The 54716-nt window shown below is 57.0% G+C and carries 61 protein-coding genes and 3 tRNA genes (2 of these 64 cut by a window edge); 36 read left to right on the top strand and 28 right to left on the bottom strand.

Annotation, left to right across the window (positions count from 1 at the left end; all coding sequences use genetic code 11):
- The 6 genes in view from ACR0EN_RS05100 to ACR0EN_RS05075 are tightly spaced (at most 58 nt apart) and all read right to left on the bottom strand, a layout consistent with a single transcriptional unit that may run on beyond the window.
- Positions 1-389, bottom strand: partial view of an HAD-IIA family hydrolase gene (locus tag ACR0EN_RS05100; protein ID WP_480585494.1) — the beginning only. 550 nt of this gene lie to the left of the window's left edge; the window shows 389 of its 939 coding nt (coding positions 1-389); the start codon lies at positions 387-389; its stop codon lies off the left edge, out of view.
- Positions 353-1168, bottom strand: a complete 816-nt coding sequence (phnE, locus tag ACR0EN_RS05095) for a phosphonate ABC transporter, permease protein PhnE (RefSeq protein ID WP_170396234.1) — start codon at positions 1166-1168, stop codon at positions 353-355. Before phnE (ACR0EN_RS05095) ends, ACR0EN_RS05100 begins: the two co-directional genes overlap by 37 nt.
- Positions 1168-1983 carry a phosphonate ABC transporter, permease protein PhnE gene (gene phnE, locus ACR0EN_RS05090; RefSeq protein ID WP_170612487.1) on the bottom strand — a complete coding sequence of 272 codons (816 nt, stop codon included), beginning with the start codon at positions 1981-1983 and terminating at the stop codon, positions 1168-1170. The genes phnE (ACR0EN_RS05095) and phnE (ACR0EN_RS05090) overlap by 1 nt, the downstream gene beginning before the upstream one ends.
- Positions 1980-2774: a phosphonate ABC transporter ATP-binding protein gene (gene phnC / locus ACR0EN_RS05085; RefSeq protein WP_170512785.1), complete on the bottom strand. Its 795-nt coding sequence runs from the start codon at positions 2772-2774 to the stop codon at positions 1980-1982. The genes phnE (ACR0EN_RS05090) and phnC overlap by 4 nt, the downstream gene beginning before the upstream one ends.
- Positions 2775-2832: 58 nt before the next feature.
- Positions 2833-3807, bottom strand: a complete 975-nt coding sequence (phnD, locus tag ACR0EN_RS05080) for a phosphate/phosphite/phosphonate ABC transporter substrate-binding protein (RefSeq protein ID WP_170396240.1) — start codon at positions 3805-3807, stop codon at positions 2833-2835.
- Between the two features lie 13 nt (positions 3808-3820).
- Positions 3821-4675 carry a DeoR/GlpR family DNA-binding transcription regulator gene (locus ACR0EN_RS05075; RefSeq protein WP_170403399.1) on the bottom strand — a complete coding sequence of 285 codons (855 nt, stop codon included), beginning with the start codon at positions 4673-4675 and terminating at the stop codon, positions 3821-3823.
- Between the two features lie 224 nt (positions 4676-4899).
- On the opposite strand from ACR0EN_RS05075, the gene ACR0EN_RS05070 reads away from it, so the two are divergent.
- From ACR0EN_RS05070 to ACR0EN_RS05050, 5 genes are read left to right on the top strand one after another with little or no spacing between them, the layout of a single operon-like run.
- Entirely contained in the window at positions 4900-5364 is a 465-nt protein-coding gene (locus ACR0EN_RS05070; protein ID WP_480585491.1) for an NUDIX hydrolase, read from the top strand.
- 59 nt (positions 5365-5423) lie between these two features.
- On the top strand, positions 5424-6449 hold the full coding sequence (locus ACR0EN_RS05065; RefSeq protein ID WP_170422361.1) for an ABC transporter substrate-binding protein: 1026 nt from the start codon (positions 5424-5426) through the stop codon (positions 6447-6449).
- Positions 6450-8663 (top strand): ABC transporter permease, encoded by a 2214-nt coding sequence (locus ACR0EN_RS05060; protein WP_480585488.1) that lies wholly within the window; start codon positions 6450-6452, stop codon positions 8661-8663.
- Positions 8664-8674: 11 nt separating this feature from the next.
- Positions 8675-9736 carry an ABC transporter ATP-binding protein gene (locus ACR0EN_RS05055; protein WP_480585485.1) on the top strand — a complete coding sequence of 354 codons (1062 nt, stop codon included), beginning with the start codon at positions 8675-8677 and terminating at the stop codon, positions 9734-9736.
- Positions 9737-10303 (top strand): histidine phosphatase family protein, encoded by a 567-nt coding sequence (locus tag ACR0EN_RS05050; RefSeq protein ID WP_480585482.1) that lies wholly within the window; start codon positions 9737-9739, stop codon positions 10301-10303.
- A gap of 4 nt (positions 10304-10307) precedes the next feature.
- On the opposite strand, the gene ACR0EN_RS05045 is transcribed toward ACR0EN_RS05050, so the two are convergent.
- The 7 genes from ACR0EN_RS05045 to ACR0EN_RS05015 all read right to left on the bottom strand — a co-directional run bounded on the left by ACR0EN_RS05045 (position 10308) and on the right by ACR0EN_RS05015 (position 16146).
- Positions 10308-11099 carry an inositol monophosphatase family protein gene (locus ACR0EN_RS05045; RefSeq protein ID WP_480585479.1) on the bottom strand — a complete coding sequence of 264 codons (792 nt, stop codon included), beginning with the start codon at positions 11097-11099 and terminating at the stop codon, positions 10308-10310.
- 214 nt (positions 11100-11313) lie between these two features.
- Positions 11314-11388, bottom strand: a tRNA-Glu gene (locus tag ACR0EN_RS05040).
- A 22-nt stretch (positions 11389-11410) separates the two neighbouring features.
- Positions 11411-11485 (bottom strand) — tRNA-Glu (locus ACR0EN_RS05035).
- Positions 11486-11594: 109 nt separating this feature from the next.
- Entirely contained in the window at positions 11595-13337 is a 1743-nt protein-coding gene (recJ, locus tag ACR0EN_RS05030; RefSeq protein WP_480585476.1) for a single-stranded-DNA-specific exonuclease RecJ, read from the bottom strand.
- Positions 13338-13427: 90 nt separating this feature from the next.
- Entirely contained in the window at positions 13428-14411 is a 984-nt protein-coding gene (gene glpX, locus ACR0EN_RS05025) for a class II fructose-bisphosphatase (RefSeq protein WP_170422349.1), read from the bottom strand.
- A 71-nt stretch (positions 14412-14482) separates the two neighbouring features.
- On the bottom strand, positions 14483-15769 hold the full coding sequence (locus tag ACR0EN_RS05020; protein WP_480585473.1) for a homoserine dehydrogenase: 1287 nt from the start codon (positions 15767-15769) through the stop codon (positions 14483-14485).
- Positions 15770-15897: 128 nt separating this feature from the next.
- Positions 15898-16146, bottom strand: coding sequence for a hypothetical protein (locus tag ACR0EN_RS05015; protein WP_170396262.1), 249 nt, complete (start codon positions 16144-16146; stop codon positions 15898-15900).
- Positions 16147-16246: 100 nt separating this feature from the next.
- Between ACR0EN_RS05015 and ACR0EN_RS05010 the strand changes: the two genes are divergently transcribed.
- On the top strand, positions 16247-16834 hold the full coding sequence (locus ACR0EN_RS05010) for a TetR/AcrR family transcriptional regulator (RefSeq protein WP_170512799.1): 588 nt from the start codon (positions 16247-16249) through the stop codon (positions 16832-16834).
- 7 nt (positions 16835-16841) lie between these two features.
- Here the strand turns inward: ACR0EN_RS05010 and ACR0EN_RS05005 are convergent, their stop codons facing one another.
- Positions 16842-17753, bottom strand: a complete 912-nt coding sequence (locus tag ACR0EN_RS05005) for a pirin family protein (RefSeq protein WP_480585470.1) — start codon at positions 17751-17753, stop codon at positions 16842-16844.
- Positions 17754-17912: 159 nt separating this feature from the next.
- Here ACR0EN_RS05005 and ACR0EN_RS05000 point away from each other — a divergent pair, with 159 nt between their 5' ends.
- The gene (locus ACR0EN_RS05000) at positions 17913-18383 is read left to right on the top strand and encodes a hypothetical protein (RefSeq protein ID WP_170817959.1); all 471 of its coding nucleotides are present in this window, start codon (positions 17913-17915) and stop codon (positions 18381-18383) included.
- Here ACR0EN_RS05000 and ACR0EN_RS04995 read toward each other — a convergent pair.
- Genes ACR0EN_RS04995 through ACR0EN_RS04985 form a run of 3 tightly spaced genes read right to left on the bottom strand, consistent with a single transcriptional unit; the run spans position 18380 to position 21304 of the window.
- Complete coding sequence (locus ACR0EN_RS04995; RefSeq protein ID WP_170396270.1) at positions 18380-18976, bottom strand: hypothetical protein; 597 nt, start codon at positions 18974-18976, stop codon at positions 18380-18382. The two genes, ACR0EN_RS05000 and ACR0EN_RS04995, sit on opposite strands and share 4 nt — an antisense overlap.
- On the bottom strand, positions 18963-19580 hold the full coding sequence (locus ACR0EN_RS04990) for a TadE/TadG family type IV pilus assembly protein (RefSeq protein WP_170396272.1): 618 nt from the start codon (positions 19578-19580) through the stop codon (positions 18963-18965). The genes ACR0EN_RS04995 and ACR0EN_RS04990 overlap by 14 nt, the downstream gene beginning before the upstream one ends.
- Positions 19577-21304, bottom strand: a complete 1728-nt coding sequence (locus ACR0EN_RS04985; protein WP_255612046.1) for a pilus assembly protein TadG-related protein — start codon at positions 21302-21304, stop codon at positions 19577-19579. The genes ACR0EN_RS04990 and ACR0EN_RS04985 overlap by 4 nt, the downstream gene beginning before the upstream one ends.
- Before the next feature lie 129 nt (positions 21305-21433).
- Here ACR0EN_RS04985 and ACR0EN_RS04980 point away from each other — a divergent pair, with 129 nt between their 5' ends.
- From ACR0EN_RS04980 to rpoD, 9 genes are all read left to right on the top strand, one after another.
- Entirely contained in the window at positions 21434-21742 is a 309-nt protein-coding gene (locus ACR0EN_RS04980) for a hypothetical protein (RefSeq protein ID WP_170396276.1), read from the top strand.
- A complete protein-coding gene (locus ACR0EN_RS04975) occupies positions 21729-23159 on the top strand; it encodes a Glu/Leu/Phe/Val family dehydrogenase (RefSeq protein ID WP_170396277.1) in 1431 nt (476 codons plus the stop codon). Before ACR0EN_RS04980 ends, ACR0EN_RS04975 begins: the two co-directional genes overlap by 14 nt.
- A gap of 196 nt (positions 23160-23355) precedes the next feature.
- Positions 23356-24609: a sarcosine oxidase subunit beta family protein gene (locus ACR0EN_RS04970; protein ID WP_480585466.1), complete on the top strand. Its 1254-nt coding sequence runs from the start codon at positions 23356-23358 to the stop codon at positions 24607-24609.
- A 55-nt stretch (positions 24610-24664) separates the two neighbouring features.
- Positions 24665-24928, top strand: a complete 264-nt coding sequence (locus ACR0EN_RS04965) for a sarcosine oxidase subunit delta (protein WP_480585463.1) — start codon at positions 24665-24667, stop codon at positions 24926-24928.
- Entirely contained in the window at positions 24925-27858 is a 2934-nt protein-coding gene (locus tag ACR0EN_RS04960; protein ID WP_480585460.1) for a sarcosine oxidase subunit alpha family protein, read from the top strand. Before ACR0EN_RS04965 ends, ACR0EN_RS04960 begins: the two co-directional genes overlap by 4 nt.
- The gene (locus ACR0EN_RS04955; RefSeq protein ID WP_170817956.1) at positions 27851-28396 is read left to right on the top strand and encodes a sarcosine oxidase subunit gamma family protein; all 546 of its coding nucleotides are present in this window, start codon (positions 27851-27853) and stop codon (positions 28394-28396) included. Before ACR0EN_RS04960 ends, ACR0EN_RS04955 begins: the two co-directional genes overlap by 8 nt.
- A 35-nt stretch (positions 28397-28431) precedes the next feature.
- On the top strand, positions 28432-28728 hold the full coding sequence (locus ACR0EN_RS04950; protein ID WP_170396287.1) for a hypothetical protein: 297 nt from the start codon (positions 28432-28434) through the stop codon (positions 28726-28728).
- An 80-nt stretch (positions 28729-28808) separates the two neighbouring features.
- Positions 28809-30758 (top strand): DNA primase, encoded by a 1950-nt coding sequence (dnaG, locus tag ACR0EN_RS04945; RefSeq protein WP_170817955.1) that lies wholly within the window; start codon positions 28809-28811, stop codon positions 30756-30758.
- Positions 30759-30872: 114 nt separating this feature from the next.
- A complete protein-coding gene (gene rpoD, locus ACR0EN_RS04940; RefSeq protein WP_170396291.1) occupies positions 30873-32861 on the top strand; it encodes an RNA polymerase sigma factor RpoD in 1989 nt (662 codons plus the stop codon).
- A gap of 183 nt (positions 32862-33044) precedes the next feature.
- Here rpoD and ACR0EN_RS04935 read toward each other — a convergent pair whose 3' ends face one another.
- Positions 33045-34058, bottom strand: coding sequence for a helix-turn-helix domain-containing protein (locus tag ACR0EN_RS04935; protein ID WP_170396293.1), 1014 nt, complete (start codon positions 34056-34058; stop codon positions 33045-33047).
- Between the two features lie 339 nt (positions 34059-34397).
- On the opposite strand from ACR0EN_RS04935, the gene ACR0EN_RS04930 reads away from it, so the two are divergent.
- The 7 genes from ACR0EN_RS04930 (at position 34398) to ribD (ending at position 37951) form a co-directional block, all read left to right on the top strand.
- Positions 34398-34823: a DCC1-like thiol-disulfide oxidoreductase family protein gene (locus ACR0EN_RS04930; protein ID WP_170396296.1), complete on the top strand. Its 426-nt coding sequence runs from the start codon at positions 34398-34400 to the stop codon at positions 34821-34823.
- Positions 34744-35091 carry a DUF4166 domain-containing protein gene (locus tag ACR0EN_RS04925; RefSeq protein ID WP_480585456.1) on the top strand — a complete coding sequence of 116 codons (348 nt, stop codon included), beginning with the start codon at positions 34744-34746 and terminating at the stop codon, positions 35089-35091. Before ACR0EN_RS04930 ends, ACR0EN_RS04925 begins: the two co-directional genes overlap by 80 nt.
- A gap of 13 nt (positions 35092-35104) precedes the next feature.
- Positions 35105-35368 carry a DUF4166 domain-containing protein gene (locus tag ACR0EN_RS04920; protein WP_480585453.1) on the top strand — a complete coding sequence of 88 codons (264 nt, stop codon included), beginning with the start codon at positions 35105-35107 and terminating at the stop codon, positions 35366-35368.
- A 77-nt stretch (positions 35369-35445) separates the two neighbouring features.
- The gene (locus tag ACR0EN_RS04915; RefSeq protein WP_255612048.1) at positions 35446-35847 is read left to right on the top strand and encodes a hypothetical protein; all 402 of its coding nucleotides are present in this window, start codon (positions 35446-35448) and stop codon (positions 35845-35847) included.
- A gap of 6 nt (positions 35848-35853) precedes the next feature.
- On the top strand, positions 35854-36264 hold the full coding sequence (locus tag ACR0EN_RS04910; protein WP_170403327.1) for a secondary thiamine-phosphate synthase enzyme YjbQ: 411 nt from the start codon (positions 35854-35856) through the stop codon (positions 36262-36264).
- Positions 36265-36383: 119 nt separating this feature from the next.
- On the top strand, positions 36384-36854 hold the full coding sequence (gene nrdR / locus ACR0EN_RS04905) for a transcriptional regulator NrdR (RefSeq protein WP_039534475.1): 471 nt from the start codon (positions 36384-36386) through the stop codon (positions 36852-36854).
- Complete coding sequence (gene ribD, locus ACR0EN_RS04900) at positions 36851-37951, top strand: bifunctional diaminohydroxyphosphoribosylaminopyrimidine deaminase/5-amino-6-(5-phosphoribosylamino)uracil reductase RibD (RefSeq protein WP_480585450.1); 1101 nt, start codon at positions 36851-36853, stop codon at positions 37949-37951. The genes nrdR and ribD overlap by 4 nt, the downstream gene beginning before the upstream one ends.
- A 3-nt stretch (positions 37952-37954) precedes the next feature.
- Here the strand turns inward: ribD and ACR0EN_RS04895 are convergent, their stop codons facing one another.
- The 3 genes from ACR0EN_RS04895 to ACR0EN_RS04885 all read right to left on the bottom strand — a co-directional run bounded on the left by ACR0EN_RS04895 (position 37955) and on the right by ACR0EN_RS04885 (position 42468).
- Entirely contained in the window at positions 37955-39952 is a 1998-nt protein-coding gene (locus tag ACR0EN_RS04895; RefSeq protein WP_480585447.1) for a capsular polysaccharide biosynthesis protein, read from the bottom strand.
- Between the two features lie 3 nt (positions 39953-39955).
- Complete coding sequence (locus ACR0EN_RS04890) at positions 39956-41089, bottom strand: polysaccharide biosynthesis/export family protein (RefSeq protein WP_170396306.1); 1134 nt, start codon at positions 41087-41089, stop codon at positions 39956-39958.
- 80 nt (positions 41090-41169) lie between these two features.
- The gene (locus tag ACR0EN_RS04885) at positions 41170-42468 is read right to left on the bottom strand and encodes a capsule biosynthesis protein (protein ID WP_480585444.1); all 1299 of its coding nucleotides are present in this window, start codon (positions 42466-42468) and stop codon (positions 41170-41172) included.
- Positions 42469-42608: 140 nt separating this feature from the next.
- Between ACR0EN_RS04885 and ACR0EN_RS04880 the strand changes: the two genes are divergently transcribed.
- A complete protein-coding gene (locus ACR0EN_RS04880; RefSeq protein ID WP_170612455.1) occupies positions 42609-43196 on the top strand; it encodes a riboflavin synthase in 588 nt (195 codons plus the stop codon).
- Positions 43197-43199: 3 nt separating this feature from the next.
- On the opposite strand, the gene ACR0EN_RS04875 is transcribed toward ACR0EN_RS04880, so the two are convergent.
- Positions 43200-44255 carry a phosphatase PAP2 family protein gene (locus ACR0EN_RS04875; protein WP_480585441.1) on the bottom strand — a complete coding sequence of 352 codons (1056 nt, stop codon included), beginning with the start codon at positions 44253-44255 and terminating at the stop codon, positions 43200-43202.
- Positions 44256-44574: 319 nt separating this feature from the next.
- Here ACR0EN_RS04875 and ribB point away from each other — a divergent pair, with 319 nt between their 5' ends.
- Genes ribB through ACR0EN_RS04855 form a run of 4 tightly spaced genes read left to right on the top strand, consistent with a single transcriptional unit; the run spans position 44575 to position 47094 of the window.
- Positions 44575-45696: a 3,4-dihydroxy-2-butanone-4-phosphate synthase gene (gene ribB, locus ACR0EN_RS04870; RefSeq protein WP_170626626.1), complete on the top strand. Its 1122-nt coding sequence runs from the start codon at positions 44575-44577 to the stop codon at positions 45694-45696.
- Positions 45697-45698: 2 nt separating this feature from the next.
- Positions 45699-46250, top strand: coding sequence for a 6,7-dimethyl-8-ribityllumazine synthase (locus ACR0EN_RS04865; protein WP_480585438.1), 552 nt, complete (start codon positions 45699-45701; stop codon positions 46248-46250).
- On the top strand, positions 46247-46729 hold the full coding sequence (nusB, locus tag ACR0EN_RS04860) for a transcription antitermination factor NusB (protein WP_480585435.1): 483 nt from the start codon (positions 46247-46249) through the stop codon (positions 46727-46729). Before ACR0EN_RS04865 ends, nusB begins: the two co-directional genes overlap by 4 nt.
- 59 nt (positions 46730-46788) lie before the next feature.
- Positions 46789-47094, top strand: a complete 306-nt coding sequence (locus ACR0EN_RS04855; protein WP_170403312.1) for a hypothetical protein — start codon at positions 46789-46791, stop codon at positions 47092-47094.
- A gap of 215 nt (positions 47095-47309) precedes the next feature.
- Here ACR0EN_RS04855 and ACR0EN_RS04850 read toward each other — a convergent pair whose 3' ends face one another.
- Together ACR0EN_RS04850 and ACR0EN_RS04845 are read right to left on the bottom strand one after the other, a co-directional pair.
- Positions 47310-47735: an SRPBCC family protein gene (locus ACR0EN_RS04850; RefSeq protein ID WP_170396319.1), complete on the bottom strand. Its 426-nt coding sequence runs from the start codon at positions 47733-47735 to the stop codon at positions 47310-47312.
- Positions 47732-48052, bottom strand: coding sequence for a metalloregulator ArsR/SmtB family transcription factor (locus ACR0EN_RS04845; protein ID WP_170422312.1), 321 nt, complete (start codon positions 48050-48052; stop codon positions 47732-47734). The genes ACR0EN_RS04850 and ACR0EN_RS04845 overlap by 4 nt, the downstream gene beginning before the upstream one ends.
- A 117-nt stretch (positions 48053-48169) precedes the next feature.
- Here ACR0EN_RS04845 and ACR0EN_RS04840 point away from each other — a divergent pair, with 117 nt between their 5' ends.
- The gene (locus tag ACR0EN_RS04840) at positions 48170-48589 is read left to right on the top strand and encodes an MmcB family DNA repair protein (RefSeq protein WP_480585432.1); all 420 of its coding nucleotides are present in this window, start codon (positions 48170-48172) and stop codon (positions 48587-48589) included.
- On the opposite strand, the gene ACR0EN_RS04835 is transcribed toward ACR0EN_RS04840, so the two are convergent.
- On the bottom strand, positions 48586-48774 hold the full coding sequence (locus ACR0EN_RS04835; protein WP_170396325.1) for a DUF6324 family protein: 189 nt from the start codon (positions 48772-48774) through the stop codon (positions 48586-48588). The genes ACR0EN_RS04840 and ACR0EN_RS04835 overlap by 4 nt on opposite strands.
- 78 nt (positions 48775-48852) lie before the next feature.
- Here ACR0EN_RS04835 and ACR0EN_RS04830 point away from each other — a divergent pair, with 78 nt between their 5' ends.
- The 7 genes from ACR0EN_RS04830 (at position 48853) to ACR0EN_RS04800 (ending at position 53449) form a co-directional block, all read left to right on the top strand.
- Positions 48853-49335 (top strand): N-acetyltransferase family protein, encoded by a 483-nt coding sequence (locus ACR0EN_RS04830; protein ID WP_480585430.1) that lies wholly within the window; start codon positions 48853-48855, stop codon positions 49333-49335.
- A gap of 47 nt (positions 49336-49382) precedes the next feature.
- Positions 49383-49459, top strand: a tRNA-His gene (locus ACR0EN_RS04825).
- 92 nt (positions 49460-49551) lie between these two features.
- Entirely contained in the window at positions 49552-50571 is a 1020-nt protein-coding gene (gene dusA / locus ACR0EN_RS04820; protein ID WP_480585427.1) for a tRNA dihydrouridine(20/20a) synthase DusA, read from the top strand.
- 28 nt (positions 50572-50599) lie between these two features.
- A complete protein-coding gene (locus ACR0EN_RS04815; RefSeq protein WP_170511906.1) occupies positions 50600-51424 on the top strand; it encodes a sulfite exporter TauE/SafE family protein in 825 nt (274 codons plus the stop codon).
- Positions 51418-52203 (top strand): hypothetical protein, encoded by a 786-nt coding sequence (locus ACR0EN_RS04810; RefSeq protein WP_170817947.1) that lies wholly within the window; start codon positions 51418-51420, stop codon positions 52201-52203. Before ACR0EN_RS04815 ends, ACR0EN_RS04810 begins: the two co-directional genes overlap by 7 nt.
- 36 nt (positions 52204-52239) lie before the next feature.
- Positions 52240-52968, top strand: a complete 729-nt coding sequence (locus ACR0EN_RS04805) for a SpoIIAA family protein (RefSeq protein ID WP_170403297.1) — start codon at positions 52240-52242, stop codon at positions 52966-52968.
- Positions 52969-53248: 280 nt separating this feature from the next.
- Positions 53249-53449, top strand: coding sequence for a hypothetical protein (locus ACR0EN_RS04800; RefSeq protein ID WP_170817946.1), 201 nt, complete (start codon positions 53249-53251; stop codon positions 53447-53449).
- A gap of 9 nt (positions 53450-53458) precedes the next feature.
- On the opposite strand, the gene ACR0EN_RS04795 is transcribed toward ACR0EN_RS04800, so the two are convergent.
- The 3 genes in view from ACR0EN_RS04795 to ccmI are tightly spaced (at most 17 nt apart) and all read right to left on the bottom strand, a layout consistent with a single transcriptional unit that may run on beyond the window.
- Positions 53459-53692 carry a DUF1289 domain-containing protein gene (locus tag ACR0EN_RS04795; RefSeq protein WP_170396339.1) on the bottom strand — a complete coding sequence of 78 codons (234 nt, stop codon included), beginning with the start codon at positions 53690-53692 and terminating at the stop codon, positions 53459-53461.
- Between the two features lie 17 nt (positions 53693-53709).
- On the bottom strand, positions 53710-54174 hold the full coding sequence (ruvX, locus tag ACR0EN_RS04790) for a Holliday junction resolvase RuvX (protein ID WP_170403288.1): 465 nt from the start codon (positions 54172-54174) through the stop codon (positions 53710-53712).
- A protein-coding gene (gene ccmI, locus ACR0EN_RS04785) for a c-type cytochrome biogenesis protein CcmI (protein ID WP_170466350.1) crosses the window boundary here: on the bottom strand, positions 54171-54716 show its 3' portion. It continues 675 nt past the right edge of the window; the window shows 546 of its 1221 coding nt (coding positions 676-1221); the start codon falls outside the window, past its right edge — the gene reads right to left on this strand; the stop codon is at positions 54171-54173. The genes ruvX and ccmI overlap by 4 nt, the downstream gene beginning before the upstream one ends.

Raw genomic sequence — 54716 nt, 5'->3', positions numbered from 1 at the left:
AGCTCAGCCAGCAGTGTTGCGCGGCTTGTGATGATATCTTCTGGCGCAAAATCATATCCCAGCTGGGCGTATTTCTCGACGAGCGCCGCATGAGGGTGACCAGCTGCATTCGAGACGACCAGAAGGCGTTTACCCATGGCTTTGAGCTGATCAATCCGCGCGGCTGTACCGGGAATTGCAGTCTCGCCGATATTGAGAACACCGAACGCATCCAGAAGGAATACATCGAAGCCTTCAGCAATATCCATCAAAGTGTTCGCATGCTGATAGGATTGAATAGCTGGTTCAGCAGCCGGAAGCCGATGCCGAACGGCCTCGTAGGCGTCGAAAGCCTCTTGGGTCGTGAAGCGGCTCAAATAATTGCCCCTCGTACTTTGGCAGACACCCATTCGCTGATCATGACGGCAATCAGAATGACGATCAGGATAAGGCTGACCTGCGGCCATGCCAGAACGTTCAGCGACGCCGACAATTGCAGCCCGATGCCGCCTGCGCCCACAAGGCCAAGAACCGTAGACTCGCGAATATTGATGTCCCAGCGGAATACGGCGATCCCGGCAAAGGCGGGCAATATTTGCGGGACGATTCCATAGGCCATGACCTGCCAGCGGGATGCGCCGGTGGCGGTGATGGCTTCGACTTGGGTGTGATCAATTTCCTCGATGGCTTCATAGAGAAGCTTGGCGCAGAAGCCGATCGAACGAATGGCAATGGCGATAACACCTGCGAACACTCCGGGACCAATGATTGCGATTAACAAAAGCGCCCAGATCAACGAGTTGATCGAGCGGGTTGAGACGATGATCAGTAACGCGATGGGGCGGATGAACACGGCCGACGGCGTGGTGTTGCGGGCGGCCAGAAAGGCGACCGGTACGGCAAGGAACAGCGCAATGATCGTACCAAGTGTGGCGATGTTCAGCGTGTCCCAGATCGGGCGGCCTAACTGCGTGATGTAATCCCACTTTGGTGGGGTCGCGCGGGTCCAGATATCGTTCGCGATCCGGGGTGCGTCCCACACAAAGAACCATGTCGTCGAGGCCGAGATGATCTGCCAGCAATAGACAAAGACCGCCACACCCAACAGCCAGCAGAACCAGCGCACAAGGCTTTGACCGGTCGTGCGTCTGCGCCAGATTTGCGTACCTTCATGTTCAAGCACTGGCATTACTGGACCCTCGCGCGGATGATACCCGAGAGGTATTCGAGCGCCATGACGATCCCGATGATCAGGATCAGAATGGCTGCCGCAGTGTCATACTCATAACGGTCAAACGCCGTATTCAGCGTTGCCCCAATGCCGCCGGCCCCCACAAGCCCAAGAATTGCACTTTCGCGAAAGTTGATATCGATCCTGTACATCGACAGCCCAACCAATCGCGGCATGACCTGTGGCTGCACGCCGTAGTTGATCCATTGCATCCATCGCGCCCCCGAGGCTTTGATCGCCTCGGCCTGCACTTTGTCCATGGCCTCGATGTCTTCGGCCAAGAGCTTGGACAGGAAACCGATAGTGGCGAAGGACAGTGTCAGGAAGCCGGCCAAAGGTCCGAACCCAAAGATGGCAACCAGAAGAATGGCGACGATGATCTCTTGCAGGGCGCGGCTGATCGCAACAATGCCTCGGCAGATCACATAGACCGGGAGAGGCGCAATATTGCGTGCAGCGCCCAGTCCGATCGGGATCGATATCAGGATGCCCACCACCGACGCTGCAACCGTCATCACGATGCTCTCGAGAAGACCGCTCCAGATATCGCTCCAGCGCGATATGAAATCCGGGCTTGTGAAAGCAAGGACAAAAGCCCAACCGCGATCCAAGCCTTCATAAACCCGGCCCCAATCCACCTCGATGGTCATAAATGCCGCAATCAGATAGGCGGCGAATCCAACGATCAAGGTCCAGCGCAGTAAGGCGTTTTTGACGAAGGCCGGTTTCCGCCAGCCTTTGCCCAGCAGGTCATCAAGTTCGGGATGGCTCATTCCGCGGCCTCGATCTCTTCGTCGTCTTCAACTTTCTCTATGGTCGCTTCCCAGTCTTCTTCGCCATAGATTTCGGTCAACTTGTCAGGCGTAAGCCCAGAGGGGAGGCCGTCAAATACGATTTCGCCAAAGCGTAGGCCAACGACGCGCGGTACGAACATTTGCGCAAGGGCCACGTCATGAATGTTGATTATCGCGGCTAATCCGCGTTCCTGACACAGCTCGGTAATCAAGCGCATGATCTGACGGCTGGTTTTTGGGTCCAGTGAGGCGGTCGGTTCATCGACCAGCAGAAGTTTGGGATTTTGGATTAGCGCCCGGCATATTCCAACCCGCTGACGCTGACCACCTGACAGTTCGTCCGCGCGTTTGTCGGCCATATGCAACAGACCCACGCGATCCAGCAGGCGGAATGCTTCATCCACGTCAGACTGGGGGTAACGTCGCAGGAAGCTCCGCCAAAACCCAACATATCCCAGCCGTCCCGACAGTACATTTTCCATGACGGTCAGACGTTCAACCAGTGCGTATTCCTGAAAGATCATCCCCATTTCACGACGTGCTTTCCGCAGCGCACTCGAGCCGAGTTTTACCAGATCAACATCATCCAACAGAACCTCGCCACTTGTGGGTTCAACCAAACGATTTATGCAGCGGATCATGGTGGATTTGCCAGCACCAGAAGGCCCGATCAGCGCCAGAACCTGGCCCTTTGGCACATCTAGATCGATCGCCTTCAGGGCCTGATCGCCGGTTTTATAAGTTTTTGTAAGCTTTTGAAGCCGCAGCATTTATGCCCCCGGTTCGGGTGGTAACGGGCCCCGCAGGGCCCGTTGGATGTAGTATCGATTACTGGCAGGCGTAGGAAACGCCGTTAGCCGCGTCAATCTTGCGGATGACGTCCCAGAACTCCTGATATGTCATCTCAAGGAACTGACCTTCGTTCGACTTCGAGAACTCAGCCTCAAGCGTCGTTCCCTCCCAGTCGAAGCTGAAGAAGGCATTGCGGATTTTCTCCTGCAGTTCCGGCGTCAGGTTGTACACGGTTCCAAAGCCTGTCGTCGGGAAGGTCTGCGACTTGTAGATCGTGATTACGTCGTCTTCGTTGATCACATCGCGCGAGATCATCCGCGATTTGACCGAATTAGCGATCGAGGCAGCCAGATAGTCCTTATTGGCGACACCCAAGATCGAGTTGTCGTGCTTGCCCGAATAAACCGGCTCAAAATCGCGTTCGGGTAGCAGATCAAAGTCGCTTTTCAGGATCGCTGACGGCGCTTTGAAGCCCGAGTTCGAAGTGGGAGAAGTAAAGGCCAATTGCTTGCCCTTGATATCCTCAACCTTTTCGATGCCTGAACCGGGATAGGTGATGATCTCCATCTCGTATCCGAAGTTTCCGTCTTTCGACGCCATGATCGTGAAGGGTCGGAAACCAGCACAGTTCACGGCCAACGGGTTTGAACCGGTATTGAAGCCCGCAATATGCAGACGCCCCGAACGCATGGCCTCAATCTGGGCCGCGTTGTTCTGAACTGGAAAGAAAACAACGTCTTTGCCAGTTTCCGCTTTCAGATGATCAAGAAAGTCCGACCAAGCAGTTTTGTATACGGCAGGGTCTTCAACCGGGGTGTAGGCAAAGATCAGAGTATCAGGATCAATCTGATCGGCAGGATCAGCGGGGATATCCGCGATCAGATCGCCATCGGCATCGCAGAACCGCGCATCCAGATCACCGCGCGGGCAGTCTTGCGCCGAAGCCGTGCCCGACAGTGACAAGAGCGCGATTGCGGAAGCTCCGATCAGTAGTTTGATATCAAATTTCATTTCTTCCTCCCAGTCATGCGTGGCTTTTCTGTCCACGGTTTGTCGTTCTTTGTAAGGACTGCTCAGCGACAAGAATCTTCACCCCGGCGTCGTTGATCGCACCAAGCAAATCCCCTGTTGGTTTGGTATCAGTTACGATTGAATTCAGCCCGTCAAGGTCGCCCACACGGGTCAAACCTTTGCGGTCGAATTTCTCGGACCCAATCAGAAGATGTCGCGTCGCGGCGCGTGCCAGCATCATCCGTTTGACGGTTGCGAAACCGCGCACGGTCTCTGACGGCCCTTCTTCTGACAGGCCGGACGCGCCAATCATGCAGCGATCGACGTTGAAACGAGACAGAAAATCCAGTGTATCTGTCCCGATCGTGGCGGACTCGGCGGTCAGATATTCGCCTGGGCATAGAATGACTTCAACGGGTGCGTGACCAAGGGTCATGGCCACCGGTATCGAATTCGTAATTGCCGTGCAGTGAATGCCCCGATACGCCAACATACGGGCCATCTCGATCGTGGTTGAGCCGGAATCGATCATCACCGTCTCGCCTTCCTGAATCAGGTCAGCTGCGCATTTGCCGATCTTTTCCCGCTCATCAAGGCGGGCGTGGGTGCGCTCATCCAGACTTGGATAACGTCCTTGTATCGGGGCAGAGGCACCGCCATGCGCCCGCGAGATCAGCCCATCATCAGCTAGGGCATCAAAATCCCTGCGCACCGTTTCCGCCGAAACATTGAAGCGCTGCGCCAATTCGCTGATCCGGACGTGCGGGCGAAGCTTCAACTCCAACAATATCTCACGGCGGCGGTCGGATTTCTTGAACCGACTCTGGCCCTTGTTGGTTTTCTTATCGCGCGTTTCCGCTTTGGGCATCTGGCAATCCGACTCGGTTTCAATCTCACTTTTGTGGCGTTTCAGTCGTTTTGCAACAATTTCTGTTGCAAAGCCCACGATTCATTGTGAGACTTCAAAGAACTGTTTCTATTTCGAGGCGTAGCAATCGAAGTGCACCGGCGTTCTGGATGTAGCCACCTTGTTCAACAGCACGTATGTGTTGCCATTGCCCTTTGCGTAGTGCCAGAGCCAAGAGCGCGCGCATGAGCAAGACCGAATTCACAGATCAGATCGGTGCGCTTCCGGTGCGATGGGACAAATCCGACAAGCTGCGGGTTCTCATGGTCACTTCGCGTGACCGGGGGCGGTGGGTCATCCCCAAAGGTTGGATGATGGATGGTAAGAAGCCTTGGCATGCCGCTGAAATCGAAGCTTTGGAAGAGGCCGGAGCGGTTGGCTTTATCTCCAAGAAATCGATCGGGTGCTTTCACTATGACAAGCGATACGAGGGTAAAAGCAGCGTGCCTTGCCGCGTAACGCTTTATCCGTTGATTGTGGAACGGCTCAAACGCCGTTGGAAGGAACGCGACGAACGCAAGCGCCACTGGTTCTCACCTGCCAAGGCCGCAAAGCTTGTCGAAGAGAAAGAACTGGTGCGTTTGTTAAAGAGCCTGTCAGATAATCAAGAGACGTTGGCTGTTATCGAAAAATTGCGAAAGGCCGCATGAGGAAGGGCATATAAGAGCCGGGAAATCCGGACGCAGTGAACTTAAAGGGAGAGAAATCAATGAAGAAATTTACATCCACAACGTTGGGATCGCTTATTGCCCTTGCCGCATCGATGTCAGCGGCACAGGCTGACAAGTTGACACTTTATTGTTCTGCGCAAGAGGATTGGTGCCAGCTTATGGCGCGCAGTTTTGAGGACGCGACCGGCATCGACGTTAATATGACCCGTAAATCCTCGGGTGAGACATTTGCTCAGATCCGTGCAGAGAGCTCCAACCCAAAGGGTGACGTTTGGTGGGGCGGAACGGGGGATCCGCATCTGCAGGCCGCAGAAGAGGGCCTGACGATGGAATACATGTCGCCGATGCGTGACCAGCTTCATGATTGGGCGATTTCTCAGGCGGAAAGCGCGGGTAACAAGACCATCGGCATCTATTCAGGTGCGCTTGGTTACGGCTACAATGCCGATCTTGTCGCCGCGAACAACCTTCCCGAACCTGCTTGCTGGAAGGACCTTCTGAAGCCCGAGTACAAGGGGCACGTTCAGATGGCGAACCCGAACTCATCAGGTACGGCCTACACGACCCTGGCCTCGATGGTGCAAATCTTCGGCGAGGACGAAGGATTTGAGTTCATGAAGGGGCTGCATTCGAACATCAACCAATACACCAAGTCGGGCTCGGCACCGATCAAGGCTGCTGGTCGAGGCGAGAATACAATTGGTATCGTTTTCATGCATGACGCAGTAAAGCAGGCGGTATCGGGTTTCCCGATCAAAGTCGTCGCGCCATGTGAAGGTACTGGTTACGAGATCGGTTCGATGTCGATCATCGAAGGCGCGCGCAACGAAGATGAGGCCAAAAAGTTCTATGACTGGGCATTGTCGCCCGAGGCGCAGAACCTCGCCCTTCAGGTAAATGCCTTCCAAGTGCCGTCAAACAAAGGTGCTGAAACTTCGGAAAGCGCGCCTGACATGAGCCAGATCAAGCTGATCGACTATGACTTCAAGAAATACGGCTCGTCGGATGAGCGCAAGCGCTTGCTGCAGAAATGGGACGAAGAGGTTTCGGTACTGCCGCAGTAAATGACTGACGACACGACAAAAACGACCCATCCGGTTCTGATCTTCTGGGTCATCGCCGGGTGGGTCGGATTCTGCCTGCTGCCGTGGTACATGGTTGACGGTGGCCTGTGGTCGTTCGAGTGGCTGCTGGACGGCTACCCTTTCGACGAAGATTATGCTCCTGCTGCCTTTCTAATTGGGCAGGGTGAAAAGCTGTGGCTTGCTCCGCTTCTTATTGCACTCTTGCTGCCACTTCTGGTGTTAAGACGCGCCAAATCAGATCCGCTTTATGCGCGAATTCTGATCCTGTCAGGGGCACTGGGCTTCGGCTGGCTGATCGCACAAGGGTTCAGCATCGGAATCCGAGGCTACAATTTCGATTGGCTGGAAGCCTTGTTCGGAGAGCTCGGTGATCGGCAATTCGGCATGGGCTATGGCGCGATGATCTGCGCGTCGAGTTTTCTGTTCCTTCTGACCCAGGGTGTCGCCGCGCGTGGGGCTATTAACGGAGACGTCTTCGTGGTCAGCGCCATCGGTGGTGTGATCACCATCGTCACCGCGTTTGTATTCTTTCCTATCGCCAAGATGCTGTTTGCTGCCTTTGTGACGGAAGAGGGCGCGTACTCCATCGCAGTGTTCTTCTCGAAATTCTTTGACGACCGGCTATGGGGGTTGGGTTGTTTCTGGGGTGCGCGATGCGGGGCGGCATGGAACTCACTGTTTCTGGCCATCCTCGTCGGCTTCATCACCACTGCGCTCGGCTTGTGCTTTGCGCTTGTCGTGACCCGCTCGGGCTTTCGGTACAAGCGCGCGTTGCGCGCACTGACGGTTCTGCCGATTATCACGCCACCGTTCGTGATCGGCCTAGCGCTGATACTGCTGTTTGGATTGTCGGGTTCAGTAACGCAGTTCTTTGCCGAATTGTTCGGCACCCAACCCACTCGCTGGCTGTATGGCATGCCGGGTGTTCTGATTGCGCAGACGTTGGCATTTACACCCATCGCCTTCCTTGTACTGATTGGCGTCGTTGAAGGGGTGTCTCCCTCGATGGAAGAAGCGGCACAGACACTGCGCGCCAGCAGGTGGCAGACGTTCAAAACTGTGTCCCTGCCGTTAATGCGCCCTGGCCTTGCCAATGCTTTCCTTCTGGGCTTCATCGAAAGCATGGCGGATTTCGGCAACCCACTGGTTCTGGGCGGCAATTTCGACGTGCTATCGACCGAGATATTCTTTGCCATCGTGGGCGCCCAGTACGATCAAGGCCGCGCTGCGGTTCTGGCCATGGTGCTTCTGTTCTTCACGCTTTCAGCCTTCTACGCGCAGCGAGCCTGGCTGGGTAAGAAAAGCTACACCACAGTCACGGGCAAAGGTGACGCTGGCGTACATCCATTGATGCCAACCGGCCTTTCCATCCCGGTGCTAACCGTCGCCCTTGGCTGGGCCGTGTTTACCATCGTCGTCTACGCCATGATCGTCTACGGCAGTGTGGTCGAGCTGTGGGGGGTCAACAATTCCCTGACGTTCAAGCACTACGTCACTGCGTTCTCGGTTCGGTTTGAAGCAGAGGGTATTCGCTGGACAGGAGCCGCATGGGACAGTTTCTGGACGACTATCACCATCGCCGCAATTGCTGCTCCACTGACGGCTGCCGTGGGGCTCGTGACGGCCTACCTTCTGACCCGACAGAGTTTCGCGGGTAAAGATGCCTTTGAGTTCGGCACCATGCTGTCCTTTGCCATCCCCGGTACCGTGATCGGTGTCAGCTACATTCTCGCCTTCAACGTGCCACCGATCGAGATCACGGGCACGGGTGTCATCCTTGTTGTCAGCTTCATCTTCCGCAACATGCCGGTCGGTGTCCGGGCCGGCATCGCCAGCATGTCGCAACTGGATCGCAGCCTGGACGAATCCTCGCTGACGCTGGGCGCAAATTCCTGGCAGACTTTCCGCCGGATCATCCTGCCTCTGCTACGCCCGGCAATTCTTGCCGCCCTTGTCTACAGTTTCGTGCGGGCCATGACGGCGATTTCGGCGGTGATTTTTCTGGTCAGCGCGGAATATGACATGGCGACCAGCTATATCATCGGGCGGGTCGAGAATAACGACTATGGTCTCGCCATCGCCTATTCCACCACACTGATCTTTGTGATGCTGTCAGTGGTTGCCCTGATGCAGTTGATCGTGGGCCGGACCAAGATCGGGCGACGAATGACGCAGTCGCGGACCAATGTTTAGGAGAGTTTGACATGAGCCTGCAGTCCAAAGCCGCGCCGGTTCGGTTCGAGTCCGTGACAAAGATGTTTGGCAAGGATGTCGTTGCCGTAGACAACATTAACCTGCATGTCGAAGCCGGAAAGCTGGTCACGCTGTTGGGCCCGTCGGGCTGCGGCAAGACGACGACGTTGAGGATGATCGCGGGGCTCGAAATGGCCACCTCGGGAAAGATCACCATCGGGGATCGCGATGTGACCAAACTGCCCGCGACGGACCGCGACGTATCCATGGTGTTCCAGTCCTACGCGCTGTTTCCTCATATGAGCGTGCTTGAGAACGTGATGTATGGCCTCACGTTCTCGGGCTTTGCTAAAGACGAGGCCCGCCGCCGCGCGCTGGACGGTTTGGAGCTGGTTGGCCTGAAAGGTTTTGACAGCCGCCTCCCGTCAGAACTGTCTGGTGGCCAACAGCAGCGCGTCGCTGTAGCGCGGGCTTTGGTGTTGGAACCACAGGTGCTTTTGTTTGATGAACCGCTCTCGAACCTCGACGCGAAACTACGCCGCCAGGTGCGCGAGGACATCCGGGCCATTCAGCAAGACCTTGGCCTGACCGTCGTCTACGTGACACACGATCAGGAAGAGGCTCTGGCGGTGTCCGACGAAATCGTCGTGATGCGGAATGCCGCGATTGCCCAGATTGGCACGCCTCGCCAGCTTTATGACGCCCCAAATGATCGCTTCGTTGCGGATTTTATTGGTGAGGCCAATCTGCTTGCCTGCCAGATCATCTCGGTCGACGGCGACATGGCCACCATCGAGATCGAAGGCTACCGCCATACCTTGGCATCCCGTGGCTTGACCGAAGGGCCTGCGACCGTCGCCATCCGGCCTTCTCGACTTGTGATCGGAGCCGCGCAAGGGGTTGCAGCGACCGTCTCCAAAGCCACCTATGTGGGTGTCCGAATGGAGTACACTCTGACTGGTGCGTTCGGCCAGGTCTTTGCAGTCCATGACGATGTCGATGCGCCGCTAGAGCCGGGTGCAGAAGTACAGATGGCCTTCGCCGAGAAAGGTCCGGTGCTTTTGCCCGAATAGATGCCCTGTCTTCTAATCATCACGCACCCCGAGGTCATCATTGACCCGAACACCCCCATTCAGGACTGGGGGCTTAGCGCGGTAGGCCGCCGCCGCGCCGCGGCCTTCGCAACCAGCGGAGTTTTTGCAGAGGTTACCCAGCTATGGGCCAGCACCGAGCAAAAGGCCCGCGAGACGGCCGACATCCTGGCTGCGCCCCGACGCCTGCGGATAAAACATGATGCCGCACTTGGTGAGAATGATCGAAGCGCCACCGGTTTTCTGCCGAGTGACCGGTTCGAAGCTGCCGCTGATGCATTCTTTGCCCACCCCAACACCGGTTTTCGCGGCTGGGAAACTGCCGCTGCCGCCCAGCGGCGGATAAACCAAGCAGTAACTTCAATTATCGAAACGCATGATGGCAGTGACCTCGCCATCGTTACCCATGGGGCCGTCGGGACCCTTCTGTGGTGCTCCTTGTCGGGCCGCCCCATTGATCGGAGGTATGATCAGCCCGGGCAAGGCCATTATTGGCAAGCCGATCTAACGGACCTTAAACCGCTGAGCGGATGGCGCTCAATCGACTAGATTGTCAGGCCTGCCATGCGTTCTCAGAGATTTCACGCAAAGTATTAAACACATCCGGAGTACCAGCGATCACCCGACCGCCGTTGCGGATCATTGCGCCTGCGTCGTGATCTTCGACCACGCCGCCTGCTTCCGCGATCATCAATTGACCAGCCAGACAATCCCAGGCGTTCATATGTTCTTCGACATAGCCAAGCAGCCGGCCCGCTGCGACATAGGCCAGTGACAGCGCGCCACTGGCGTTTCTGTGAAACATGGCCCCACGCTCGATCAGGTTCGCGACGATTGGAACAATGTTACGGTTATCCACCCGGTTTGAATAACCGACTGCCACCGTTCCTTGATGCAGCGCAACACTCGAAGCGACCCGCAATGGCGCATCATTCAATGTTGCCCCGCCTCCGCGCGAGGCTACAAAGGTCTCACTGACATTTGGGTCATGGATTACACCGATCTCGGTATTTTCCTCAGCGACGCCCGCCAGAACGATGGTCCAGGCCGGAATGCCATTGACGAAATTCGTGGTGCCATCGATTGGATCGATCACCCAGTCAAATCCGCTTGAACCTTGTGTTTCACCATGCTCTTCGCCAAATATGCCATCGTTGGGCCAAGCCTCGGCGATCCTCTGGCGGATGAAGGTTTCGACATTCCGGTCTGCCTCGCTGACCCAATCCTGTGCGCCTTTTTGATCGACGATCAAACCGCCCCGGTCGGAGAAATACCTGGAGGCGATTGTGCCAGCTTCCTTGCAGATCGCGATCGCGAAGTCTTTGCGTTCTTTGAGGTAATCCATTGGGAATCCAAATCATATCTGTTGTTGGCCAAAACTGTGCAGGCTTGGTGATGGAATGGCAAATACCAAATGCTGATGAACTCGGTCCGGGGCAGCCATTGACAGGCGTGCCTTCAACCGCATTTCGCGTCTTTAAAACGGGGCGCGCAGGTTTCGTGCTAAACACGATGCTGTAAGAATACGTCGCCGGGAACGATTGTAGCATTGAAGAAAATGGTAGCCCGTAGGGGAATCGAACCCCTCTTTCCAGGTTGAAAACCTGGCGTCCTAACCGATAGACGAACGGGCCATTTAGACCAGACAAGCACAAGTGGTAGCCCGTAGGGGAATCGAACCCCTCTTTCCAGGTTGAAAACCTGGCGTCCTAACCGATAGACGAACGGGCCACGCTGGCTTGTGGAGGGCCTTTTACGGTTTACCTTCCCCCCCCGCAAGACGAAAAACGCAAGGCTGTGAAACTTTTTTGGCCGTTCCTGAGCGGCGTTGAAACGGTTGTCAGACAGCTTCTGCCGCGTCTTCCAGCCGCAGCTGCACGCTCTGTCGTCCGACCCAGGTATTCACCTCAAGCCGACCCGCGAAATGGAACCGCGCACCGCCGTGATTAGACAGGCGATCCCCCAACGGGCCGTCGAACGCGCCAAAGGCGATGGCATCCAGTCCGCCAGACATTCCATCCGAAAGTGACAGCTTCAAATGAGTTTCGCCCACGCGTTTAGCAAAGCGCACTTGCAGATCAGGCAGCGCATAGCGCGGGGCAGGGGCACCGGCCCCGAAAGGACCCGCTTTCTCTACCTGTTCGATCAGATCGACTGTCGCGGCCCCGGGCATCAGCGCCCCGTCCAGCTTCAAGTCGGCGGGACCGCCTTGGCCTGCACCCTGTTTGGCCAGAAGTTCGGACAGGCGCGACATTGCAGGCTCCAACTGATCACGCATCACCGTCAGACCGGCCGCCATCTTGTGGCCACCACCCTTGACCAGCAGCCCTTCGGCAGCCAGTCGCTGGATCGACGCGCCCAGATCAACGCCCGAGATCGACCTGCCTGAACCTTTGCCCTCATCCCCGTCAAACCCGATCACGATAGCGGGCCGGTTTGCCGACTCTTTCAGCCGCGAAGCAACGATACCTACCACGCCGGGATGCCAACCGTCGCCTGCGGCCCAGACCAGCGGCGCATCCAACCCACGGTCCTCGGCTTGCGCCAAAGCCGCCGCGCGGACCGCGTTTTCGATCTCGCGCCGTTCCGAATTCAGGGCATCCAGCCGCTCGGATAAGGCTTCGGCCTCAGTGATCGAGTCCGTGCTCAGCAGGCGCGCGCCAAGATCAGCCTGACCAATGCGACCGCCTGCATTGACGCGCGGCCCCAGCAGAAACCCCAGATGATAGCTATTGGGCGCGGTATCCATGCGCGCCACGTCTGACAACGCGACCAAACCAGGCCTTTGCCTTTGGGTCATCACTTTCAGGCCCTGTCGAACCAGCGCCCGGTTGGCGTCGATCAACGGCGCAACGTCCGCCACCGTGGCCAGCGCCACCAGATCGAGCATTGCCATCAGATCCGGCCCCTTGGCCCCGGCCTCACGCAACTGACGACCCGCCTCGACCAGCATCAGGAACACCACCGCAGCAGCGCAGAGATAGCCCAGATCGCCGCTTTCGTCCTGTCGGTTCGGGTTCACCACGGCGACGCAATCCGGCAGGGTTTCTGCACCCAAATGGTGATCCAAAACGATCACATCCGCACCCTTCGCCGCCGCGATAGGTTCGTGGCTCAGCGTTCCGCAATCCACGCAGATGATCAGGTCATGGCTAGCCGCTAGTTCCTGCATTGCAGGCACATTTGGCCCATAGCCTTCATCAATCCGGTCGGGCACATAAAGCGTCGCGGCAAGCCCCATCTGGCGCAGCCACACCAACAACAACGCAGCCGAACTGCCCCCGTCCACATCATAGTCAGCAAACACTGCGATCTTTTGGCGCTTGCGCACAGCCTGTAGAAACCGGGCCGCAGCGACGTCCATATCTTTCATCGATCGCGGGTCGGGCAGCAGTTCCTTCAACTTGGGTTCCAGGAAACCGGCGGCCTCCATCACCGGTACACCGCGCCGTGCCAAAACCTGACAGACGGCGCGAGGCAGATCTGTCTGCTGCGCCATCATTTCTGCTGACCGCTCGACCTCAATCCCCGGTCCGATCCAGCGTCGCCCCGTCAGAGATTGCTCTACGCCCAGAAATGCCACATCTCACCTCATGCACTAAGGCCGGACCCCTGGGGATCCGGCCTCTTGGTCTTTTATGAATACTCTTGCTGAAGGCGCTGGCGCAAGCCGCTATGCTTCGTTATGTGGCCACATCGGCGTGCGGTAGGACATCCGCCGCACCGAGCCCGTTTTTGATCGCATGAGCAGCGTCGTTGTTTCAACCCAACCCGGTTCCCGCTTGATGCGCGGCAGCAGTGAACCTCCGGTGACCCCAGTAGCGGCAAAGATTACATCCGCCGTTACCATCTCGTCGCGCGCATAAACACGGTCCAGATCGGTGATGCCCGCCTTGGCCGCCCGGCCACGTTCGTCGTCATTACGGAACAACAGGCGGCCAAAGATCTGACCGCCCATGCATTTCAGCGCGGCTGCGGCAAGCACACCCTCGGGCGCACCACCTTGACCCATATACATGTCGATGCCGGTCACTTCGCTTTCGGCGCAATGCATCACACCTGCGACGTCGCCATCTGTGATCAGGCGGATCGACGCACCGGTATCGCGGACTTCAGCAATCATCGCTTCGTGGCGGGGACGCTCCAATATGCATACGGTAATATCCGCAGGCTCACAGCCTTTGGCCTTGGCCAGCGCTTCAACTCGCTCGCGCGGGCTCATGTCCAAGCTTACGACACCTTCGGGAAAGCCCGGACCAATGGCCAGTTTGTCCATGTATACGTCCGGAGCGTGTAGCATTGAGCCGCGCGGGCCCATGGCAATGACGGTCAGCGCGTTGGGCATGTCCTTGGCGGTCAGGGTTGTGCCTTCAAGCGGGTCCAGCGCAATGTCTACGCCCGGGCCGTTACCAGTGCCAACCTCTTCGCCGATATAGAGCATTGGCGCTTCATCACGCTCGCCCTCACCAATGACAACGACACCCTCAATGTCCAGAAGGTTCAGTTGTTCACGCATAGCGTTGACGGCAGCCTGATCGGCAGCTTTCTCATCACCCCGGCCAACCAGAGAGGCGGACGCCAGCGCGGCCTGTTCTGCCACCCGTGCAAGGCCCAGAGACAGCAGGCGGTCGTTGAAATCGATCTTGGCAGCGTTCATCTTCGCATATCCTTTGGTCAGCTAAGGCGTTTTATCCGGCATAGCCTGCGCGCAGCATAGGCCGCAAGGGGTCAGACTTGTTCGATACGCAGGGCGACGGGTTCTCCGGCCACCACATCGGTGGCGCGCAGGCCATCCAGTGCATGGTCCAGCGTTGCCCGCGTGGTTTTGTGGGTCACGATCAGCACGGGCGCTGTGCTTTCTGTGTGCCCATACTGCCGCATCCGGTCGATCGAGACGCCAGCATCGCCCAGAATCGCCGCGACCTTTGCCAGAGCGCCGGGCTTGTCCAGAAGACCGAGCCGCAGATAGTAGGGTGCAGGTAAGCCAGTAACGGCGGAGGCAGCGTCTTGCAGGGTCGTCGCGGGGCGGCCAAATGTCGGTATATGCAAGCCTCGCGCCAGATCGCAAACGTCGCCCATCACCGCGCTGGCAGTGGGACCTTCACCGGCACCGGGGCCGCGCAGAACGATTTGTTCAACTGCATCCCCATCCAGCACAACCATGTTTGTTCCGCCTTCCAACTGACCTAGCGGAGAATTGCTCGGCACTAGACAGGGTTGCATCCGCTGTTCCAGTCCGCGCGCCGTTCGCTGTGCTACACCCAACAGCTTGATGCGATACCCCATGTCGTGGGCCTGATGGATGTCATCGAGGCTAATATGCTGAATGCCCTCGATCTCGATCCCATCGAAATTCGGCTTGGTGCCAAAGGCAATCGAAGACAGCAGCGCCAGTTTGTGCGCCGCGTCGATGCCGCCAACATCCAGATTCGGATCGGCTTCGAGATAGCCAAGCTGCGCGCATTCCTCGAACAGGGCGTTATAGCCCAACTCCTGCGATTGCATCCGGGTCAGAATATAGTTGCAGGTACCGTTCATGACGCCCATGACACGCGTGATCTCGTTACCCGCCAGTCCTTCGGTCAGAGATTTGATTACCGGGATACCAGCCGCGACAGCCGCTTCGAAGCGAATTACACGCTCTGCGGCCTCAGCCAATTCCGCCAATTCCTGCCCGTGAATCGCCAGCAGCGCCTTGTTTGCGGTGACGACATCCTTGCCACTGTTCAGCGCCGCCTCGACCGAAGCTTTCGCGGGGCCGTTCTCGCCGCCCATCAGTTCGACAAAAACATCGATGTCTTCGCGTTTGGCCAATGCAACGGGATCGGTTTCCCATGCATAATCCGAGAGGTTTACGCCACGGTCCTTGCTGGCATCACGGGCCGAAACTGCGGTGATCTCGATGCGACGCCCGGTGCGGGCGTGCAACAAATCGGCATGACGACGCACAATTTTGACCACACCCACGCCAACGGTTCCCAATCCGGCAATTCCAAGCCTCAGCGCCTGTGTCATTCCCTTGGGTCCTTTCTGCTCGCAATACCGCCCGCGATGGCGAAGTGTCCTTTGCGGGCTGCCTTAGCGGGTTCGAGGCAGGGGTGCAATCCGTCTAATCTTTTGGAGCTAGTGGCGTGGCCGAAATCCTAGTTAATCTCAGCATTCTGCAGCGCTTCGGCTTTTTCCGCCAACGCTTCGCTGCGTGCTGTCAGGTCTTCTTCTACCTCTTCCGCTTCGCTGATTGGATCGGTCGGAGGGCCGAGGGCGGGATCTAAAGCAATAAGCTTGGGGTAGGGTGCCTTGCGCAATGCGGCGGTTTCGCTGCCTTCCAACTCAGGGATATTTGCGCAGCCGGCGGTAGCCAGCACAAAGAGAATGGGCAGCAAAAGCTTCATCGCAGTCCTTCGGGTCGCAGCGTGTATCCCGTGATGCACGTTTTGTCGGAATGGTTCAAGCGGGGTTCTATCTGAACGTCTGTTCAGATACGATCGAAGCATGGCGCGTACACAAGGTTCTCATTCCGATATCACCGGCCCCCGCATTCGCGAGGCCGCACTGGGGCTGTTTGCCCGTCATGGCTATGCTGCGGTTTCAATGCGGCAGATCGCAGGCGAGGTGGGGGTGCAGGCTGGGGCACTCTATAATTACACGCCCGACAAGCAGAGCCTGCTGTTTCGGCTGATGCGCGATCACATGCAGGATCTGATGGCCGCCTATGACGATCTCGACCGGTTTGATAATCCACAAGATGCGTTGCGTCAGTTTGTCGGGTTCCACATCCGTTTTCACCTGCAGCGTCCCGACGAGGTGTTCATCGCTTATATGGAGCTGCGCAATCTGAACCCCGAAAATTTTGCCGAAATCGAGGCCTTGCGCCGCCGTTACGAGGACTCGTTAGAGCATATTCTGCGTAACGGGCAGCAATCGGGTCAATTTTCGGTCTCCGATACCAAGATCGCTACCTTGGCGGTGATCGCCATGCTGAATGGTGTGATCACTTGGTATCGCAGCGGCGGCCGCCTGTCGCTGGATGAGGTCGAGCAGGTGTATTGGGACATGGTCCGCAAAGCGGTTACCGCCTGACCAGCCCTTAGTGGGCCGGGCGGATGAACGTTCCGTTCCGCAATTCCCGAAACGCTTGCTGCAATTCTGCCTGCGTGTTCATTACGATCGGGCCATGCCACGCAACGGGTTCATCGATCGGAGCGCCCGAGATCAAAAGAAACCGCACACCCTCGGGCCCGGCCTGAACCGTGATTTCATCTCCGGTTCCGAACCGAACCAACGTCCTGTCGCCTGACATGTCGCGGATGTTGACCTCTTGCCCGGCAACTTCTTTTTCCAAAAGAACACCGGTTGGCTGAGACGCATCAGCAAAGGCAGCACTGCCTTCAAAGATATAGGCGAAGGCCCGGCGGTATGTGTCGATCGGAATGGTTTTATTCACCCCTGCCGGTATGCTGATATCCAGGTATTGCGGATCGGCAGCGATACCGTCCACTGGGCCCGTACGTCCCCAGAATGTACCGACAATCACACGGACCTTTGTCCCATCATCATCGATGATTTCCGGAATATCAGTGCTTTGAACGTCCTGATAGCGCGGGGTGGCCATTTTCTGATCTGATGGCAAATTGCCCCACAGCTGGAACCCATGCATCTGACCGCTGGCCGACCCCTTGGGCATTTCTTGATGTAGGATACCCGACCCGGCGGTCATCCACTGGACATCTCCGGCACCCAGCGTGCCGCTATTGCCCAGCGAGTCGCTGTGTTCGACTGTACCGGACAGGACATAAGTGATCGTTTCGATGCCCCGATGCGGATGCCACGGAAAACCGGCCATATAGTCCAATGGGTTGTCATTCCGGAAATCATCGAACAGCAGAAACGGGTCCAGTTCCGACGGGTCCTGAAACCCGAACGCCCGGTGCAGTTTGACGCCCGCGCCTTCCATCGTCGGGACCGCCTTGCGGAATTCCAAAATTGGTCTGAGTGACATAAAAGCCTCCTGATCCTTTGACCGGAACTTATGCGTCGGCCTGAGGCAGTCAATTTGCGCAGGAACACTGAAGCTGTGCGAAGATGCTCAGACAGGTGACGCGGTGCTGTCCTTTGCGTATCAAAGCGGTTAAAGCGGGCGGACAATCAGGAGAACAATATGCAAGAAGAAGTGCTGGCTACGGTCGCGGCCTCGGCACCGCGGCGCTGGACTGGGGTAGGGATGCTGGTCACGGTCGGGGCGTTGGTCATTTACGTCGCGTTGGCATCGCCGCCTGAGTTAGGCTGGCAGGTCTTCTTACTGGTTTCCGGGGCAGCTGCGTTCTGGTTAGCCCGTCGCATGTGGTACGCGACCGAAGACAGGATCGAGCTGACCCAATCCCAATTGCGCACAGGCTCGGGGCAGGTGATCTGCAATATCGAGGATGTCGAAGGCGTAGACCGGGGCGTGTTCGCATTTAAGCCATCAAATGGCTTCTTGGTAATCACTCATGCACGAAGCTCAAACCAGTGGGCGCCCGGTCTTTGGTGGCGTGTCGGACGAAGGATTGGCATAGGCGGCATGACAGCCGCCGCCGAGACCAAATACATGTCGGAAATGCTGTCGGCGATGCTTGCTAAAAAGAGTTAGACACCCAAGCAAGCAGGGTCGGTATTGACGATCTGGTCGAAAACACGCGGGTGTGTGAAGACCAGATTATCCATTTCAAAGTCAGCAAATTTGAATGCCATCTGGAATGGCGCTTTGTATGTATTGTTGGTTTCGACCAGTATCATTGAGCCGTTATCAGGCATTACCGGAAGCCGTTGTTTGATTTTCACGATCTCTGCGTCGGTCCATTTCTGATATCCAGTGCCCCGCACGCAGGACCATAGAACATCGTGGAGATCGTTATCACCATCATAGGTCAGATAGGTCACACGCATCGAGACTGGTGCTCTGGTATCAACCATGTTTTCCAGAAGGTCGTACATGGTGTTGATATACGCGGCGTTAACATCTTCAGCTTCGCGTGAGAGCACATCCGCAACTGCGTAGGCTCCTTTGATGTTGATCGCGCTTTGGCGATAGCTGTCATAATAGGTGTAAGACGCAAACATTGACCAGAACAGCAGCGGCAATATCAGCATTGCCTCGACCGATAAGGCGCCGTCTTCTCGTTTGAGAAAGCGGTTCAGCAGTGCCTTGGGAAGGTTGCGATTTTCTTTGTTAATTCGAGGCATCGGCCACATCCACTGTTGTGTCAGATGAATCGTCAGGATCAGCTGATGAACCACCAAATGGTTCATGAACAAATACGGTCGTCGCCTGCAGTTCCCATTGGCCGTCGTTGTCCTGCTTCGCAATGCCGCTCAGCATCGAAAGCCCAAAAACAGGTGAAACCTCAAGACAGGCGCGGATAATCATAAGCTCATTTGAAGTCCCTTGTTCAAAAACAACTTCGTCCGGCTTACGAATTGTCTCCGGAGTGTCGACACAATAGGGGGTTGGATCCAACTGATTGCCGACCCGCGGATCAATGGACTTCATCTCGAGCGCGAGGTTTTCCGAGCAATTGGTTATCAGCGCTTCGTCACAGATCATTTTCTTCAGCAGCGCGTGATCCCATTCATCTTCCCCTTCGGGGAGGCGATTAAGCCGAACCTCCCGAATTGTCATATCCAGAGATCGTTCAAGATCGGCATGGTGGAAGGACTGCAATCCCAGATCCATGCCTGAATAAGCGACATACAGGAAGAATGGAAACCAGAAGATAAACTCGATAGACGAGTTTCCATCCTCATTCTTTCGAAATCTCCGAAGCCGATTCCGCAGTGTCTTTGTCATTGGGTCAGCCTCAGGTTTTGAATGGAGGTGCTGATTGAATCGAAGACGCGTTCAATCTGATTGCCGGTGGCTTCATAGTAACGGGCAGGTTTGATCGCGCAGTCTTTCAGCATCTGCTTAACACCGTAGGGTGCCTCAAAAGCGATCGAGAAGATGATGACATTATCTTCTTCAGCTTCTTCGCAGAGATCTACAACATTTGGATTTTTGGTCGAAGGACCAATTTCGGTCGTGGAGTCAGCTGCAAATTCTTCACCGCGATCCCAGCCATAAGCGTGACGCAACATATTCCGAATTGCGTATTTTTCAGTATGCGCCCAGACATCGGGCCATTCCAGTTCTACCGGATCGGAATCTGTTGAAAGCCCTTCGGAGTCCTCGCGTGTTTGCGATCGATCCATCGAATAGCAGGTGCCGTTGTAGTAATCCGTACAGCGGTAGCGCATATAAGTCCCATTGCCATGGGCATGATCTTGGTATTTGTCGCGGGTCCAGCGCCTGTACGAACTGTCCCGTACAGTTGTGGCGACATTAGGCCAAGCCCAGCGGTCATACTCTTCATCGTAGATAGAATACGTTTCGGCATCTTCATTCCAATAGATGTCCGAGGGGCCGTCATTATAAGGCGGATTCACTTTGTGCTGATAAGTGTTTTCGCCATCCGTCATCAGCACCAGAACCTTGAGGGTGTCCGTGGTCTTGTTAGGGGCTGGCCGAATTGCGAACGAGTCCGGAATTTCTGAACTGTCCGCAATCTGAGCGATCAGCGGTTGGATACTATCGTCAAGCAAAGTTAGACCCCACTTGAGGCCCACATCGATCGAAGTCCAGCCGCTTGCCACAAGATTCTGGATCTGACCTTTCAGAATGTCAGGATCATTCTGGATTACCGTCATCTCTCGCCGATCTGTGGTGGTTTCAAGACGGCACGTATTGCTGGTTACCAACGTGTCGCTGAACCTTTTGTCGCTGGAGCCATTATCCTTGAAATGAAGAGTTTGCGGGACATAATCCCCTTTTGTGATGATGTTTCCTTCGTCGTCGACGATGTCGTAATAGTTGAAATCGGTCGTTGTGTAGTCCGAAGCCTGGAAATCGATGCAATTGGCCCTTTCGTTAGCCCCGATCGTGTTCAAAGCATTCATAAGGTAGTCAGGCACCGACACCTGTTCCGAGTAGGGCACGATTGAGATCGACAATCTACCATCCTCAGATTTCAGGATCATCTCATCGATAAAGTCCTCAGCCGCACTTTTGAGGTTGGTCAGCTTTGTCCCGCGCATCGAACCCGAGACGTCCAGAACCAACGAAATTTCGACGTTACCAATCGATTCTTCGGCGATGCTGGTGGCGGTTGTATCAATGTAATCGACGCCACTCCATTTCATGAAGTGTGTCTCAATGCTCATGTCGGCGCTGGCTTCGACTTTCCGTTTTCCTTCAAGTTCTGCAACCTGAGTCACGGTTCCGTCGTCGTTTGTCGTGCATGTCTCGGGCTCGACCTTGATATTTTTGATGATATTCGTATCGAAACCTTCTTTGCGAATGTAATCATTCACCACGACCCGTGGGCAAAGCTCTTGGTCCAGGTCAGCTGCGGCAAGGACCGCGCGGTCAAGTGCGTATTGTAGCCTTACCCTTTCGCGATCATACCGCATGACGTCGACCGCGAACCCGGCCACGGTGAAGACTATCACGATCAGGAAAAGGGCAAGGATCGTCATCGTGCCTTCTGTCGAAGAAACAAAGTGCCGCAAGTGCCGCGAACAACTGTTTTCGCGGCAGAGACGGTTGAATTGGGCCTTCAAATCAAACTTGCGCATAATTGGTTCCTCGGTCGATCAGACACACTGATGCCAGCACTTCGCAACTTTAATAATTTACCCACGGATCGTGGCGAGATTTGGGCGCAGTGGACACTATGCTGCTCGTTTTTAACGAGATTTAGCTTTATTCCCGGTGTTATTGGTGGTTTTGTTTCGCGCCTTTGGACAATCGCGCGGCTTTCGTTAACGCCCGACTCACCAATGGAGCTGAAAAGTAAAGTTCACAAACTGATGAAAATACGTGCAGTTACTGATTGCGGTATTTGGCAAGCAGTGCGACAAAAAGTCATGACGTATCTCGTCTACCGGCACGGAGGATTTTATGACCGGCATTAAAGAACCCAGCTTTCGTGAGAGTGTTGATTTGATGTTCAACAGAGCGGCGTCTCTGATGGATTTGCCGCCCGGGCTAGAAGAGAAGATACGGGTTTGTAATGCCACCTACACCGTTCGGTTCGGGGTTCGTCTGCGGGGGCAGATCCACACCTTTACCGGATATCGTTCGGTTCATTCGGAACATATGGAGCCGGTAAAGGGTGGCATTCGCTATGCCTTGGCGGTGAACCAGGATGAGGTCGAAGCGCTCGCTGCGCTCATGACTTACAAGTGTGCACTGGTCGAAGCGCCCTTTGGTGGCTCGAAAGGGGGCCTTTGCATTGATCCTCGCCAGTATGAAGAACATGAGATGGAACAGATCACGCGTCGTTTTGCCTATGAGCTGGCAAAGCGCGATCTGATCAACCCATCTCAGAACGTCCCTGCGCCCGATATGGGAACCGGCGAGCGCGAAATGGCGTGGATGGCTGACCAATATGCGCGGATGAATACGACCGATATCAACGCGCGAGCCTGTGTGACAGGTAAACCGTTGAACGCGGGGGGCATCGCGGGCAGGGTCGAAGCAACCGGGCGCGGCATCCAATACGCGTTGCGCGAATTCTTCCGAAACCCGGAAGACGTCAAGAAGGCGAACTTGTCAGGCACGCTGGACGGAAAGCGCGTCGTCGTGCAGGGATTGGGTAACGTGGGCTATCACGCAGCCAAGTTCCTCAGCGAGGAAGACGGGTCGCGTGTGGTCGGCATCATCGAATGGGATGGCGCACTGTATAATCCCGATGGCATCGACGTAGAAGCCGTGCGGCAGTGGATCGTCAAGCATGGCGGCGTGAAGGACTATCCCGACGCCACGCATTCCGCCGAGGGCGGCGCGGTACTTGAAGCCGAGTGTGACATCCTGATTCCGGCGGCGCTGGAGGGGGTAATAAACCTTTCCAACGCCGAACGTATCAAGGCACCACTGATCATCGAGGCCGCCAACGGGCCTGTCACGGCGGGTGCTGATGAGATCATGCGCAAGAAAGGCACGGTGATCATTCCTGACATGTATGCAAACGCCGGTGGTGTGACCGTGTCCTATTTTGAATGGGTCAAAAACCTCAGCCACATCCGTTTTGGCCGGATGCAGCGGCGTCAGGAAGAAGCTCGGCATGAGTTGATCGTCAGCGAACTGGAACGGTTGGATCGGTATCTGGGTGACGCTTGGTCGATGTCTCCGGATTTCAAGGCCAAGTACCTAAAGGGCGCGGGCGAGTTGGAGCTGGTGCGTTCTGGTCTCGATGACACGATGCGCATTGCCTATCAGTCGATGAGCGAAGTCTGGCATGATCGCGCGGATGTCGACGATCTGCGCACGGCGGCCTATATCGTTGCGATCGACCGCGTCTCAAAAAGCTATCGCGCCAAGGGCCTCTGAGCGCCCAGACAACAGAAGATTCTTGAGTGGCCAACCATCGGGTTGGCCATTTTTCATTTCGGTCGAAGTCGTCAGAGTGTGTGGATTGGTCGCCCAGCGACAAGTTTTCGTCGAAAACAGGAGTGGAACCGGATTCCGGCGTTGTTACTGCTGGGTGAAGTTGGTTTGATGCCGACACACCTGTAGGGAGTTCTGAATGCGTTTCTCCGGCTTACGTGTCCTGAAAGAGGGCCTGACCGGCAACAAAGGCTGGACGCCGCACTGGCGCGAGCCTGAACCGAAATCCGAATATGACATCGTCATTATCGGCGGCGGAGGTCATGGGTTGAGCACGGCCTATTATCTGGCCAAGGAACATGGTCTGACCAATATCGCTGTTCTGGAAAAGGGCTATATCGGTGGGGGCAATGTCGGGCGCAACACCACCATTGTGCGCGCGAATTACTTTTTGCAGGGCAATTCCGAGTTCTACTCGCACTCATTGAAGCTGTGGGAAGGTCTTGAGCAGGATCTGAACTACAATGTCATGCACTCGCAACGCGGGATCATCAACCTGTTCCATTCGGACGGGCAGCGTGATGCCGCTGCGCGCCGGGGCAACATGATGATCAGTCAGGGTGACGATGCTATCCTGCTCAATCGCGATGAATTGAGGCGGATGGTGCCCTTTCTGAATTTCGATGACCTTAGGTTCCCTCTGTATGGCGGTCTCTACCACCCGCGCGGAGGTACAGCGCGACACGATGCAGTGGCCTGGGGCTATGCGCGCGGAGCGGACCAGCGCGGCGTGGATCTGATCCAGAACTGCGAAGTGACCGGTATTGATATCGAGAATGGCGTGGTGCGCGGTGTTCAGACCTCGCGCGGGCCGATCCGGGCCAAGAAGGTGGCGATGGTTGCTGCCGGGCGTTCAGGTCAGGTGGCGGCGATGGCTGGAATGAGGCTGCCGATTGAAAGCCATGTCTTGCAGGCCTTCGTGACCGAAGGTCTGAAGCCCTGCATCGATCATGTGGTGACGTTTGGCATGGGGCATTTCTATATCAGCCAGTCAGATAAGGGCGGGCTGGTTTTTGGCGGTGATCTGGATTTTTACGCCTCCTATGCGGCGCGAGGTAATTTGCCCACCGTCGAAAGCGTGATGGAGGCCGGGATGGCGCTGATGCCGATGATCGGCAAGGCGCGGGTGCTGCGATCCTGGGGCGGGATCATGGATATGTCGCCCGATGGCTCTCCGATCATAGACCGAACGGATATTGATGGGCTCTATCTCAATTGCGGCTGGAACTATGGTGGCTTCAAGGCGGTTCCAGGTTCGGGGAATGTGTTTGCGTATCTGATTGCGACGGATCGGTATCACGAGAATGCCACCGGCTTCCGACTGGATCGTTTCCGCACCGGGCGCGGGATTATCGATGAAGAGGGCAAGGGCTCTCAGCACAATCTGCATTGAGGGGCGCGATGTTGGATTTGGGTATTATTGAAAAGATCAAGAAGGGCGCGCGGCTATGAGGATCACCTGTCCATTTTGCGGCGAGCGGGATCGGCGCGAATTCTACTATCGCGGGGCGGCAGTGGATCTGGACCGACCGGCCCCGGATGCCGGTGAGGCGGCTTGGGATGATTTTGTCTACCAACGGGAAAACCCGGCAGGGCCGACACGAGAGCTTTGGTATCACGAAGGCGGGTGCGGTGCATGGATCGTGGTCACACGAAACACGGTCACGCATGAGATGATCGACGCGCAGCCGGCATCGGAGGAGCGGGCATGAGGATCGATGGAAAGGGTCTTATCGATCGTACGCAGTCGATTCCGTTTGTTTTCGATGGTGCCAGCTATAGCGGCTATGCGGGCGACACCCTGACCTCAGCGCTTTTGGCGAATGGCGTACGACTGATGGGGCGTTCGTTCAAGTACCACCGGCCTAGGGGTGTGCTGAGCGCAGGCAGCGAAGAGCCGAATGCGCTGATGACCGTGGGGGCAGGCGCAGGACAAGAACCAAATATTCGCGCCACGATGCAAGAGATCTATCCGGGACTTGAAGCGCGCAGCCAGAATCGCTGGCCCAGCCTGAGTGTCGATTTGATGGGGATCAACGATCTGGCTTCCCCGTTCTTGGGCGCGGGTTTTTACTACAAAACCTTCATGTGGCCGAAAAGCTTCTGGGAAAAGCTATACGAGCCGATCATTCGACGTGCCGCCGGATTGGGAGCACTGTCGGGCGAAGACAATGCCGACAAGTACGAAAGCGCTTATGCCTTTTGCGATCTGCTGATTATCGGGGCAGGGCCTGCGGGGCTGATGGCCGCTCTGGTCGCGGGTCGTGCCGGCGCGGACGTCATTCTGGCCGACGAAAACAGTCGCGCGGGTGGGCGTCTGCTGGCCGAGACCTATGAGATCGACGGAAAACCGGGTCCCGATTGGGTTGACGAGGTGCTGGCCGAGTTAGCCGCGATGGACAATGTCCGCATCATGACCCGGACCACTATCGCAGGCGCCTATGACCAAGGTACCTTTGCGGCGTTGGAACGCGTTTTTCACCATACGGATCACCGCCCCAACGGGGCGCCGTTGGAAACCTATTGGCGGATCGTGGCCAAGCGGTCAGTTCTGGCGGCAGGCGCGCTGGAGCGCCCGGTCGCATTCCGCAACAATGATCGCCCGGGGATCATGACCGCTGGCGCGGTGCGGGCGTATCTAAACCGATGGGGTGTCAGCCCGGGCCGCAATGTGACGATCTTCGGAAATACTGACGATATCCATCGCACTGCTCGTGATTTGTTGGATGCTGGTGTCCATGTGGCGGCTGTGATCGATAGCCGCCATGACGCGCCCTTGTCTGACGACTACGAGGTTCTACGCGGGGCGCAAGTTTGTAACAGTTCGGGCCGTAAAGGGCTGGAGGCGATTACGGTGCGCCGCGCCAGTGGAGAAGAACGGATACACACGGATTGCCTTGCCATGACAGGGGGCTGGAATCCTTCGGTTCATCTAACGTGTCACATGAATAGCCGCCCGATCTGGAAGCGTGAGATCGAGGCCTTTGTGCCAACGCCGGGGGCCGTGCCGGGCATGGTGACAGCGGGTGCGTGCAACGGATCTTTCTCAACTACAGCCTGCCTTCGTGAAGGGATTGAGGCAGCCAAAGGCGTACTTGGCGATCTTGGCTACAAGGCCACGAAGACTGTGCCACCGCAGGCCGAGGATACGCCATACGAGATCACGCAGCTTTGGGCCGTTCCCGGCAAAGGGCGCGCGTGGCTGGATTTCCAGAACGATGTTACAGTGAAAGACGTCAAACAAGCCGCGACTGAGAATTTCCGGTCAGTCGAGCACATGAAGCGCTATACGACGCAAGGTATGGCGACGGATCAGGGCAAGAATTCGAACGTGGCGGCGTTGGCCATTCTAGCGGACGTCACCGGGCGCGCGATACCCGAAACCGGAACCACGACGTTCCGCCCTCCGTATTCTCCTATCGCCATTGCCGCGCTGGGTGCTGGGGCTGAAGGCAAGGGTTTCAAGCCGCAACGCTTTATCACTTCGCACAAAGCGACCGTAGCGCGGAAAGCTCCGTTGGTTGAGGCCGGGTTGTGGTATCGCCCCAGCTATTTCCCAAAGGGTGGAGAAACCACGTGGCGGCAATCCTGTGACCGTGAGGTCAACATGGTGCGTCAGGCCGTCGGGGTGTGCGATGTCTCGACGCTTGGCAAGATTGACATACAGGGGCCGGATGCGGGGGCGTTTCTGGACTTCGTTTATACGAACATGTTCTCGACCCTCAAAGTTGGCCGAACGCGATATGGCCTGATGTTGCGTGAGGATGGATTCGTCATGGATGATGGCACCACCGCGCGGCTGGGAGAGACGCATTACCTGATGACCACCACCACGGCAGGTGCTGGCGATGTAATGAAGCATCTGGAATTCGTTCATCAGGGTCTGCGCCCTGATCTGGATGTCTCGTTCATCTCGGTCACCGAACAGTGGGCACAGTTTGCCGTTGCTGGGCCAAAATCGCGTGAATTGTTGAATGGTTTGCTGGACACACCTCTTGACGAAGAAAGTTGGCCCTTCATGGCTTGCGGATCGATCTCGGTGCTGGGTGTGCAGGGGCGTTTGTTCCGGATCTCGTTCTCGGGCGAGCATGCATATGAAATCGCCGTGCCTGCGCGCTATGGCGCGACCCTGTTCGATATTTTGACCGAGCGGGCTGAAGCGCTGGGCGGTGGTCTTTATGGGATGGAGGCACTGAACGTTCTTCGGATCGAAAAGGGCTTTATTACGCATTCCGAGATCCACGGACGGACAACTGCCTATGATATCGGCATGGGTCGGATGGTGTCGCAGAAGAAGGATTGCATCGGCAAAACGATGTCGCAACGTCCGGGCCTTGAAGAGCCGGGGCGCGAGCGGTTGGTCGGGCTCAAACCCATTGGCGAAAGCAAGGAATTGCTGGCGGGTGCGCATCTTTACCGGGAAGAGGCCGAGCCGGTGCGGACCAATGATCAGGGCTATCTGACCTCCGTGTGTTATTCCCCGACGCTGGAAACGATGTTGGGCTTGGGCTTCTTGGCGGACGGGCCTGAGAGGTATGGAGAAATCGTGAAAATGGTCGATCATCTGCGCGGCGTGACAACCCTGTGTGAAGTGGTGAACCCGGTTTTCTTTGACCCCGAAGGAGGGCGCGTCCGTGGATAATCTGACCGCCAAAACACCCTGCGACGGGTTGCTGCCTTTGACTATCGGCTCTGTAACGCTCAGCGAAGAGGATGCGGGCGCGATCCATTCGATCTCACCTTTCAAGGGTAAGCAAAAGGCGCTGTCGGAGGATTTGAAAGCAGCGCACGGGATGGCCTATCCATCGGCCAACCGCGCAACGGGTAAGGCTGGCGCGCGGGCGATCTGGTTCGGCCCGGCGCATGCGATGCTGATCGGGCCGTCTCCTGATGCGACCCTGACCGAGAATGCGGCCATTGTGGACCAATCAGATGCCTGGGCTGTGGTCCGGTTAGAGGGTGCTGATGTCGAAGACGTACTGGCGCGCGTAGTGCCTATTGATCTGCGTAAGGCGAACTTCAAGCGCGGCCACTCCGCCCGGACCCTGCTGTTCCACATGACCGCTTCGATCACGCGCGTTGGGGAGAACACGTTTCAGATCATGGTCTTCCGATCCATGGCTGAGACCTTGGTTCACGATTTGAAAAGGGCGATGGAAGGCATCGCCGCGCGCGGGTAAGCTGCGCTGAAAGAAACGAATCTTCGGAGATCCCCATGTTGCGTATCGCCATCGTTGCGGCCGTGCTGGCCACGCCAGTGGTTGCACAGGAAACCAAGGAACAGAGCTGCAAGTATCAGGCCGACGTTGTTGCAGCGATACAGAAAGCACGACTTGACCGGGTCAAGGAACGCGATGTGGCGCAGGCGGTGGCCGACAGTGGTCCTACCTGGCCCGAGAACTACAATGCCGCTGTTCCGCTGATCACGCCTTGGGTATATGAGCAGAAGATGCGCGACGTGCGTAAGAAGGATCTCGGAGCTGCGTGGCTGGAGTTGTGTTTACAACAATAATCCACAGTCAGATCATTTCTCTGTGGACAACCGCGCGCCATCCCCTTGGCGCGCGTTTTCATTTCTGGCAGGTTTGACCCATGTCTTTGCCCCCCGGATTTCTGGATGAACTGCGCACGCGCCTCAGCCTGTCTCAGGTTGTTGGGCGTAAGGTCATGTGGGACCAGCGCAAATCCAATCAGGGCAAGGGGGATATGTGGGCGCCTTGCCCATTTCATCACGAAAAGACCGCCTCGTTCCACGTCGATGACCAAAAGGGATTCTATTACTGCTTTGGCTGCCACGCCAAAGGGGACGCGATCAGTTTTGTGAAAGAGACCGAGAATGTCTCTTTCATAGAAGCCGTGGAAATTCTGGCGCGCGAGGCTGGGATGCCGATTCCCGCGCGCGATCCCAGGGCGCAGGAGAAACAGGACCGCCGCTCGCAACTGGCCGAGGTGATGGAGCAGGCGGTGCAGTTTTTCCGCCTGCAGCTCAAGACCGGCGCAGGGGCGGCGGCGCGCGACTATCTGGGGCGCCGAGGACTGGATGCGCAGGCGGTGGATCGGTGGGAGATCGGGTTCGCGCCGGACGGCTGGCAGGCGTTGTGGGATCATCTGACCGGTAAGAACGTGGCTGAGGAATTGATTCTCGGAGCAGGGCTGGCCAAGCCGTCGAACAAGGGTAAGAAACCCTATGACACATTCCGCAACCGCATCATGTACCCGATCCGCGACCCGCGCGGGCGGTGCATTGCGTTTGGTGGCCGGGCGATGGATCCCAATGACAACGCCAAATACCTGAACTCGCCCGAGACCGATCTGTTCGACAAAGGCCGCAGCCTCTACAATCATGGCCCCGCACGACAGGCGGCAGGCAAGGGGCAGCCTTTGGTTGTGGCCGAGGGCTATATGGACGTGATCGCTTTGGCAGAGGCCGGGTTTGGCGCGTCGGTTGCGCCATTGGGGACTGCGATTACCGAGCATCAGTTGCAACTACTTTGGCGCATCTCAGACGAGCCGATTATCGCTCTGGATGGCGATACCGCTGGTCTGCGCGCGGCGATGCGTGCCGTTGATCTTGCGCTGCCGCTGCTGGAGGCCGGGAAATCTCTGCGTTTTGCCCTGATGCCCGAAGGCAAGGACCCCGACGATCTGTTGCGGGCCGAAGGGCCGGGGGCGGTGCAGGGCGTGCTGGATGCTGCAATCCCGATGGTCAAACTGCTCTGGCAACGCGAGACGGAAGGCAAGGTCTTTGACAGCCCCGAACGCAAAGCGGCGCTGGATAAATCCCTGCGAGAGAAGATCAAGCTGATCCGCGACCCCTCGATCCGATCGCATTACGGGCAGGAAATTAAGGACCTGCGCTGGCAATTGTTTCGCCCACAGAGACAATCGCAAAATCGTCCGTGGCAACCGCGCGGAAAATGGCAGCCGCAGGCACAGCCTGCCACGCCCGGCGCGCGGGCGTCGTTTCTGGCCTCAGCTGAGAATGCGGATATTCAACTGCGCGAAGCGGCGATTCTCGCCATTGCCATTCTGAATCCGCAGGTTGTTGTGCAATTCGAAGCTCAGCTGGAAGAAATGGATTGCCACGACCCTGATCATGCGGCCTTGCGAGGGGCAATCCTGCGTCATGCGATTGACGATCCCGATAACCTGCAAGACCACATCATGCAAACTTTGGGGCCGGAACCCCTTGAAAACCTGCTGGCCCTTCGCCATGTCGCAGTGATCCCCTGTGTGTACAAACCGGGCGACGTTGAAAAGGCCGAGATGACGCTGGCCGAGGAACTCGCAAAGATCAAAGCGCTCCAGGGGTTGGATGCTGAGATTGCCGAAGCGGCAGAGGAATTGTCTGATCTGGCCGATGAGGCGCTGACATATCGGCTGGCGCAAGCCGCCGAAGAGCGCAACCGTACAAGCCGCAGCCAGAACGAAGACAGGGCCGTTTTCGACATCGCCGACAATGGTGCGCGAATCAACCGCGATGAGAAAGACGCGTTTGAGGCCATCACGTCTGGCATCAAATTCGAACGGAAACATCGATGAAGTGGTGTTTTCGTAAGGCACTGGAAAAGAAAAACGGGTAAACGGGTGGCCGAATCACTTCTACGCGCTAATGATTCGGTTCAAACGAATCACCCATCCCTGCAGGAGCATTGAATGGCCGCCAAGGATACGAACGAAGACCGCAAATCCGACGAGCAGGAACAGGAAATCTCGCTGGACATGAGCCAGGCCCAGGTCAAGAAGATGATCGCCGAGGCTCGCGAGAAAGGTTACATCACCTACGACCAGCTCAATCAGGTTCTGCCGCCTGATCAGGTCAGCTCGGAACAGATCGAAGATGTTATGTCGATGCTGTCCGAGATGGGCATCAACATCATCGAAGATGAAGAAGCCGAAGAAGAAGAAAACAAAGGTTCGACCGAACTGGTCACGACCGAAGGTCCGCGCGAGGTCGCGCTGGCTGGTGCTGCAACCGAAAAGCTGGATCGCACCGATGACCCCGTACGCATGTATCTGCGTGAGATGGGCTCGGTCGAACTGCTGAGCCGCGAGGGCGAGATTGCCATCGCCAAGCGGATCGAAGCCGGTCGGAACACTATGATCGCTGGTCTGTGCGAAAGCCCGCTGACCTTCCAAGCGATCACCATCTGGCATGATGAACTTTTGTCCGAAGACATTCTGCTGCGGGACGTCATCGATCTGGAAACCACTTTCGGCAACCAGATGGATGAAGACGGCGAGGTTGAAGAGCCGGTTGTCGATACCTCATCGGTGCAGGCGGCCAAGCCTGCCAAGGATGAGGGGCCAGAGCTTGACGCTGACGGCAACCCGATTGCCAATGATGATGACGATGATGACGACGATCAGGCCAACATGTCCCTGGCCGCGATGGAAGCGGCGCTGAAGGATCAGGTTCTGACCACGCTGGAACGCATCTCGACCGACTTCGCGATGCTGTCCGAAATGCAGGACAGCCGGATTTCTGCGACGCTGAACGAGGATGGCACTTTCAGCGCGAAGGACGAAGAAACCTATCAGAAGCTGCGCGCTGAGATTGTTGAACTGGTGAACGGTCTTCACCTGCACAACAACCGGATCGAAGCTCTGATCGACCAGCTTTATGGCATCAATCGCCGGATTATGTCACTGGACAGCTCGATGGTGAAACTGGCTGACCAGGCTCGCATCAACCGTCGCGAGTTCATTGATGCTTATCGTGGGCGCGAGCTGGATCCGAACTGGTTGGCTGAAATGGCTGAGAAGCCGGGCCGGGGCTGGCAGATGTTCATCGAACGCTCGACCGAAAAGGTTGAGGAACTGCGCAACGACATGGCCCAAGTCGGGCAATATGTCGGTCTCGATATCCCTGAATTCCGCCGCATCGTGCAGCAGGTTCAGAAGGGTGAGAAAGAGGCGCGGCAAGCCAAGAAGGAAATGGTCGAGGCCAACCTGCGTCTGGTGATCTCGATTGCCAAAAAGTACACGAACCGCGGCCTGCAATTCCTTGATCTTATTCAGGAAGGTAACATCGGCCTGATGAAGGCGGTGGACAAGTTCGAATACCGCCGGGGCTATAAGTTCTCGACCTATGCGACCTGGTGGATCCGTCAGGCGATCACGCGTTCGATCGCGGATCAGGCGCGCACGATCCGTATCCCGGTGCATATGATCGAAACGATCAACAAGCTGGTCCGGACAGGTCGTCAGATGCTGCACGAAATCGGCCGCGAGCCAACGCCGGAAGAACTGGCCGAAAAGCTGCAAATGCCGCTTGAGAAGGTGCGCAAGGTGATGAAAATCGCCAAGGAGCCGATCAGCCTTGAGACACCAATCGGTGACGAGGAAGACAGCCAGCTGGGCGATTTCATCGAAGACAAGAATGCCGTGCTGCCGCTGGACAGCGCCATTCAGGAAAACCTCAAGGAAACCACCACACGGGTTCTGGCCTCTCTCACCCCGCGTGAAGAGCGGGTTCTGCGGATGCGCTTTGGCATCGGCATGAACACCGACCACACGCTGGAAGAGGTCGGTCAGCAGTTCAGCGTGACGCGCGAACGTATCCGCCAGATCGAGGCGAAGGCGCTGCGTAAGCTGAAACACCCGAGTAGGTCGCGTAAATTGCGGTCCTTCCTGGATCAGTAAATCGAAAGGCGCCTCATCCCGAGGCGCTTTTTTCTTTCGCCCGCTCACAATGACTGAACTTCAAATCAAATTGGCGGGAATTCGCAAGGAGTCCGGCGATGCCATCTTTATATCGCCGCTGTCCACTCATGGACAGGCCGGGGCGAGGTGATTGGGCTGATGACCCCCGGCCACGTTGTAGCTTCATGAAAGCGGATGAGAGACACGTTTGCGAAAAGCAGTCGGGGCCTGACCCGTCCAACGTTTGAAGGCGGTGGAAAACGCAGCCTGATCGGAATAACCGAGCGAATACGAGATCTCGGACAGATGCATACCGTTCTTGATAAAGGTCTGCGCCAGGTCACATCGTAAATCTTCAACAATCTCGCGATATGAAGTGCCTTCGTCAGCCAGGCGGCGAGCCAATGTTCGAGGGCTTAGGCCGAGCTGGGAGGCGGCGTCGTCCACCTGTACGATTCCCCCCGGCATCGCATCTGTGATCAACCCTTCGATCTGTGCTCGGGTTTTCTGTCTTGGCGACTGTCTTTCGGCCAGCAGGCGTTCGCCAAATTCAACCAAATGCGCGCGCAGGCTAGGGTCGTAAGTTGGGATCGGTGTTTCCAGCGAGGGCAGCGACAGGATGATTTCCAAGCGTTCGGCCCCGAAGGTAACTGGGAAACCTCCGATCTTCTGGTAGGTGGCTTGGTGTTGCCCAACTGTGTGCTGAAACCGTATCTCAATCGGATTCAGATTCAACTGAGTCAACGCCCGCATCCGGGCGATGGCGCCAAACAGCAGGAACTCGGTCCGCCGATGATAGCGGGAAAAGCTCGGGTCTTTCCAATCGGCCTCAAGCGAGGCAGCGTTACCTGAAAGGCGCAGATTGAAGGCCAGGGCCGGGTCGATAATGCCATGAAACCGCGCCGTATTCTCGATCACCTGCTTCAGATCACGAGAGTATTTGCTGATATAGGCCGTAATGCTGGAAGAAGAACTGAATTCCAGACCCGCCCGCGCGCCAAAGGTGATATCGCCAAGTGCATCGCAGGCGTGTCGGACAAACAGCGCTTCTTTGTGGGCGCTGTACCTTTTGGCAGGCGGTTCAATATCGCTGCGGGTCAATGCGCAGTCACTCAGGACCTGTTCCACCACGGTCGCGCTTGCGTGATCCTCAAGGGTCCGTGTCAGCAATTGAATGCGTGAAATGTCGACGTCCATCACCCAGCCCAAAAAACGCGTTACTGTAATACCGTTACCCTAGCGGCAAACCGTGGCAATGCGCCAGCCTCGGTGCTGATACCCAGGAATTGACCGCAACTCACAAAGATATGGCAGAAATGGCCATGTCCGTAGCCTTGGCCAATAGCTACATGACCGGTGTTGTCGGGTCAGCGCCTTTTGGGGAAAAGGTCAGAGCCTGAGCGAGCGGTCCACCAAGCCGTTTCAACGGGTTCCCCGGCACGCCCCTCTCATTCTTCTGGTCAGTCATGTCGCATTGCTGCGGCGCATTCGACGTGACAGCATCACGGGGAACCTTTTGTTATTTCTTGATCTCTCGTGGCTGATGATCTTTCCATCGATACAGATTTGATCGTCTTCGACGGTGAATGCGTGCTGTGTTCAGGGTTTTTTCACTTCATGTTGCGCCATGATCGAGATCAGAAATTTCTATTTGCAACTGCGCAGTCACCGCTTGGGCAGCAGCTTTATACTCTCCTGAACCTGCCGACAGACGAATTTGAAACCAATTTGGTGATCGTCAAAGGAAAGGTGCACCAAAATCTCGACGCATTTGCCGCTGCGATGCGTGCATTATATGTTCCGTGGCGGGTATTGTCCTTGTGTCGATACCTGCCGAGGTTTCTGAAGAACCCGCTGTACCGGATGATTGCCCGTAACAGATATGCGCTATTTGGGCGGCGGGATGAGTGCCTGGTTCCTGATCCTTCTCTCAGATCGCGGTTTGCCCAAGATGGATTCTGATCGTGATCCATTCCTGCAGGCGCTGGGTATAGATGAAGCTGTGCCTGGATTGGTCAGGGGTTTGCACAGCGGGGAAGGTCGCTACTCTGGTCGATGCAGCATTCAGCGTGGCCGAGGCGTTTTGGTCGCTCTGGCACTTCGCATCGGACGATTTCCACCTGCGGGCGAAGATTTGCCGGTCACCCTTACGATCCGAAAGTCCGGCGCATATTGGCAATGGGAACGGGATTTCGCAGGCCACAAAACGCGTTCACGGATCACTTTTTGATCCGCTGTGTGGCATGGTGCGGGAACAGATCGGCGGGCTGACAATATGGTTGCAGCCGGTGCGAACTGATAAGGGGCTGACCATTGAGATCCGCCGCCTCGCTTTATTTGGCATTCCGTGTCCGGGGTTTCTTTTGCCACCTTCCGGATCGACCGAGGCTGAGGACGCACAATTGAGGTTTCGCTTTGACATTTCGGCGACAGCACCGGGATTGGGGCGCTTGATCCGCTATGAGGGATGGTTAGAGCCTGTTCACGAACCACGTGGGTCAAGCTGACATGATCGTTAGTTCGCTGTGCTGACGATGGCGACGCACTAGTCTATATTTCACATGGAAACAGGAAGATGGTCACAATGAAACAGACAATACTTTGCGCATTTGCAGCACTGCTTATGACCAGCTCTGCGGGCGTTGTCGATGCAGCGCCGAACGGTTATCGAACAGAACCGATGAGCGGCACAGACTTCGAGGTCATTCCAAGGACACGTCAGGATACTGATGGATATTGGTGCGCCGCTGCTGATTTTGCCCGCCGGAAATTGGGTGCTGGGTGGCAGCAACAAATCTACGTTCTGCGCGGCTATGGCCCCAGCGTGACAACGGGACGCCGGACGGCGGTACAGTTCACACTGAAACAACCCGCCAATGTCCCGCAGAAAGGCAGCTTTTCGGTCACAGCCGGGTTCCAGCCGGGTGACAGCATGTCGGTACAGGGCGCAAATGCACGGTGCGGCGTCCGTCCGTTTATCAATTGACCTGCGATGCAGACAGAATTCTCGATCCAGACACAGGGCGTGGGGCTCTATGAGATTACCGCCCCTGTGCGCAGTTGGCTGAGGCCGGTTTCGGACGGTTTGCTGACGCTCTTTGTGCGCCACACTTCTTGTTCGCTGCTTATTCAGGAAAACGCCGACCCCGAGGTGCAGACTGATCTGCGCGCATTCTTTGATCGGCTGGTGCCGCAATCGGATCATCCGTCGATGGCTTATCTGCGCCACACCTATGAGGGGCCGGACGACATGCCAGCCCATATCAAGGCCGCGATGATGCCTGTTTCGCTGTCGATACCGGTGTCAGATGGGGTACCTGCGCTGGGCACATGGCAGGGGATATATCTGTTTGAACACCGCAACGCGCCGCATGAAAGAAAGGTCGCTGCGCATTTTGGGTGACGCTTTATATTGGGGTGGAAAATTCCGACTACCCAAACCCTAGAGGCTGTCCTATAGTTGTGGATAAGTAAGCCGCAGTGCTTACAAAAAGTGGCCAGCTAGGGACGAGGAGACGGCGGATGCGCTGCCCGTTTTGCGGAAATATCGATACTCAGGTCAAAGATTCACGCCCGGCAGAGGATCATGTCGCGATCCGCAGACGGCGGTTCTGCCCGGCCTGCGGCGGACGGTTCACCACCTATGAACGCGTGCAACTGCGTGATCTGGTCGTCATCAAAACCAACGGTAAGCGCGAAGACTTCGACCGCGACAAGCTGGAACGCTCGATCCGTATTTCGATGCAGAAGCGGCCCATTGATCCCGATCGGATTGATCAGATGATCTCCGGTATCGTGCGCCGTCTTGAAAGCATGGGGGAAACCGATATCCCTTCGAACAAAATCGGTGAAATTGTAATGGAAGCGCTGGCCCGGATTGATACGGTCGCATATGTTCGCTTTGCGAGTGTGTACAAGAATTTCCAGGCGGCCGATGATTTCGAGGAGTTTGTCCACGAGTTGCGCCCGCCGCAACCTTCGACGGATGAGTGAGCGATACAGATAAGCGATATATGGCGCTGGCCCTATCATTGGGGCGGCGCGGCCAAGGCACCTGCTGGCCGAATCCGTCCGTCGGGTGTGTCGTCGTGCGCGATGGACGCATCGTTGGTCGCGGCTGGACGCAGCCCGGGGGTCGTCCGCATGCAGAACCTATGGCTCTGACGCAGGCGGGTAAGGCCGCGCGAGGTGCCACCGCTTATGTCTCGCTTGAACCCTGTTCACACTACGGAAAGACGCCGCCCTGTGCCGAAGCGCTGATTGCGGCCGGTGTTACCCGTGTGGTCTCGGCGATCGAAGACAGCGATCCTCGGGTCGCAGGGCAAGGGTTTGCCATGTTGCGCGAGGCCGGGATTGAGGTCACCACCGGTGTTCTGGCGGAACAGGCAGCACGCGACCACGCAGGGTTTTTCCTGAAAACCGAGCAGGGCCGCCCGTTTGTGACTTTGAAACTGGCCAGCAGCTTTGATGGACGGATTGCTACGGAAACCGGGCACAGTCAGTGGATCACAGGTCCAAATGCTCGCCGCGCGGTGCATGCGATGCGTGCGCGCCACGATGCGGTGATGGTTGGGGCAGGGACAGCGCGCGCCGATGACCCGTCGCTGACGGTTCGTGATCTGGGCGTGCAGCATCAGCCGGTGCGCGTGGTGGTCTCGCGCCATCTGGATTTGCCCTTGATGGGGCAACTTGCGCGAACCGCGTCCGATATCCCTGTCTGGCTCTGTCACGGCCCCCATCCAGACCCCGAGCGTGCGCGTGCGTGGGAGGGGTTGGGTGCCCGTCTGATCCCTTGTGCGCTGGATGGTCATCACGTGGATGCGGCTGATCTGTTGCAGCAGCTTGGGCAGGCCGGATTGACGCGTGTCTTTTGCGAAGGCGGATCAGCATTGGCTGCATCTTTGCTAAAGGGCGATCTGGTCGATGAGTTGGTCGGTTTTACGGCAGGGCTGACCATCGGGGCCGAAGGTCTGTCCGCGATCGGGGCACTGAGGCTTGATACTCTGGATACTGCCCCCCGATTTGATCTGATCGAGACACAAGTCGTTGGCGGCGATATCCTACATCGCTGGGCGCGCGTGACGCACTAGCCTTCAGCGCCACCAATGCGCATGCGTCGCCAGTGCGCCCTGAAATTTGGACAAGATGCGATTTACGGGTCCGGTAGGGGATGGCGTACCCTGCGCAAGCCGTTCGACCGCGATTTCGACGGGGCAGGTCTGTCCCGTCACCGGATCGAGATAGCGGGGGTAGTCAATCAGCGTTGCGTGCACCAATCCCATCAGCGAAGGCCGCGCGCCACGTCGCGCAGGCACTGCCCCCAGATCCGTTGTCAGCCCCCAACCGGCGTAGAACGGAGCGCCGAGTGTGGTGACCCGGACGCCGCGCAGCAAAGCCTCGAACCCCAGCAGAGAGGTCATAGTCCAGACTTCCTCAACCTGTCCAAGCAGGGTGGCAGGATCGGTGCCTTCTACAATGACATCGGCCAGATCAGTTTCGATCTTGCCGTCGCGCAGACCAGCTTCGACATCCGGATGAGGTTTATAGATCAACACAGCGTCGGGATTGGCCTCGCGCGCCGCGCGCAGCAGGTCCAGATTGGTGCGGATATTGCTTGCTCCCAGCCGGATCGAGGCGTCATCTTCTACCTGACCTGGCACCAGAATACGATGCCCCGTCGGTAGGTCCGGGGCGGGGTGGCCAATGTTGTACTTGCTTAGGCCCTCGGTCAGCAGCCGGGCTGTCAGCCGCTCGGCGCGGAGCCTCTGATCAGGGCGCAAGGTTTCGCGCGTGGTGATCCATTCTTCCAGGCGGCTGGGATGCGTTGGATCGTAGTAGATGCCGATATCATCGGTCACCAGCGACAGCGGTGGAACCAGCTCCGCGCCCAACCCGCGGGATCGTAAAAAGCCATCCTCAATCCGGGTTGCATTCAGCGTCTCACCGGCTCGGCTGGCCCAGACCATATGGGGTTGTTTGGTGTTCTCTGGCTGCTCGGCCACGAAACGCACCTTATGGTGCTGGCCGAAAATGCGTTGCAGGTGGCGGCGTTTCCATACCCGCATCCCGGAGGCGGTCCAGCCTTTGTGGTCCTGCCGCCAGGCCCGGGTTTGCGCCTCAAGCGTATCGAGCACGCATTCCAATTCGCACAGGCGATCATGGTAGGGATCATACCAACGCGGATACAAGATCATCGCAGCTGCAAAAAGCTGCGCCCGCGTAAGATTCCGTTGGCGACGGAGCAGGGGTGCATCATCTTGCGTCAGCCCCCACCCAGCGTAGAATGGTTGCCCGAACACGCGAGGTTTGTGCCCGGCCAATATCGCCTCAAATCCCATCTGCGAGGACAGCGTGTAAACCCCGATGGCCCCTTCAAGCAGCGACCATGGACTGATGGGGCTGTCGAGGATCGATATTCTGTCACTCAGATCCTGATCGGAAAAGTATCCCTTGCGGTGGCCTGCCGTGGTTTCGGGGTGGCTTTTGATGAGGATGCGCGCGCCGGGGTTTTCCTCTTGCGCGATTACCAGCATCTCGCGGAACCGTGCATAGTCGCCGTTGCTTGCGGTGACGGCAGCATCTCCCTGCGTCTGGTCGATCACTAGAACGTAGCCAGGATCGGGAGGCGTCAGATCAAGGTCAAAGGCCGAGTATTTGCTCAGATGCAGCTCTCGAATGCGCGCGATTGCGCCTCGCGCGCGATCCAGCAGGGCGGTGTCATCCAGCGGATGCGTGGCTAACAGAGTTTCCAGATCCGAAGGCACACTCGGATCAAAATGCAGACCCGATCGATCCAACAACAGACCCATGGGTGCCTCACCGCTTCGTCCAGGGTGCAGAGACCGCAGGAATGCGTCTTCGACCCTCAGGACGGGCACATCGCGTTTCTGCGCGATACCCATGCCCCGATGGGCTGTCGGGCTGTTGCCCCAGACCCCGACCAGATCGTCTGGCTGTGGCAGACCAAGCCGGATGTCATACCCGGCCAGAGACAATATACGACGCAGCCGCGACTGTGTCAGGAACCCACCGTTGTAAACAAAAAGCCGGGAGCGTTCGCCCCCGGCCGTGTTCTCCGATTCAGAGAGCATTCATCAGTTACCCGTAAGCGTCGCCACATTCGCAAATGGCGTCAGACCTCCGGCAATCAGCGAGACAGATTTGCTCCACTGTGCATATGGGGCCTCGGTGACGTATATCGTGTCATCGTCTCGGATCACGAAATCGCGGGCGATGAACAGGCCATTGGGCGCGGTCAGGTTCAGCAAATAGATCATGCGCTGATCACCCTGTAGCTCGGGACGTCCCATGACATTGCGCGCCACATCCTGCCGTTCCTCACGCAGAACAAAAATACCTGTCGGGTCTGAGGATAGCGGCTGTAAGCCTCCGACCTGAGCCAGCGCCTCAAGGGCGGATAGGTCCTGACTTTCAAAGGCCACGCGGGATTGTCCTCCGGTCGAGCCCAGCGCGATGTATGAGCGGCTGTCCTGTTCGACCAGAATGCGATCGCCGCCGCGCAGGGCGATATCGGTTTCCGGGTTGCGGAACAGATCGTCGTACCAGATGGTTCCTCTTTGCTTGCCCCTGATCACAGTGACCAATGCGATATCGGATGCAACTGCCACCCCGCCTGCTTGCGCGAGCATGGTCGACAACGAGCCAGTCGGTCGCTCAATCGGATAGATTCCCGGCGCGCCGATAGTTCCGGTCAGAGAAACGGTCGACCCATCGCCCGGGGTACGCGACACTTGGACTTGCGGATCCGGAGTCTGTTCTTCCAGCTTCGAGGAAATCAACGTGCGGAGCTGTTCGGGCGTATTGCCCGCCGCACGCAGCCGCCCGGCATAAGGGACAAATATGTAACCTTCGCTGTCGACCTGCACCTGATCCAGAACGGTGGCGCCACCGGCTGCGGAACTTAGCAACCCATCCTCGACATTTTCCCAGATGCTGAGGCTCAGAATATCGCCGGGGCGTACGGTATCGGATGCGACGCTTTGCGCGCTGCGGAAGGATTTCGAAAACCCGTATTGCGGAATCACCGATGTGGCCCGCGCAACACGGTCGTCGACCTCAACCACAAAGGCGTTACCCCCGTTTTCGACCGACCCGGCTAGAATTTCGTTTTTGTTCGGCCCGGATTTGGGAAGCTGGCATGCTGCCAGCAGGCCAAGGGTCGCCACAAGGGAAACCCCCCGGATCCATCGGGTAGGAAAGCGCTGCACTGCCGATTTACCTCAATCGTCTTTGTTTTGTGAAGGTTACCCGCATCGCTTCGAAACATCCAGCAGCAGGTTGCCCGCGATCATTCAACAACGCGCAACTGTGGCGTTGTGGCCTCTTTATCGGAGAGCAACCCTTGATAGGGGTCCTGAGCCGATAGCATCATATCAGCCGCTCGCCGCAGCAATTGACGACGCCCTTGGCGAGAATAGAACCCCCCGGGGACTTGGCAGGTTTCCAGAAGAAATTGGCGATAAGCCCGATAGGCCTTGCCGCCCGGGGCATCTGGCTGGGCAAAGAATGCCTCAATCGATTGCCGAGATACGAATTCGGGCTTGTCATAAACCGACTGCCCAAAAATCCGCAAAGGAATGCCGCGCCACAGAACCTGCTGGCCTGCCGTGGAATTCACCGTCACGGCGGATTTTGCATCGTCTAGCAACCTGGCCAGCTTACCACCGGGCACATAGTGAATTCGGTTTGTGATGCCGTGCTGTGCTGCAAGCTGGCGCGCCCGCAGCCGCAGCGGTTCGCGGTGGTTCTCAAGCGGATGTTCCTTGATGACAAGGTGGTGATGCGCAGGGGCGCCTTTGGCGAATCCGGCGATCACTTGTTCGAGAAAATCGGACATACCGGAAAAATCCGAGTGATATTGGACCGAGCTGTCATGCCCCAATTGCAACAGCACAAGATGGTATGGAAAACCGCTCCACCTGACCTGTGCTGTGGCCCAACCCCGCTGTAGCCTGTGAATGGGCATCAGACTCAGACGTTTGAAGTACAAACGAAACTCTTTCGAAACCGGCAGCTCTCGATGTGGTCGGAATTTCTGATATCTGCGGTTCAGAAACAGCACAAACCAGTGATAGAGCGCACCGTAAAAGATGTGCTGGCGCATATCCCCCCAATGGGAAGGCGGTGGGGGCGCATGCCCTTCGGACTGTTCCAGCGCCGTCTGCATCTGCGCCACATCCAGTTCCATCAGGCGTGAGTTTCCGTTCGACCCGTTTCGTTCATAGGTCACCCACCAAGGGCGCAGGTAGCCTTCTTCAAACACATGAACCGTGATCCCGTGTGCTTTGGCAATCTCAACTGCTCGTGCATGCACGGGCCGGGTGTCGCCATAGAGCACGATATCGGTCACATCATAGTGGGTGAGCAATTCGCTTAAGGTCTCCGGCCAATCATCTGGCGCTCCGCGATATGGAATGTAACTGGATTTGTCGCCCCAGAAAGCCTGATCGCCCGCGTTGAAGCCGACTCGCCAGACCTGAGCACCCGCAGCCCGCAGCATCCGACCAAGCGCGTTAAAGAACGGACCATGCGGTCCTTGTAGAAACAGGAACACACGCCGGTTAGGGCTGTTGGCCAAAGGGATCATGCGGTCTGCTCGTGTGGTGACTTTTGGTGCGTTTGTATAAAATTATGCCTCTTTGTCATTTTCGCGGCAAGGCAGGGCTTGCCGGTGGGGCTGTGTGCCTTTACCTCGGCTGTTGAAGCTAGGTTCAGAGGGTTAATGATATGTTCACAGGGATCGTCACCGATATTGGCACCGTTACCGAACTGGACCAGCAGGGAGACCTGCGGGCACGGATCAAGACAAGCTATGAAACGGCGGGCATTGATATTGGCGCTTCCATCGCAAGCGATGGCGTCTGTCTGACCGTCATTACACTGGGCGATGACTGGTATGATGTCCAGATCAGCGCTGAGACGGTTTCGAAAACCAATCTGGACAGTTGGCAGGTGGGCAAGCGCGTCAATCTGGAACGTGCCTTGAAAGTCGGGGATGAATTGGGAGGGCACATCGTCTCGGGCCACGTGGATGGCGTGGCAGAGGTGGTCTCTGTGATAGACGAGGGTGACAGCACGCGGGTGACATTGCGGGCGCCGGCCAATCTGGCCCGGTTTATCGCTCCGAAAGGGTCCGTCGCGCTGAACGGCACATCGCTGACGGTTAATGATGTGGACGGGTGTGACTTTGGTATCAACTTCATTCCCCACACCAAAGAGGTCACCACATGGGGTGACGTCTCGGTTGGTGATCGCGTGAACCTTGAGATCGATACTCTGGCCCGATACGTCGCGCGACTGGCCGAGATGTCCTGACCTTCAGGTGGAAGGTCCAAATTTGGCCGTCAGCCTCTTGGACAGCCACCAGAAGCATGAAGCCAGCAGGATTGAGACATACCCGTCGATGGCGTAGTGCCAGGCGAGGTGAACCGAGCCTAATAAGATGATGAAGACAAACACCGACAGCGCCCAGCCGAGCCAACGCGAATAGGTGAAGCCGTAGAACGCCAGCAGCACGGTAGAGGCAACATGCATGCTGGGCATCGCCGAGATTCCGCCTGCTAGCCCATTATTCCGATAACCATCCAACAGCATTTCATGCACATTCAGCGCCCAGACCGGGCTGATTTCGTGTGATTTGCGTAACAACTCCATCTGCGGAACGAAGTCAGAGCCAAGATTGAAGGGTTCGTAGTAAACGGGACCAACCGAGGCAAAGATGGTTGCAATCACATTGCCGCCTACAAACCAGCACAGTGCAAACGCTACCAGAAAAACGGTGCTGCGGTTCGGGTCACTGCGGTCCAGACAGGCGACGCAAACCGCGATGTAAATCATGGGAAACCAGATGTGATAGGCACCATTTATCGCAGTGGTTGCGATCGGTGATCCCAAAATGGGCCATAGCAAGGTCCACGGATCGACGCCGCCGTGCAGAAACCGGTCCCATTGCACGAATTGCTCATCCCAGAGTGTCGGATTCACAGCATGTATTTCGTTCTTCAGAAAGGTATAGGTCAGGATAAGTGCGACGATGCTGAGAAAGCAGATAACCGCATCGGTCGCTTTTTCAACATCTGCCATCTTGGATCGCAGATCTTGCAACATCCATTGAATTGGCTTTTTGGGTCGCACGACGAACATGGCAACGCCAAGTCGCCAAAGTACGAAATTTGCGAACATGAAACCAAGCAGACGAACTGAGATGACAATCAGGGAAGAGGTCGAAAAATCCCAATATGACCGTCCGACATAGATGCTAACGGCAATGGCATAGACCATCTGCAGTGCAATGAGTGATAGCAGCAGCCTGTTTCGCCGAAGGGCGCTTACACGCACGAAATTTGCAGCGGGCAGATCAGCGGTCTTAGACACTGGGCTCAAATTCTCGTCTAGCTAGGACATTATACAATGACTGGTGCCCAGGATATCAGGCGATCCAAGGGCCCAATTGGGGCAATTTGTGGACAAAGTTCACGCAACCGGCCTAAAGGTTCAGCTATTGGCAACAATGCTCAGAAAAGGCCTAAGTCAAAACTGGCGCATAGGATTGGTAAACTGAGTTGGCACCAGATTTCATCGCTGGCCCTATAGCGCTGGGCATATCAATCTATCTCACAGTGCTTACAGGCTGGTCTTTGCGTCCACTCTGGTCTATCCCGCCATTCAAACCCGTTGTGCGAAAGGCTGCCCTATGAGTTTTGAAACCCCCGGACCGGTAGAGGCCCAATTGCGCGAGGCGATCAGTCCGATCGAGGAAATCATCGACGAGGCCCGAAAGGGCCGGATGTACATTCTTGTGGATCATGAGGACCGCGAGAATGAGGGTGATCTGGTGATCGCGGCCGAGTTCGCTGACGCGGAGGCGATCAATTTCATGGCGACCCATGGGCGCGGGTTGATCTGCCTGCCGATGACGGCGGAACGGATCGACAGTCTGGGCCTGCCGATGATGGCGGTGAACAACTCTTCGCGTCATGAGACAGCCTTCACCGTGTCGATAGAAGCCCGCGAGGGAGTTTCGACGGGAATATCGGCCGCTGATCGCGCACTAACGGTGGCGACCGCGATCAACGAGCAAAACACTATGGCTCACATAGCGACCCCAGGCCATGTCTTCCCCTTGCGCGCCAAAAGGGGCGGGGTATTGGTGCGGGCGGGGCATACCGAGGCCGCCGTTGATATCTCGCGTCTTGCCGGGCTGAACCCCTCGGGCGTGATCTGCGAGATCATGAAGCCCGATGGCACAATGGCGCGCCTGCCTGATCTGGTCGCCTTCGCCAAAGAGCATGACATGAAGATCGGCACGATCAGTGATCTGATCGCCTATCGCTCACGCAACGACAATCTGGTTGTGGAAACTTCGCGCGAGATGGTGACATCAGAATATGGTGGCGCGTGGGAGATGCGGATTTTCACCGACCAGACCCACGGTATCGAACACGTTGTCATGATCAAGGGCGACATCACAACGCCCGAGCCGGTCCTGACCCGGACCCACGCCCTGCATGAAGCGCCCGATATTCTGGGTCTTGGCCCGAAATCTTCACGAGAGCTGCCCCGCGCGATGGAAAAGATCGCCGAAGAGGGGCGCGGCGTCGTTTGCCTTTTCCGTCAGCCGCGAAATTCGCTGTATGCCGCAGACGACGAAGGCCCGCGCACGATCAAGCAAACCGGTCTGGGTGCGCAGATCCTGTCCAAGATGGGTATTCAGGAACTGGTGTTGCTGACAGACTCGCCTGAAACCGTATATCTGGGGCTCGACGCGTTTGGACTGTCAATCGTCGGCACCCGCTCGATCCTCAAGGAAGACTGATAATGGCTGAAAAAGACAAACATGGCATTCTGCCGACTCCCAGCTTCGACAAGCCGGTGAAACTGCTGCTGGTGGTGGCTCCGTTCTACCGTGCCATCGCTGACAACATGGTCGCTGGTGCCAAGGCCGAGATCGAGGCCGCAGGCGGAACCTGCGACGTGGTCGAAGTGCCCGGTGCGCTGGAAATCCCAACCACTATCGCCATGGCCGACCGCCAGTGTAACTACGACGGCTATGTCGCGTTGGGCTGTGTCATTCGGGGCGAGACGACGCATTATGAAACCGTCTGCAACGACTCTAGCCGTGCAATCCAGTTGATGGGCCTGCAGGGCCTGCTGATCGGCAATGGCATCCTGACTGTCGAAAACGACGAACAGGCCGAGGTACGTGCAAACCCCGAAAAGATGAATAAAGGCGGTGGAGCGGCGGCTGCGGCCTTGCATCTGATTGCGCTCAGCCGTAAGTGGGGCTCTTCCAAGAAGGGCGTCGGGTTCAAGCCGCCGTCCGAGTCCATCCTTGTGGCGGGCGACAGCAACGGACCCTCGACAGCATGACCCAGACAGACGCGCCAAAACCGGCCAACCAGAAACGCCTGATGAAATCCGCCGCACGCCTCTATGCCGTGCAGGCGCTGTTCCAGATGGAACAGTCGGACCAGACGACCCAAGCAGTCGTGACCGAGTTTCTGGATCACCGGTTTGGCGCTGTCTATGAAGGTGAGGAGATGCTGGATGGCGATATCAGCGTCTTTCGTAAGCTTGTGGATGATGCGGTGAACTATCAGGCCCCGATCGACCAGATGACGGATCGCGCGCTGGTTGCCAAATGGCCCATCGCGCGCATCGACCCGACCCTGCGCGCTGTGTTTCGCGCGGCCGGGGCTGAGTTGACCCAGAGCGACACGCCGCCAAAGGTCGTGATCACCGAATTCGTCGATGTCGCACGTGCGTTCTTCCCGGAAGGCAAAGAGCCCAAATTCGTGAACGCTGTGCTGGATCACATGGCGCGCGAGGCCCAGCCCGAGGCGTTCTGACGCCTTTACTGCGACCCTGCATGCGCTAGACTCACCATCACAGCGCAAGGAGGTTCGCCATGCCCAAACTGGTCCGTCTCTACATTACGCAAGTCATCTGGGGCTTTGTGATCTCGGCCGTCTTTGTCGGGGTGCTGCTGGCGCTCAACGTGGCCAATCTACGGCATCTGATCACCAGTTCGGAAATTGGTCTGATCGCGTTGGCCATGATCTGGTTCATGAACGGGATCGTCTTTGCGGGTGTGCAGTTCGCCTATGCGATCATGAGCATGGCTGAGAAGCCGAACAAACCACGTGGTGGAACACCGATTGCTCATGGTTTGAAGCCTGCGCCGATCAAACAGGAAGTGCGCGCAGGGCGCTGATTTATTAGGTAAATATGTGGCGGGACCACCAGTCAACCGTGCGGTTTGATTCCCGAGGACCTGTATGTACAGGTGGGCGCCAGTTAATCAGGCCAGGACCTGAACAGAGCCAGCCCCCTCGGAATTGCTTAAGGCCACCAGAATGCTACCTGTCACAAGAAGGGCAGAACCCGCCACGGGCCTAAGTAGGGCCTGAAGCAGGTTCGCACAAGGGGTTAAGCATCAACAGTTTCGTGCAATGCGGTGCGCATCTTGCCGAAATGTTCATCCCATCCGTCATCCAGCGAAAGGATCAGGCCAAAGGCGTCAGCCCCTTGAGGTAGGCCCTCGTGCAGCAGTCCAAGGCGTGTGCCGCCGGCGACGGGTTCCAGCGTCCACTTGACCACACTTTCGGCGCCGCCCATCGGTTTAATGGTGAATGTATATTCAAGATACTCTGGACGTCTCGCTTCACGCACTTCACCCCAAATCAGAAGGTCGCCGCTGGTCGTCCCGAACATCTCAAGCTTTTGTCCAGCGGCCAGGGGACGTTCGGGTTTGTGAAACCACTCGGCCAACCGGTCGGGATCAGTCAAATAGTCCCAAACGATTTCTGGCGTAGCGCGGAGAAAGATTGTTTTCTGCAAAACTGCGTCTGTCATTTCTTATTCCCTTCGATAGCTTTCTTCAGATTTGCGAGGCGATCATCCCAGAACCGGTCGAAGTAGCTGAGCCAGTCCAGAACCGGAGCCATTCCTTTGGGTTCAAGGCGATTGATGCGTTCGCGTCCACGAGCTTCGACGGTGATCAATCCTCCGTCGGACAAAACGGTCAGATGCTTTTTGACGGCCGCGCGAGTCATGTCGAAACGCTCGGTTAGTTGAGCGATCGTCATATCCTGCGCTGCCAGCATCTGAACGATGTCGCGGCGGGTCGGGTCCGCCAGAGCGCGAAATGCGTTTTGGGTCTGTGTCTTCATCGGGCACCTCTTATTGGATACCATTTGGTTTCACATTATTGCGATACCAAATGGTACCATGTCAAGCTGCTTGATTTTTGTTCATGAATTGTTCACATTCTCGGAATGACACTAATTATGCAGCCCGGACAAAAGCTGGCCCGTGGTGTTTCGCGTCACTTGTTGACCCACGGCTATGTTTCGATTGAAGAATTTGTCCCTACCCGAGGGCTGCGGGTCGATGTGATAGGATTGGGCCCTAAGGGTGAGATATGGGTGGTCGAGTGTAAATCCAGCCGCGCCGATTATCAGTCGGATTCCAAATGGCAGGGCTATCTTGACTGGTGTGACCGATTCTTTTGGGCGGTTGATACGGATTTCCCGACCGAGCTTTTACCTGCGGAAACAGGCTTGATCATCGCTGATGCCTATGATGCCGAAATCATCCGTATGGGGCCAGAAAGCAAGCTGGCCCCGGCGCGGCGCAAAAAGATGGTTCAGAAATTCGCGATGGACTCTGCACGTCGGTTGCAGGCTTTGCGCGACCCCAGGGTTTAGCTTTTGATGGCGCGCGCGGCTTGGGCTGCGGCGCGGATTTCCTCGGCGATTTCTTCGGCCTCTTCGGGGTCGAAATCCATTGGAATCTCAATTCCGGCACCTTCAATGAACAGCCGCACCATACCATGATCGGTGGGGCCGATCTGCAGGTTCGCTTCGATATCGCGTTCGGTATTGATGCTCATGTTCGCCTCCGGGAAATGCGCTTTGGTGCTAACGCGCGATGGGTTGAGAATCAAGCCGACTATGGGGTCAGATAGGGCATGGAGGCGGCAACGCTCAGACCTTTCCGCGCCGAGGATGCGCCGTGGCTGGTAGAACAGCATGACCTGCTCTATTCCCGCGACGAGGGGTTTGATGACAGTTTCGGCCCGCTGGTTGCCCGCATTCTGACGGAATTCATCGCGGATCATGATCCAACTTGCGAACAAGGCTGGATCGCCGAGTGCGACGGGGATCGTTTGGGTAGTATTTTCTGTGTCAGGCTGGATGATCAAACCGCCAAGCTGCGGTTGTTTCTGCTGCTGCCCGAGGCTCGTGGACAGGGGCTGGGCAAGCGGCTACTGACTGCCTGCATGGGTTTCGCCCGCGACGCAGGATATCGCCAGATGGTGCTGTGGACCCATGAGAGTCACGCCGCCGCTTGCGGGCTGTATCGTGCGTTTGGGTGGGAGCTTGTCGACAGCAAGCCGGTGCATTCCTTCGGTGTCGATCTGGTCGAACAAAGCTGGCGAATTCAGCTTTAATCCCCTTGCAATCCCCGTACGCCTTCGCTAAATCGCCCCTCACAAGTGCCGCCTTAGCTCAGTTGGTTAGAGCGCTGGATTGTGGATCCAGAGGTCCCCTGTTCAAGCCAGGGAGGCGGTACCATCTCCCAAAACCCAAGAACGGTTTGCCGGTTGCAGGTCTTTCTGTATACCCGGTACTTGGCGAAAGCTGCGTTCCGATGACATGAGCAAGATATGCCGGATAAGAAACCTGTAGACATCCGTAGAAGTGCGAGACTGTCTGTTGCACCGATGATGGATTGGACCGACAAGAATTGCCGGTTTCTGCATCGTTTGCTGAGTTCTGAGACCTTGCTTTATACTGAAATGGTCACAGCGCCTGCTTTGGTGCGCGGCGGCGCGCTGCATCTGCTGGACTTTAATCCTCAGGAGCACCCGGTTGCGTTGCAGCTAGGAGGTTCGGACCCGCAGGAATTGGCGCAGGCGGCCAAGCTGGGCGCGGAAGCCGGATATGACGAGATCAACTTGAACTGTGGGTGTCCGTCTGACCGGGTGCAATCAGGGACATTCGGTGCGGTATTGATGCGCGCACCCGAAAAGGTCGCGGAATGCGTTGCGGCGATGCGCGAGGTGGTGAAGCTCGAAGTCACGGTGAAATGCCGTATCGGTGTTGACGAACAGGAACCTTCAGAAGTGCTACCTGCTTTCCTCGACCAGATTCGCAAGGCCGGTTGTCAGCGGGTGACGATCCATGCGCGCAAAGCTTGGTTGCAGGGGTTAAGCCCTAAGGAAAACAGGGATATTCCACCGTTGGACTATGGTCTTGTGCACCGGATGAAGGCTGATTTTTCGGACATGCACATCTCGATCAATGGTGGCATTACGTCGCTTGCTCAGGCGCAACAGCATCTGGAGGCTGGGCTTGATGGTGTCATGATCGGTCGTGCCGCCTATCACCAACCGACAGATATTTTGGCGGCTGCGGACCCGTTGATCTTTGGAACGGGCAGCGTCGCGGATCCCATTGAAGTGGTGCAAAATATGCTGCCCTATGTCGAGGCGCATCTTGTCGACGGTGGTCGATTGCACCAGATCACGCGGCATATGCTGGGCCTGTTCGCGGGGCGTCCCGGTGCGCGGGGATGGCGGCGGATGCTCTCCGAAGGTGCTGTGCGCGAGAATGCCGGCCCAGAAGTGATCCTGCAGGCTCTGGACTCTGTTGCTGCGCTATCGCAGGTGGAACAGGTAGGCTAAGACGGCTTCGAGCCGCTATGGGGGAATGATGCCCGAGACGATGTTGCTGGCCCAGATGCTGGGCCTTTTGCTTGTGATCGGCGCTTTGGCCGGGGTGTTGGCTGGACTTTTGGGCGTTGGCGGTGGAATCGTTCTGGTGCCCGCGTTTTTCTATGCGTTTCAGACACTTGGATATGGCGGGCCTCAGCTGATGCAGCTATGCCTCGCAACTTCGCTGGCGACGATCATTGTAACGTCGATCCGATCGGTTCTTAGCCATAACAAGAAAGGCGCGGTGGATTGGGGCATCCTGCGCGGCTGGGGGCCAGGCATAGCGGTGGGTGCGGTGATCGGTGTTCTGGTGGCTTCAGCTCTGAGGACAGAGTTTTTGCAGGCACTGTTCGGCATGCTTGGCATGGTTATCGGCATCTATCTTGGATTGGGTAAATCCGAGTGGCGGTTGGGGGATGCGATGCCCAAAGGATTGCGCCGCGCCGCGCTTTCCCCTTCGGTAGGGTTTCTGTCGGTACTGATGGGAATTGGCGGGGGCAGTTTCGGCGTTCCATTGATGAGCCTTTATAACACTCCGATCCACCGGGCGGTTGCGACCGCAGCGGGCTTTGGCGTGATCATCGCTGTACCGTCGGTGCTTGGTTTTTTGTTTCTCAACATCGCTCCGGAGCATCGCCCGCCGCTGACCATTGGCGCGGTCAATCTGGTGGCTTTCGGTATCGTCGTTGCGATGACTATGATCACCGCCCCGTGGGGCGTTAAGCTGGCGCATGCGATGGATCCGAAGCCGCTCAGGCGGGTCTTCGCGGTATTCCTTACCCTGGTTGCTCTGAATATGCTGAGAAAGGCGTTGGGGTGGTAGCGTCGTTTTACGAGCTAGGTTGGGTAAAGTTTCCTTATGATGGAGCGTTGGCGGATTGGGTGGCGCACGCTCTTCCCACTGCGCGTGCGTCCGTCAGCGATCCGGCTCATGCAGCTTGGCACGATTGCGATGGCACGTGGTTCATTGGCGTTGATGCACTGGACAATGATGCGCAGGGCAGGGTCGCGGGTTCGCCTGCACTGGCGGGCGCGGCCATCGAACTGGCACACCAGCAGTTTGGATCGATTGATCTGCACAAAGGGCAGGTGTCGGTAATATATCCGGGCTACCCTCAACCCCGGCGTGGCGAAAGCGAGGCTGCGGCGCGGTATCGTGCGCGGCGAGATGCGGCGCATGTGGACGGGCTCAAGCCAGCTGGTCCTGATCGACGACGGCGGGTGGATGAACCTCATGCCTGGATATTGGGTATCCCACTTACCGAGGCCAGTGTGGACGCAGCACCAATGGTGCTGTGGGAGGGAAGCCACAAAATCCTCGGCGATGCTTTTCGGGCCGCGATGAAGAAGGTGCCGCGGCATGAATTGAGCGAGGCCGATATCACAGATGTCTATCAGGCTGCGCGTCGCGAAGTGTTCGAGACCTGTCCGCGCCTCGAGCTACCGGCGCGCCCGGGCGAAGCCTATCTGTTGCACCGCCACTGTCTGCATGGTGTTGCACCATGGGGTCCGAATGCCAGCGCTGGACCGGATGGACGGATGATCGCCTATTTCCGCCCTCAGATGCCTGGTGGTGTAGCGCAATGGCTCGAATCCCCGTAACCTCCTGCCATTGTTTGGCTTTGGAGAGTTGGTTCGATGATTACGGTTCACACGAATGCAGATGGTGCCCTTATTGAGGTCGAGCTTTCGGGCGAGGTCACTAGCGCAGATTACGCGAGCACGCTTGTTCCCGCTATTGAGGCCGCATTGGAAGAGCACGACGCCATACGTCTGCTGGCGATCGTTGGGTCCGAGTTCAAGGGATATGATCTGGGTGCCGCATGGTCTGATACCAAGTTGGGGCTCAGCCATTGGCGCGGATTCGACCGGATTGGCGTTGTGGCGGACCAGGGATGGGTGCAAACAAGCGTCCGCCTGGCTGCCCCGATCCTGCCTTGCCCGGTGCACGTTTTTGGAATGGATGAGGTGGAGGAAGCGCGTCGCTGGATGCGCGAATCTCTCGGGGCGATCCACGTGACGGATCTGGGCGGACCTTGCGTGCAGATCAGCCTGATGGGCAAACTGGATTCACAGGAATACGGTCAGGCTCAAACCGATCTTGATGCGCTATTGCGCGAACGTGACGGGTTTCGCCTGTTGATCGATCTGCGCGAGTTCGATGGTTGGCAGGGTCTGACTGCAATGGCAGCCCATTTCAGACTGGCGGCTGGTCACATCGGGATGCTGGATCGTGCAGCGATTGTCGGTGACAAGACATGGCAAAAAATGGCGCAACGCATGGCCAGTCATGTTCTGGGAACGCGGACTCAGTATTTCCCGGCGGAGGAATACGAGAATGCAATAACCTGGCTTGCGACTGGCTAAATGCTCTAAAAATGTTACAGAAACAATGCCTTGTAATCATAGGCATTGTTCTTTTTTGCGTTGACGTTACGGAATGCAACTTTAAGTTAGCGCTATTATTGACTGGTTGGTCAAATAACTTAAAAAGTCCTTACCTGTCCCGGATTTAGAGGGAGAGGCAACAAGCTGTTTCGCGTCGCTGTGGGCCACCACTCACTCAAACACAGCTTCCGGACTCCTCCCCCTCGGTGTTCGGAACGGTCCCGCAGTGGCGCGTCGTTTATTACATATTGGAAGAGCAATGGTTTTTCGCTCAGTACTAAAGCGCATTCTTTCGAAGGACACCCCCGAACAGGCTGAAAGCCACGAGTTGGAAGCTGAGTTGCGCCCGCGACCTGCAAAGACGACAACCCAGAACGAGCTGGTTAAACTGTTCGGTTCTGAGTTGCGGGATCACGAATCTCTGAGTGATCTTAAGCCTACGCGGACACCAAAATACTAGGCTTGCGGATCAGGACCCTTGCAGCCGGGCGGCACGGCCACCACGGCGCTTTGCCAGACGGGGTTTGCGTTCCGGCAGATCCTGCATGATTTCGGCCCGTTCGGTGCTGTCCATCTTTGACCAGCGCGTGATCTCGTCAATGGTGCGGTAGCAGCCGGTGCAGATACGTTCGGTCGGATGAACGACGCAGATTTGGATGCAAGGGCTTTCGACCTCGTCCCGTTTCCAAACCATATTCGTCATGGGCGTTTTCCGATCCGTCAAAGAAAGCGCAGTCTGTCCAGCGCGCCTTGCAGAATATAACCTGCTGCGACGTGATCAATAACCTGTCCGCGACGTTTTCGTGTCGTATCCGCCTCAAGCAGTGCTTTTTCTGCCGCAACGGTGCTTAGTCGTTCGTCCCAGAAACCGATGGGCAGATCGGTCAAACGGGTCATGTTTCGTGCGAAGGCGCGGGTTGACTGGCAGCGCGGCCCTTCGCTGCCATCCATGTTGCGCGGCAGTCCGAGGATAATGCCGCCGATCTCACGCTCGGTCACAATCTCGATCAAACGCGCGGAATCCAGTGTGAATTTCTTGCGTCGTACCGTCTCAAGCGGGGTGGCCACGCCGCGCATCCGGTCCGAGACGGAAACGCCGATGGTCTTTTCTCCCAGATCCAGCCCCATCAGGGCTGACATTGGGGGCAGGGATGCTGCGAAGTCTTCGAACGCGTCGTGGATCATTGAGCGATTCCGGCCTGCAGCGCGGCAGCGTCGATCATCTCCAACGCTTCAGCGTTACCCGCAAATACTTCCTTGGCTTCGTTCCTGATTTTGATGGCGCGTTGGCCTTCGCCCAGCACGCCCAGGGCGGCAATCAGGCGTGCCCACTCCTCGGGTGTCCCGCCCTCGGTCGCAAGGCGGTCCGAAAGGCCATCGACCATGCCGCGGATCATTTCTTGTCGTTCTTCTGGCGACATCTCGGCAGCGGCATTTACATCGTCCTGGCTAGGGCCGGATGCAGCAGAAAAGTCGGGTGTGTTAAACACGCCTGCGCGGAATGCCAATTCATCGATCTGTGACCGGATGGCATTCGCCCATGGGGCGCCAGCCGGGGCGTCGTTAAGGGTTTCGACCCAAACGCGATAGGCCATATCAGGCCGCCCGGTCTGTGCCAGCATCTGCCCCCAATAATACCGGGCAGGACCCAAGCGCTGATTGCGCTCAAGCGCCTGTCGCAAGGCGGCTTCCGCTTCCGGTGAGACGTAGCCGCCAGCGGCCAAAAT

This window comes from Ruegeria sp. AB7, assembly GCF_056542625.1.
The sequence above is the reverse complement of the archived record's forward strand: the minus strand, read 5'-3'. Positions and strand labels throughout refer to the sequence as shown.

Coding starts and splice junctions, on each gene's coding strand:
- ACR0EN_RS04895 (WP_480585447.1), bottom strand. CDS start 39,952: ATGCTCTCTGAATCGGAGAACACGGCCGGGGGCGAACGCTCCCGGCTT.
- glpX (WP_170422349.1), bottom strand. CDS start 14,411: ATGAACGCTGCCAAGATCGATTTCAACGACCGCCTGCTGTCTCTGGGC.
- phnD (WP_170396240.1), bottom strand. CDS start 3,807: ATGAAATTTGATATCAAACTACTGATCGGAGCTTCCGCAATCGCGCTC.
- ACR0EN_RS05045 (WP_480585479.1), bottom strand. CDS start 11,099: ATGGATTACCTCAAAGAACGCAAAGACTTCGCGATCGCGATCTGCAAG.
- nrdR (WP_039534475.1), top strand. CDS start 36,384: ATGCGCTGCCCGTTTTGCGGAAATATCGATACTCAGGTCAAAGATTCA.
- ACR0EN_RS05070 (WP_480585491.1), top strand. CDS start 4,900: ATGAGCAAGACCGAATTCACAGATCAGATCGGTGCGCTTCCGGTGCGA.
- ACR0EN_RS04935 (WP_170396293.1), bottom strand. CDS start 34,058: ATGGACGTCGACATTTCACGCATTCAATTGCTGACACGGACCCTTGAG.
- ruvX (WP_170403288.1), bottom strand. CDS start 54,174: ATGATCCACGACGCGTTCGAAGACTTCGCAGCATCCCTGCCCCCAATG.
- ACR0EN_RS05060 (WP_480585488.1), top strand. CDS start 6,450: ATGACTGACGACACGACAAAAACGACCCATCCGGTTCTGATCTTCTGG.
- ACR0EN_RS05075 (WP_170403399.1), bottom strand. CDS start 4,675: ATGCCCAAAGCGGAAACGCGCGATAAGAAAACCAACAAGGGCCAGAGT.
- ACR0EN_RS04845 (WP_170422312.1), bottom strand. CDS start 48,052: ATGAAGACACAGACCCAAAACGCATTTCGCGCTCTGGCGGACCCGACC.
- ACR0EN_RS05010 (WP_170512799.1), top strand. CDS start 16,247: ATGGCGCGTACACAAGGTTCTCATTCCGATATCACCGGCCCCCGCATT.
- ACR0EN_RS04950 (WP_170396287.1), top strand. CDS start 28,432: ATGTTGCGTATCGCCATCGTTGCGGCCGTGCTGGCCACGCCAGTGGTT.
- ACR0EN_RS04920 (WP_480585453.1), top strand. CDS start 35,105: ATGGTGCGGGAACAGATCGGCGGGCTGACAATATGGTTGCAGCCGGTG.
- ACR0EN_RS04885 (WP_480585444.1), bottom strand. CDS start 42,468: ATGATCCCTTTGGCCAACAGCCCTAACCGGCGTGTGTTCCTGTTTCTA.
- ribB (WP_170626626.1), top strand. CDS start 44,575: ATGAGTTTTGAAACCCCCGGACCGGTAGAGGCCCAATTGCGCGAGGCG.
- ACR0EN_RS04865 (WP_480585438.1), top strand. CDS start 45,699: ATGGCTGAAAAAGACAAACATGGCATTCTGCCGACTCCCAGCTTCGAC.
- rpoD (WP_170396291.1), top strand. CDS start 30,873: ATGGCCGCCAAGGATACGAACGAAGACCGCAAATCCGACGAGCAGGAA.
- ACR0EN_RS04840 (WP_480585432.1), top strand. CDS start 48,170: ATGCAGCCCGGACAAAAGCTGGCCCGTGGTGTTTCGCGTCACTTGTTG.
- ACR0EN_RS04830 (WP_480585430.1), top strand. CDS start 48,853: ATGGAGGCGGCAACGCTCAGACCTTTCCGCGCCGAGGATGCGCCGTGG.
- ACR0EN_RS04960 (WP_480585460.1), top strand. CDS start 24,925: ATGAGGATCGATGGAAAGGGTCTTATCGATCGTACGCAGTCGATTCCG.
- ACR0EN_RS05000 (WP_170817959.1), top strand. CDS start 17,913: ATGCAAGAAGAAGTGCTGGCTACGGTCGCGGCCTCGGCACCGCGGCGC.
- ACR0EN_RS04985 (WP_255612046.1), bottom strand. CDS start 21,304: ATGACGATCCTTGCCCTTTTCCTGATCGTGATAGTCTTCACCGTGGCC.
- ACR0EN_RS04970 (WP_480585466.1), top strand. CDS start 23,356: ATGCGTTTCTCCGGCTTACGTGTCCTGAAAGAGGGCCTGACCGGCAAC.
- ACR0EN_RS04965 (WP_480585463.1), top strand. CDS start 24,665: ATGAGGATCACCTGTCCATTTTGCGGCGAGCGGGATCGGCGCGAATTC.
- dusA (WP_480585427.1), top strand. CDS start 49,552: ATGCCGGATAAGAAACCTGTAGACATCCGTAGAAGTGCGAGACTGTCT.
- ACR0EN_RS04915 (WP_255612048.1), top strand. CDS start 35,446: ATGAAACAGACAATACTTTGCGCATTTGCAGCACTGCTTATGACCAGC.
- ACR0EN_RS05005 (WP_480585470.1), bottom strand. CDS start 17,753: ATGTCACTCAGACCAATTTTGGAATTCCGCAAGGCGGTCCCGACGATG.
- ACR0EN_RS04925 (WP_480585456.1), top strand. CDS start 34,744: ATGCGCTATTTGGGCGGCGGGATGAGTGCCTGGTTCCTGATCCTTCTC.
- ACR0EN_RS04795 (WP_170396339.1), bottom strand. CDS start 53,692: ATGACGAATATGGTTTGGAAACGGGACGAGGTCGAAAGCCCTTGCATC.
- ACR0EN_RS05050 (WP_480585482.1), top strand. CDS start 9,737: ATGCCCTGTCTTCTAATCATCACGCACCCCGAGGTCATCATTGACCCG.
- ACR0EN_RS05065 (WP_170422361.1), top strand. CDS start 5,424: ATGAAGAAATTTACATCCACAACGTTGGGATCGCTTATTGCCCTTGCC.
- nusB (WP_480585435.1), top strand. CDS start 46,247: ATGACCCAGACAGACGCGCCAAAACCGGCCAACCAGAAACGCCTGATG.
- ACR0EN_RS05015 (WP_170396262.1), bottom strand. CDS start 16,146: ATGAAGCTTTTGCTGCCCATTCTCTTTGTGCTGGCTACCGCCGGCTGC.
- ACR0EN_RS05020 (WP_480585473.1), bottom strand. CDS start 15,769: ATGACACAGGCGCTGAGGCTTGGAATTGCCGGATTGGGAACCGTTGGC.
- phnE (WP_170612487.1), bottom strand. CDS start 1,983: ATGAGCCATCCCGAACTTGATGACCTGCTGGGCAAAGGCTGGCGGAAA.
- ACR0EN_RS04835 (WP_170396325.1), bottom strand. CDS start 48,774: ATGAGCATCAATACCGAACGCGATATCGAAGCGAACCTGCAGATCGGC.
- ACR0EN_RS04855 (WP_170403312.1), top strand. CDS start 46,789: ATGCCCAAACTGGTCCGTCTCTACATTACGCAAGTCATCTGGGGCTTT.
- ACR0EN_RS04990 (WP_170396272.1), bottom strand. CDS start 19,580: ATGACAAAGACACTGCGGAATCGGCTTCGGAGATTTCGAAAGAATGAG.
- ACR0EN_RS04910 (WP_170403327.1), top strand. CDS start 35,854: ATGCAGACAGAATTCTCGATCCAGACACAGGGCGTGGGGCTCTATGAG.
- phnC (WP_170512785.1), bottom strand. CDS start 2,774: ATGCTGCGGCTTCAAAAGCTTACAAAAACTTATAAAACCGGCGATCAG.
- ACR0EN_RS04880 (WP_170612455.1), top strand. CDS start 42,609: ATGTTCACAGGGATCGTCACCGATATTGGCACCGTTACCGAACTGGAC.
- phnE (WP_170396234.1), bottom strand. CDS start 1,168: ATGCCAGTGCTTGAACATGAAGGTACGCAAATCTGGCGCAGACGCACG.
- ACR0EN_RS04995 (WP_170396270.1), bottom strand. CDS start 18,976: ATGCCTCGAATTAACAAAGAAAATCGCAACCTTCCCAAGGCACTGCTG.
- ACR0EN_RS05055 (WP_480585485.1), top strand. CDS start 8,675: ATGAGCCTGCAGTCCAAAGCCGCGCCGGTTCGGTTCGAGTCCGTGACA.
- dnaG (WP_170817955.1), top strand. CDS start 28,809: ATGTCTTTGCCCCCCGGATTTCTGGATGAACTGCGCACGCGCCTCAGC.
- ACR0EN_RS04800 (WP_170817946.1), top strand. CDS start 53,249: ATGGTTTTTCGCTCAGTACTAAAGCGCATTCTTTCGAAGGACACCCCC.
- ACR0EN_RS04815 (WP_170511906.1), top strand. CDS start 50,600: ATGCCCGAGACGATGTTGCTGGCCCAGATGCTGGGCCTTTTGCTTGTG.
- ACR0EN_RS04975 (WP_170396277.1), top strand. CDS start 21,729: ATGACCGGCATTAAAGAACCCAGCTTTCGTGAGAGTGTTGATTTGATG.
- ACR0EN_RS04850 (WP_170396319.1), bottom strand. CDS start 47,735: ATGACAGACGCAGTTTTGCAGAAAACAATCTTTCTCCGCGCTACGCCA.
- ACR0EN_RS04805 (WP_170403297.1), top strand. CDS start 52,240: ATGATTACGGTTCACACGAATGCAGATGGTGCCCTTATTGAGGTCGAG.
- ACR0EN_RS04980 (WP_170396276.1), top strand. CDS start 21,434: ATGCCAGCACTTCGCAACTTTAATAATTTACCCACGGATCGTGGCGAG.